Genomic DNA, 56245 nt, shown 5'->3' on the forward strand with positions numbered 1-56245 from the left:
CGCGGGCGATTGCCCCGGCCGTCAGCGGCGGTGGGCGGCCAGGCCCGGCCGCCGGTTGGTGGGGAGTGCGGGTGGTGAGCCCGGCCGTCAGCGGCGGTGGGCGGCGAGGCCGGCCGCCGGTTGGTGGGGAGTGCGGGTGGTGAGCCCGGCCGTCAGCGGCGGTGCACGACGCCGTGGGGCTGGGCGCAGTGCTTCTCGGTGATCGGTGTGCTGTCGTGTTCGGAGCAGTGGTCGACCTGCAGTGTGGCGTGGTGGATGTGAAAGTCGTCGGCCAGCAGGCGTTCCAGCCCGACCCGCACCGCGTGGCAGTCGGCCTGCTCGTTGACCAGCACGTGCGCCGACAGGGCCGGCTGCCCGGAGGTGATCAGCCACAGGTGCAGGTCGTGCACCTCGACCACGGCGCGGTCGTCGAGCAGTCGCTGGCCCACCTCGTCCGGGTCCAGCCCCGCGGGTGCGGCCTCCAGCAGGATGCGGGTGGAGTCGCGCAGCAGCTGCCAGCCTGCCCGGAGCATGAGCACCACGACGATGAGCGTGGCGATGGCGTCGGCCCGGTTGAATCCGGTCAGTGCGACGGCGGCACCGGCGGCCACGGCCGCCAGTGAGGCGAACGCGTCCATGAGCACGTGCTGGTATGCGCCCTGCACGTTGAGGCTCGTGCGGTTGGCCTTGCCGATGGCCCATGCCGCGAGCGCGTTGATGCCCAGGCCCGCGAGGCCGGTGACAATCACGATCCAGCCGGTCACCTGTGGCGGGGCGATGAGCCGCTGCACCGCCTCGTAGGCCAGCCACGCCGCGAGCACCAGCAGGCTCACGCCGTTGAGTTGGGCCGACAGGATTTCGGCGCGCTTGAGCCCGTAGGTGTAGGAGCCCTTGGCAGGCTTGGCGGCAAGGCGCATGGCCACCAGTGCGAGCGCGATCGCGGCCGCGTCGGTGAGCATGTGTGCGGCATCGGAAATCAGCGCCAGCGACCGGGCCGCGATGCCCGCGCCCACCTCGACGGCCATGAATGCACCGATCGCGATGAGCGCCACGGCCAGCCAGCGTCGATCGGCGTGGTGGTCGATGCCGTGGTCGTGGTCATGCATCAGTGGTCCTCGTGGTGCGGGTCGACCGCCAGCACGACGCCCAGCAGGTCGCCCAGGGCGTGGGCCAGGCGCGGGTCGGCGAGCTCGTAGCGCGAGCGCCTGCCCTCGGGCACCGACACGACCAATCCGCACCCGCGAAGGCAGGCCAGATGATTGGAGAGGTTTTGCCGGGACACACTGAGCAGGTCGGCCAGCTCCGCGGGATAGGCGGGGCCCTCGCGCAGGGCAAGCAGGAGCCGTGCGCGCGTGGGATCGGACAGCGCGTGCCCGAACCGTGCCAGCACCTGCCCGTTCGTTGCGACCTGGAGCGTCTTCACCCGGCAAACAATACAGGTTTGACTGAATTCACCCAAATATGAACATGACAACGGTTCCCAGAATCACCGCACGGCTACGAGATCGAGGCACAGACGATCGCCGAGATCGCGAGGTTGGCGGCCGACGAGACCCAGACCGCCGGGTGCGACTCGGTGTCGACCAGCATCTCGCCGAGCCGCCCGGGGGTCAGCACATCGACGATCCAGAACGCGGCGGCCTTGAGCGCCAGGCCCAGCAGCCCGAACGCGACGGTCGAAATGAGCCCGACGGTCAGGTCGGAATAGGTGGTCAGGATGGACGTGAAGACGATCCCACCGGTACCGAGTAAAGAAGAGGAAAGATAGAGGGCCGCGTTGCGGTTGCGGTCCACCCAGATCTGCTGCCGCAGCGCTCCGGGCGTCAGGATGTCGACCAGAACGAAGCCAAGCAGCAGGAGCACCAGCCCGACCGCCGCGAAGATCGTGGCGTTGACCATGCCCGGGAGAATGTCGCTCATAAGGCGGGAACGTTACCGGAACCTGTCAAGTCAGAAGACTGCTTTCCGACCGCTCAAAATTTTTTCGGCCCGGCGTGAATATCCGCCGCCGATGTGGGGTAGCCCCCGTGGTCCCTTCCAGAAGCTCGAAAGGCATGCAGGCGTGTTTACCTCCTTGTTGATCCCGGCTGCTCAGCTTGACGACTCCCAACTGCGCCAGGAGCTCGTCACCACCCATCAGGTGGAAGCGGCCGTGCGAGATCATTGCCTGCCCGAGCAGCGAGCCGTGCTCCAGGCCCGCCTGGCCGACCTGGACGCGGAATATCTGCGCAGGTATCCAGACGCCAGGGCTAAATGGCCTTGGTAATGGGTAGCCGGGGGGCATGAGCAACCATCAGAGCCTGCGCGTGGCGCTGGTGGCACCGCCTTACTTCAGCGTGCCGCCAGCCGCCTACGGCGGGGTGGAGGCGGTCGTCGCCGATCTGGCCGATGCGCTCGTGGAGCGCGGTCACAGGGTCACGCTCATCGGGGCGGGGCAATGCCACACGCGAGCGCGGTACCTGCCGGTCTGGGAGAAAACCATTCCCGAAGGCCTGGGGCATCCGCTGCCCGAGGTGCTGCACGCGGCCGCGAGCCTGCGGGCCGTGCAGCAGCTCGCGTGCGCCGATGGGCTGGACGTCGTGCATGATCACACGTTGGCGGGCCCGCTCAACGCGCCCGCGTACGGCGCGCTGCGCCTGCCCACGGTCGTCACCATGCACGGGCCGGTCGACCCGGCGCGGCAGCGGCTCTTCGCCCTGCTCGGCCGGGACGTGCACCTGGTCGCGATCAGCGACCGGCAGCGCCACCTGGCGCCCGGCCTCAACTGGGTCGGCACCGTGCACAACGCGTTGCGCGTGCAGACCTGGCCGTTCCGCGCGTCCAAAGAGGACTATGCGCTGTTTCTCGGCCGGTTCGACCCGGACAAGGGCCCGCATCTCGCGCTGGACGCCGCGCACGAGGCCGGTTTGCCGCTCGTGCTGGCGGGCAAGTGCGCAGAGCCGCGCGAGCGGGCCTACTTCGAGCGCGAGATCCGGCCCCGGCTCGGCGCCCGCGACACCTACGTGGGTGAGGCCGACGCCGTGGCCAAGCGCGAACTCCTGGCCGGGGCGCGCTGCCTGCTGTTCCCCGTGCAATGGGAGGAACCGTTCGGCATGGTGATGATCGAGGCGATGGCGTGCGGGACGCCGGTCGTGGCGCTGCGTGCCGGGTCGGTGCCCGAGGTCGTGGTGGACGGCGTCACCGGATTCGTGCTCGACGATCCGTCCGAGCTTGTTCCGGCTTTGCAGCGGGTTGGCGAGATCAACCCGCACGCGTGCCGCTGGCACGTCGTGGAGAACTTCTCGGCCGAGCAGCTGGCCGTCGGTTACGAGGCCGCCTACGGAACAGCGATGAGTTTCGCGGGCCGGCATCGTCTAACCGAGCATGAATACGTACTTGCCAGGTTCTGACGGATACGAAGCACACCGCAAGCCGCTGCGCGCCGACCTTGACCCGCGCCCGGCGATGGTGGTCGAGGCGTTCAACGCACAGGATGTGCGCCGGGCCGTGCTGACGGCCCGGGGGGCGGGCCTGCCGTTCGCGGTGCAGTCGACCGGGCACGGCACCCACGTGGCGGCCGACGGCGCGCTGCTGTTGAAGACGTCGGCCATGGGGACCGTGCTGGTCGATCCGGTGCGGCGCGTGGCGCGGGTGGGTGCCGGTGCCCGGTGGGGTGCGGTGCTTGAGGCGGCTGCGCCGTTCGGGTTGGCCCCGCTTTCGGGGTCGTCCAAGGACGTGGGCGTGGTCGGGTATACCGTGGGTGGGGGCATGGGGTGGCTGGCCCGCAGGCACGGGTTTGCCGCCGACAGTGTGCTGCGGGCGGAGGTCGTGCTCGCCGACGGGCGCGTCGTCGTGGCCGGGCGTGACCAATACCCCGATCTGTTCTGGGCGCTGATGGGCGGCGGCGGCAACTACGGTGTCGTGACGGCCCTCGAATTCCAGCTCTTTGAAATTCCTTCTGTCGTTGCCGGTACCGTGTCCTTCTCGCGCGACAACGCCGCCGAAACCCTTGCGGCGTATAGCGACTGGGCTGCCGGCGTGCCTGACTCGATGAGCACTGCCGTCGTGCTGCGCGGCGACGAGCTGGTCATCAAGGCCATGTATACGGGCCCGGCCGCCTCAGCCAAGCGGCTGCTGCGTCCACTGTGGAGGGTGGCCGGTCGTCCGGTGGCGTCGGACATGCGCCAGATGCGTTACGCGGACGCGGCGATGGGCGGCACCGCGGCCCGCTACTTCGACTACTTCAAGGCGGTGCCCACGTCGCTGGCCGATATCACGGACGCGACCGTGGAGGTGCGGCACTGGGCGGGCGCCATGTCGGCTTCGCAGAGCGCGGTCGGGCATCGCACCATGCCGTTCTCCGTCATCGTGGACAACGCCGCATCCGCGTCGGCGGTGGGGCTCAGCGGTGAGGGCGGCGCGTTCCTGAACTTCCTCGGCGACCCGACGCAGACCCGCAGGGCCTACACCGCCGACAACTATCGCCGGCTCGTGGCGGCCAAGCGGTTCTACGACCCGGACAACTTCTTCGGCATGACCCACAACATCGATCCGCGCACTACCGCACAAGAAACGCGCGCAGCACGGTCTGTGTCGCGTGGCTTGCGTGCCGGCCGGAGGCCGCGGCTCGCAGCGACACCGCACCCGGTGGCAGCGTGACGGTCCGGCCCGTGACGACCGTCCAGGTACGACCGTCGTCAAAGGACAGTTCGAGCGAGTCCAGGCGACCCCCGTCCACGTTGATGTCAAGGCGGATCGGGACACCGGACGGGAGCGTGTTGCGCTCATCGACCGGTGCGCTGATGGCGATGTCCACAAGCGACTCCGGGTCGGTGAAGGTCCAGCTGGATTCGACCCGGCTCGAAATCGCGAGCAGGCCGGGGCGCGGTTGCACCACGCGGTCGAGCCGGAAGGTTGCCGGGCCCTTGGGCACCGTGACGCTGCCGAACGCCTCGGTGCCCTCGGCGATGCGGATTCCGTTGCGGTACAGGGCATATGCGCGATGGTCCAACGTGTGCCCCGACAGCGAGCCCGTGTTGGGCCCGTCCGCGAGGTCGTCCATGCCGAACTGCAGCTGCGTCGGAGTGCGGAAGACACCCACCCGGGTGCGCAGCGGCGCCGTGAGCCAGCTGTGGGTGCGGGTCAGCTCCGGCTGGCAGTAGGAGCCGACGCCCTCGCCCTCCGGCGTGGCCAGGTTGACGCACTGATGCCAGTGCCAGCTCCGGTCGGTGGTGACGTATTCGTGCCGGTGCGTGGGCGCGGGCGGTACCCCCTGAAAAATGGCGACACTGACCGGATTGATCTCGGTGTAGGCGAAGCGCCCGTCCGAAAAGTCCAGCCGCGGCCCGGCGGTGCGATAGGTGGTGGACACGGCGGTCAGGTCGCGCCGCCGCGCGGAATAGGCCGGCGAGTCGGGAAAGGACGGCCCGGCGAACAGCAGGTCGTATGTTGACGAGACGCCGTTGAGCCGCCACTTGGACGAAAGCTCCAGGCGCCCGTTGCGTGGGGCACGGGTGGGCGACACGAAAAGCTTGCCCTCGATGACATCCTGCGCGCTGGTGGCGTAGCCCAGCGCGAACTGGTCATCGTCGCGATCCGTTGCCGCCACGAACATCTGGACGTCCACCGGGGTAGTCTCCTCGCCCTCAACGGTCGCCGAGACGGGCTTGGCCGTGCGTGCGTCGAGCACCACCTCGGTGTCGGCGAACACCGCCGTCTCCGCGACGGTCACGATGGACACGGACGTGACCACCGGATCGTCGTCCGGGTCGGGGATGCCCTCCTCGACCGTCGGGACCGCCGCCGTGACGGCGTAAAACCCCGGCGGCACGCGAACCGTCGCGGCGCCGTCGACCAGCAGCACCGGGTCGGGCGGGCCCGCCGAGATCTCGCGCAGGTTGATGACCGTGGCCAGGGTCTCCACTTTGGACGACCCGAGCCGGTCGTTGGCACGGATGTGCAGCAGGTGTTTCGCCGGCTCCTTGAACCAGCCCACGGGCACGCGCAGTCCACCGGCCCGGACCGCGCCGCCGTTTTGCGTGACGTCCGCTGACACGACCGCTGTGGCGCTTGCCCCGGCAGGGATGGTCAGCCGGGCCGGGGCGGCCGTGACCGTTTCGGTGCGCAGATCGACAGTCACGGTGGTTTGACCGGTGTTGCGCAGCGTGAGCTCCTGCTGCCTTATGCCCGTAGGCGGGTAGGGCACGAACCCCAGGCCGATAGCGGGCCGCTGTGCGATGATCGTCTGGTCGATGACGCGGGCCAGGTCGAGCCGCCCGGCGCCCGTGTCGAAGACCGCGCCCACTTGGTCGGCCGTGCCCATGAGCGCGGATTTGAGCATCGCACCGGTCCACTGTGGACGGTGCTGCGCCAGCAGGGCCGCGCCGCCCGCCACGTGCGGTGCGGCCATGGACGTGCCGCTGAGGCGGGTGTAGTGCCTGCCCAACGGCCGGCCCAGCGCGGTGTCACGGGCTCGCGCGCCGACGATGTCCACACCCGGCGCGACGATGTCGGGCTTGATGGCGTAGTCACCCGTGCGCGGCCCACGGCTGGAGAAGTCGGCGAGCCGGTCTCGGCTGTCCACTGCGCCAACGGTAAGGGCCTCGTCGGCGGCGCCCGGTGCGCCGACGGTGCTCGCGCCCGGCCCGCGATTGCCCGCGCTCGCGATGAACAGCGTGCCCGCCTTGGACAGCTCGTTGACCGCGCGGCTGAGCGGGTCCTGCCCGGTGCTTGGCGTGTCTGAGCTCAGGCTCAGGTTGACCACCTGGGCACCGCGTGTCACCGCCCATTCGATGCCCTCGATGACGTCGGAGAGCGTGCCCGTGCCGTCGTCGCCCAAGACCTTGGCGGACAGCAGGGTCGCGCCCGGCGCCACGCCCCTGCGCCCGGCGGCGATCGAGGCGACGTGCGTGCCGTGGCCATACAGGTCCGCGACGGTCGGACTGTCGGTGAAGTTGGCCGACTCGGCGACCCGCCCGGCGAGGTCGGGATGGGTGGCGTCGATGCCGGTGTCGAGGACGGCGACGCGAACCCCTTGCCCGGTAAGCCCTCCGGGCCACGCTGCCGGGGCTTCGATCTGCTCGATGTTGCCCGGTGTCTGGTCTATGCGGTCGGCACGCACCGGCGCGTCAAGCCAGACATCCTCGTGGAGGAGCCTGTTAGACAGGGTCGCGCGGGCGCGGCCGTTGGTGATGACGGGCACCGCGCCGTCGCCGTAGCGGGCAAGCACGCTGATGTCGAACAGTTGCGGGTCGAGGCGCTTGCCGATCAGATGGGCCACATCGCTTGGCACGACCCGGATCGCGCCGCCGATGCGAGTCGTCTGGAACGACACGCCCGACCGCTTCGATTCGATCGCCACCCGGCCGGCGCGCAGCATCACCCGGTCGCCGGTGATGAGCGTGACCGTGGTCGATGGGCCGGCGGGGGAGGGGCGGTCCGCCGCGCTCGCCGAGGCCGGTGGGGTCAGGGTGATCAGCAGCAACACGGCAAGCAGGCGCTTCATCGCATCCACCTGGGGGATCGAAGTTCGTCAGCGGACTGCCATTCAGCATGGTGGCGGCGGCCGCGCTCGTCAACGCTGCTTGCGGCCTAGCTCGCATGCCAGATGCGGTTGGCGGTCAGCCCACCACGCGGGCGGCCCGGCCCATGGTTGGCAGGCTCCCCGCGTCTGGTACAACAGCGCGGGAGTCGCCTTCGTTCAGCCATGCTGAGTGTCTGGCCGGCTGCTCAGCAATAAGCCGGAGCGCTAGCCGCGTGCGTCAATGACGGCCCGCATCGCCGACGCGAAGGCGACGACGGCCGGGTGAGTGGCTCCGCCCTGGCGGTATGCGATCCGCGTCCGGCGCCGCACGGGCAGCGGCGTCAGCCGCACGCCCTTGGGCGGGTGCTCGGTGGCGAGCTCGGGCACGAGCGACACGCCCTGCCCGGCGGCGACCAGGGCGAGCACGGTGGCGAAGTCGTCGGCGTGGTGCCGGGCCCTCGGCACGAAGCCCGCCGAGCGGCACACGTGCAGCGTCATGGTGTGGCACAGCGTGCCGGGCGTGGCCAGAATCCAAAGGGCGTCACGGAAATCGCCGAGTGCGCCGGAGTCTTGCGCGGCCAGATAGACGGTCTCCTCCAGCAGCGGCACGGAGTCCAGGCGGGAGTCCGGCGGGTCGGGCGCGACGTCGTAATCCTGCAGCAGCCCCACGTCCAGCCGGCGCTCGCGCAGCGCGCCCGGCACGCCGACCGGGTCGAGCTCGGTCACCATCAGTTCCAGCCCCGGGTGATCGCGGCCGAGTGCGACCAGCGCCGCGGGCAGCAGCGTGCGCACAGCGGTCGGGAAGGCGCCGATGCGCAGCGGGCCGGACAGCGTGGCCATCGAGGCGAGCGCGGCCGACGTCTGCTCCAGCGCGGCGATCACGACCTCGGCGTGCTGCACGAGCATGCGCCCGGCCGCGGTCAGCCTGACTCGGCGGCCGGTGCGCTCCAGTAGGGGCATGCGCGCCTCGCGCTCCAATATGGACAGTTGCTGGGACACGGCCGACGGGGTGTAGTTGTGCGCCTGCGCCACGGCCGCGATGGTGCCGAGGCGGGACAGGTCGCACAGCAGGCGCAATCGATGCACGTCGAGCATTAGCTCAGCTTACGCTCGGGATGAGAAATGTGAACTGGACCTTACGGTCGTGCGGGCTGGACGCTGGAGGCATGTTGCATGTCCCTCTCATCACCCCTTTCGATGCCACGGGCGCCGTGGCCTACGACGCGCTTGAGGCGCTGGCAAACGAGGTCTTGGCGTCGGGCGCGGCGGGAATCGTGGCGCTGGGCACGACCGCCGAGCCGGGCTCGCTGAGCGACTCGGAGAAGCGGACCGTGGTTGACCTCATCGCGGGCGTGTGCGTGTCGCGGCGCGCACACCTGATCGTCGGCGCGGGCGTGGAGCATGCCGATGCCACTGCCGCTCTCGCCCTGGTGCCACCGTTTGTGCGTCCGGGCGAGGCGGGTGTCATCGCGTACTTCGATGCGCTCGCGGAGGCTAGCCCGGTACCGCTAATCATTTATCACGTCCCATATCGGACAGGGCAGCCGCTCTCGGCGGCCGCGATCCGCCGCCTGGCGGAAATCCCCGGCGTGGTGGGCATGAAGTACGCCCCCGGTGGGATCGACGCCGACACCATCGCGCTGCTGGCCGACCCGCCTTTCCAGATGCTCTGCGGAGACGACCTCTTCCTGGCGCCCATGCTCGCGCTCGGCGCGCATGGCGGCATCCTCGCGTCCGCGCACATTGCCACGGCCCAATTCGCCGAGCTCGTCAGCGCGCCGTCGCGGGAGCTTGGGCACCGGCTGGCGCGGCTGTCGAGTGCGCTGTTCGCCGAGCCCAATCCCACGGTCATCAAGGGCGTGCTGCACGCGCAGGGCCGCATCCCCACCCCCGACGTCCGGCTGCCCCTCCTGCCGGCCGCGAAAAGCAACTTGACCCTCCCGCTGCGGGAGTCTTTAGCGTCGAGCACATGAAAGTGAAGGTCCACGAAACCATCTCCGGCATGCGGCGGCTGATCGGCCTGCCGCTCGACCAGCGCCCGGCCGCGCTGCGCGACCTGCTCCAGCCGATGTACGCCCACGTTCCCGTCCCCGGCGACCCGGTCGACCTGCACCATGGGGGTGGCGGATTCCGCGTGGACCAGGACGACGCACGATACGGGCCCGCGCTGGATCGCCTGTCCGGCATCGAGGAGCGCATCGAGTCGGCCCTGCACCGCGCGGCCGACGCCCTGGCTCACGTCAAGCTGCCGGAACAGGTCCAGGTCCTGCTCGTCCTCGGAAACCCGGACGACAGCCACCTCATGACCACAGCCGGTGGCTACTACGGCATGGGCAGCGTGCCCGGCTGGATCTATCTGCTGGCGTGGCCAAGCGACGAGGTCGTCAACCGCATCGAGCACTGCGCGGTGCACGAGTTCCACCACCAGGCGCGCTACAGCAACGTGACGTGGGATCCCGTGCACGTCACGGTCGGCGAGCACGTGGTGGCCGAGGGCCTGGCGGAGGCGTTTGTGCGTGAGCTGTCCGGGCCGCAGGCGATGGGCCCGTGGTCGGGCATGGTCACGGGCGAGGCATTCGACCGGGCCTATGAAATCACCACGCGCGACATCTGGCTGGAAGGCATGCAGCACACACTGTCCTATGTGCTCGGTGACACGTCCGCGCGCAAGTTCGGGCGGGACCCACGCGGGATCCCGGACATGGCGGGCTACGCCGTGGGCCTGCACCTCGTCGACGCCCACCTGGCCGCTTCGGGCCTCACCGCCGCAGCCAGCACAGCCCTACCCAGCAAGGAAATCCTCGCCGCCACCCTGTCCCGTTGATCATGAACTTACGTCCATGTTCGGCGCGGCGTGTGGTTGCGTTAACTTCATGATCAGCCTGGGCTCCGCCACCACGGTGGCGGAGCCCAGGCTGACGTGATCGGGTCAGGCGTCCCGTCTGACCAGCAGTGCCCCGCCGGCCAGCAGGCAGCCTACCGACCAGACGGCGAGCACGCCGAGTCCTTTCCACGGTGCGATGGGCAGTTCGGTCAGGTGTTTGGTGGCCTGGATGGTCAGGCCGGCCGTCATGGGCCCGAGCTTTGTCAGGTACCGCTGCCACTTCTCGTCCGAAACCGCCTGGGCCATGATGGGAAACAGATACAGCAGGCCGAGCACGGCACCAATCGCCGCGGCCGAGTGGCGCACCGCGGTGGCCACGCCCAGGGCGAGCAGCGCGACGAGCGTGAGATAGAGCACCGAGCCGACCGCAGCGCGGACCGCCCCACCGTCGTCCATGGACAGTGCCGGCAAACCGTTGCGGCGCAAGAGGGGGCGGGTCGCGAGCAGGCTGCCCGCGACGGCGGCGGCCGAGGCCGCCACGATGACCGCGCTCACCACGACGGCTTTGGCGACGAGCACGACGCCGCGCCGGGGCACTGCGGTGAGCGTGATCCGGTGCATCCCCGTGCCGTACTCCCCGCCGATCACCAGCACGGCCAGGATCGCCGCGACGGCCTGGCCCAGTTGCACGCCGGTCAGGGCGAGCCTGGCCGGGTCCACGTCGCATCCGCCCCAGCGGCACGTGGTGCCGGCGACCGCGGCCGCACTGACCGCGACGGTCGCCACGACCACCGCGAGCAGCAGCCAGATCGTGCCGGGCGAGGTGCGCAGCTTCGTCCACTCCGACCGCAGCGCCCCAATCATGCGTCCCTCCGGCGCAAGAAGCAGGCGGCTGCAACGAGGGCTGCCACGGCCCACCCGGCGAGCACGGCGCCCCCGGCCAAGGGCGACAACGGGAAGTATCCGTCGACCGGGAGGTAAAGGTTGGCGACCTGTTCGTACTCAACAAGGCTCTGCTGCATCGAAAACGCCGCCGCAGGGGCGATCCGCAGCAGCCACTGGCCGGCCGTCGGCGGAAGCACGCTCATCACCAGCAGGTAGGGCAGCGCGGTGGTGACGATCGCCACGGTGACGGCGGTCGTGCCGCGCCGCAGCAGCGCACCGAGCCCGACCGCCAGCATCGCGGTCACGCCGAGCAAAACCCCGGTGCCCACGATGACCCGCAGCTCGGTCGCGGTCGACGCGAGATGCACATAGGCCCCGTTGTCCCGCAATACCTTCTGGCCCAGCGTGATGACCACCGCGGCGGCGAGGACACCGACCACAAACGACACCGCCCCGACCACCGCCGCCTTCGCGACCAACACGCGGCCCCGGCGCGGGCTCGCGGCAAGCGTCGTGCGCATCATGCCGCGGCGGTACTCGGCGGTGACGAACATCGTCGAGATCACCACTACCATGATCAGCCCGGCGAACGTGCCCAGCAATGTGTCGGAGATGCTGGCGCCGATGCCGGCCGGACCGCCGACCGCGGGGGCGATGTCGCCGGTGCCGGTGATGGTGAACACGCCCTCGCCGGTCTCCTCGAACCCGCCCAGCTCATCGGCGTACTTGTTGGCGGGGCCGCCGATCCTGGTGCCGGTCAACGATCCCACCGGCGTCACGTGGTCGAAGACCGCCGTGGCCATGGTCGGCCCGCCGTAGGAGCCGAACGACCCGAGCGACTCATTGGCCCCCTCGGCATGCTGCGGGGAGGTGACGAACAGGCCGATCTGCACGGTCTGGGGCAGCCCGGCGAGAGTGACGGTGCCGACGGTGGTCCAGGTGGTGCCGTCGGCCGACTCCTCAGCCGTGATTTTTTCTTTGGTACGGGTCAGCCTTAGCCAGCGCGCCGACCCCGGCGGGCCGGGCTTGCCGGCCTTGTCGTGCACGAAGTTGTGTTGCAGCCGCACGCCGTGTGCGCCGGTGAGCATGACAGCGGCGTAGGCCGATCCCTGCGTGGTGCCGTCCTTGATGAGCAGGCCCGCCTTCGCCCACGGCGCCACGCCCTCGCGCATCTTGTCGTCGTTGGGGCCGGGCGGCAGCATGCCGGTCATCGAGGCCACGCGCGCCGTGATGCTGCCGTCGCCGCTCAGCGGCCGGTGGACAAACATGAAGCCGTCGCTCACCTCCTGCCCCTCCGGCCCGACCGGCAGCACGCACTCCGAGCCCGAGCCGGGCTGGCCGCACGAGCCCTGGATCCCCGGCAGCAGCCCGAACGCCACGATCAGGACACCGCCGATCGCCATGCCGATCACCCAGCCGGGTACGGTGCGAAACTTCGTCCACTCCGCCTGAATAAGCGCCCTCATCGCGATACCGCCTTGAACTCCACGGCGTCGCGGGTCAGCTCAAGATAGGCCTCTTCGAGCGTGGCCCGGTGCGCGGACACCTCCGAAAACCCGATCCCGTTCGCGTTCATCAGCGCCACCACCGCATCGGTGGCCAGCCCGGAGACGCTCAGCACGCCAACGCCGGCCGCCGCCACGGTCCCGCCCGCGTCGGCCAGAACCGTTGCTGCCCTTGCCGAATCGGTGCGCAACGTGACCCGCCCGTTGGCCGTGGCGGCCAGCAGTTGCACGACGCTCGCGTCGGCGATGACCCGGCCGCGCCCGACCACCACGACATGGTCGGCGGTATCCTGCAGTTCGCTCATCAGATGGCTGGAAACCAGGACCGCACGCCCTTGGGCGGCAAGGGTTTTGAGGAAGCCACGCATCCAGATGATGCCTTCGGGATCCATGCCGTTGAACGGCTCGTCCAGCACGAGCACCGGCGGGTCGCCCAGCAGCGCGGCCGCGAGGCCGAGCCGTTGGCGCATGCCGAGGGAGAATCCGCCGGCCCGGCGCCGGGCCACGGTCGTCAGGCCCGCGCCCTCGAGCACCTCGTCGACCCGGCGGGCGGTCAGGCCCTGCGAGTGGGCCAGCCACAACAGGTGGTTGCGTGCGGTCCGGCTGGGCTGCAACGCACCCGCGTCCAGCAGGGAACCGACGTGGCACAGCGGGCGGCGCAGGGCGCGGTACGGCTGGCCGCCGATGAGCGCGGTCCCCGAGTCGGGTGCGTCCAGGCCGAGGATCACCCGCATGGTGGTGGTCTTGCCCGCGCCGTTGGGGCCGACGAACCCCGTGACTCGGCCGGGCTGGACGGTGAAGGACATGCCGTCGAGCGCGACGGTGCGCCCGAAGCGCTTGCGCAATCCGTCGACGGCGATGATCGTCTTGTTCATGTTTTCGTTTGTACGCGGCGGGCGGTGTCAGCACGGTGTCGCCGGATGACACCTCGCTGACACCTTTCACCTGGCATCTTTGGTGGGTGCGTGTGCTTGTCGTGGAGGACTTCGAGATCCTGGCCCGGACCATCGCCACCGGTCTGCGCCGTGAAGGCATGGCGGTGGATGTGGTGCTCGACGGCGACGGCGCGCTCGAGCGCGTGACGACCACCCGATATGACGTGGTGGTGCTGGATCGCGACATTCCGGGCGTTCACGGCGATGAGGTGTGCCGGCGGATAGCCTTCGACCACGGCGGGCACAGCCGGGTGCTGATGCTCACGGCGGCCGGCACGGTGCGGCAGCGGATCGACGGCCTGGGTCTTGGCGCCGACGATTACCTGCCCAAGCCGTTCGACTTCGATGAGCTGGTCGCCCGCATCCGCGCGCTCGGCAGGCGCAGCACGGCGGCGTTGCCGCCGATTCTGCAGCGCGCAGACCTGACGCTGGATCCCACCCGCCGCGTCGCGACCCGGGCCGGGCTCCGGCTTGACTTGAGCCCCAAGGAGTTCGCCGTCCTGGAGTGCCTGCTGGCCGCGGACGGGCGGCTGGTGTCCACCGAGGAGTTGCTGGAACGGGTGTGGGACGAGGCGGCAGACCCGTTCACCACGGCGGTCAAGACCACCGTCAAGCGCTTGCGCGCCAAACTCGGCGAACCTCCGATCATCCATACCGTGCGCGAGGCCGGTTACCGGATCGGAGAGCCGTGATGCCGCGGCTCGCGCTGCGTTCCCAACTGACCCTGCTCTATGCGGTCCCCTTCCTCCTGTCCGGGGTGGCGCTGGTCGCCGTCCCGATCCTGCAGACCAGCGAGTCGGCGCCCGCCGGGCCACTGGACGGCTCCTGGTCGCCCCCTCCCGGCGGCACACACGTCGAGGAGTCCACCACCGACCTGGCCCCGGTGCTGACCGCCACCGCCGTGGGCCTGGCCGTCATGGTGGTGGTGGCGGTCGTGCTCGGCTGGCTCATCGCCGGGAGGTTCCTGCGCCCACTGCGCACCATCACCGCCACCGCACGCGACATCTCCGCCAACAACCTGCACCGGCGGCTGGGCCGCACCGGGCACAACGACGAGTTCACGGTGCTCGCGGCGACCCTGGACGACCTTTTCGAGCGGCTCGAAGCCTCCTTCGAGTCGCAACGGCACTTCGTCGCCAACGCCTCGCACGAATTGCGCACCCCGCTGACCGCCGAGCGCACCCTCCTTCAGGTGGCGTTGGCCGACCCGGACGGCAACGCCGACACGCTACGCGCGGTGTGCCGCGAGGTGCTGGCGCTCGGTGAGTCGCAGGAACGGCTCATCAACGCCCTGCTCACCCTGGCGAGCAGCGAGCAGGGCGTCGAGCGGCGCGAGCCGTTCGACCTGGCCGCCATTGCCGGCGCCGTCGTGAATGGACGGTTGAACGAGGCGCGGCGGCGCGGCGTCCGGGTCCATACCGATCTGGCGCCCGCGCACACGGCCGGTGACCACAGCCTCGTGGAGAGTTTGGTGGCCAATCTCGTGGACAACGCCTTGCGGCACAACGTGCCCGGGGGAAGCGTCGAGGTGAGCACGTTTGGTGGCCTCGGACAGGCTCGCCTGCGGGTGCGCAACACCGGCCCGGTGGTACCGGCCGGTGCCCTCGCGCAACTCTTCCAGCCCTTCCAACGTCTTGGCGCCCAACGCCTGCGGCACACCGACGGGCACGGCCTGGGCCTGGCCATCGTGCGTGCCATCGCCAACGCGCACGGCGCGACGCTGACCCCGCGGGCCCGCCCCGATGGCGGGCTCGACATCGAGGTCTGCTTCTTCCGCTAGGGAGTCAACGGAACAGATGGGCGTGCTCGGCCGCCCAGTCCACAAGCGACAGCGCCGGCCGGCCCGTGATCTGCTCGACGGTCGGCAGCACGGTCCAGGCCGCCTCCGGCGGATTGCCGTGCGCCATCACGAAAAACTCGATGACCTCCGGCGGCAGGCCCTCGGCCGCCCACTTCGCCCGCGCCTCGGCCTCCGACAGCTCCACGAACTCGATCGGTTCGCCGATCGCCGCCGCGATCGCGGCCTCCTTGTCCGGCACGGGCAGCGAAAGGTCGCCCGCCACCACCTCGACGCGCTCCGGAAGACGGGCGTTTTGGGGGTCGCGCGAGAGGGCACGCACGGCGTGCCCGCCCGCGACAAGGTGCTTCACGACGTTGCGGCCGACATTTCCGGTGGCTCCGGTAACAAGGATCGTCATGCCCGCAACGTCAGGGGTCTATTAGGAACGGTTTGCTCCTAAGCGTGCTCAGACCCCGATCTTTTTCCACGGTCCCCAGATGGCGAACGTCATGCCCGCGCCCGCCTGGATGTTGACGAACAGGGTGTGCCCGTCCGGGCTGAACGTCGAACCGGCGAACTCGTCGTTGGACCGGTCCGCCCCGCCGCTGCTGCGCAGCCGGTTCAGCGCGATGTTGAACAGCCGCCCGTTGCGCGTCAGCCCACGCACGTAGTTGTCGTTCACGTTGTCCTCGCACACCACCAACGTCCCGCGCGGCGACGTGGTGATGTTGTCGGGCAGGTCCAGCGTATCCGGACCCGGCGACTGATAGGCCAGCTTCAGCGTGCGTGAGCGGATGTGGTAGGCCCAAATCTGGCCGCTGCCGTTTCCGTATCCGTCGGCGATCGGGCCCGGCCCGGCCTCCGGCGCGCCTCCGCCCTGGGTCGAGGTGAAGTACACGACGCCGTCCTCGTAGACCGCGCCCTCCAGCCGCGAGAAATGCGCGGCGCCAAGCGAACGGCCCTGGTTGCCCACATGGGTCAGCGCCTGATCGTTCGTGGTGGGCGCGGGTTGGCCCGGTGTGTAAGGAAAACTGGGCGCCGGATCGTCGATGTCCACCCACTCGACCCGGTAGCGCGCATCGGGCTCCTGCTGGGCGGCCAGCTCCGCGTTGGGCATGCCGCGCACGGCGAGCATCTGCAACCGGCCCCCGTCCTCCAGTCTGCCCGCCCGCATCGGGTGGCGCTTCGGCCGGTACCGATAAAATCCTGAAGCGAATCCGAAGTTGTCCTCGGTCAGGTAGAGATCGCCCTCCCGTGGGTCGAAGGCCACGGATTCGTGGGCGAACCGCCCGGCCGCGGTGATCGGCTGGCGATCCGACTGTCCACTGGCGGGCACCTCGAAGATGAACCCGTGCCGCTGCCGCAGCGACGTGTTGGGCACACCCGTGAAGTCGGCCCCCACGTCCGGCCCGTTGACCGTCTCCTCGCAAGTGATCCAGCTGCGCCAGGGCATCGGCCCGCCCGAGCAGTTCATCTGCGTCCCATTGAGGCTCGTGTACGACTCGAGCACCTCACCTTGCTTGGTGACCCGCACGGTGGTCGTGCCACCGCGCGCCATCGCGTCATAGGGCGTGCCCGGCCCGAACGCCGCGCCCGGCCCGTTCACCTCGTGGTTGCGCACCAGCACGATCGAGCCGTCCCGCCCCTGGAACGCGGCCATGCCGTCGTGCCGTCCGGGCAGCCTGGTCCCATCGTCCAAGGTGACGGGGGCCTCGGTGTCGTGGAAGGACCGATATTGGAAGCCGTCGGGCAGCCACAGCCGCACCTGCCCGTCGCGCAGATCGGGCACCGGCCCGAGCACCGGATCGAAACCATCGGAAGAGGGCGAAGCGTGCGCCGCACGTGCGGCAAAACCCGCGAGCGGGCCGCCGAGTAAGGCCCCGGCGGCCGCGCCCCTCATCAGCGCTCTCCTGCTGAAGACTCCGTTCAAGCGAAGCCGTGCTTTTGGCGTGTCCGGGGTTGATCGCGAAGCGTTCAACCCCGGACGCTGCTGAAATGGACTGACCATCACGTCACATTAACGAGGCGTTCACTTTCCGGAAAGCAGCTGGGCACAGCGAATCAAGCCCAGGTGGCTGTATGCCTGCGGATGGTTGCCCAGCCCGCGTTCCAAATCCGGATCGTATTGCTCCGGCAGCAGCCCGGTCGGGCCCGCCGTCGCGAGCAGCTGCTCGAACAGCTCCTCGGCGTCGGCCCGCCGCCCGGTGCGCAGGTATGCCTCGACGAGCCAGGCGGTGCAGATGTGGAACCCGCCCTCCTTGCCCGGCATGCCGTCGTCCCACTTGTAGCGGTAAACCGTTGGGCCGGAACGCAATTCGGCCTCGACCGCGAGCACCGTGGCCAGGAAGCGCGGATCGTCGTCGGCGAGCAGGCCCGACAGCCCGATCCACAGCGAGGAGGCGTCCATCTCTGGAAAACCGAACGCCACCGTGTACGCACCCGTGCCCTCATGCCACCCCTGGGTGAGCACGTTGTCGGCGATCCGGTCGCGCAACTCCTCCCATTCCTTGTTGGTGTCGGAGGTGTGCCGGGTCAGAGTCTTGATCGCCCGGTCGACGGTCATCCAGCACATCACCTTGGAATACACGTGGTGCCGCGGAGGCAGACGCGCCTCCCACAGCCCGTGGTCGGGCTCGTGCCACCGCTGCGACACCGCGTGCACCATCGCCTCAAGCACACGCCACTCGTCGTACTTCACCTTGCCCCGCTTGTCGGCCACCGCCATGAGCACATCCGCCACCGGACCGAACACGTCCAGCTGCAGCTGCCTGTTGGCCGCGTTGCCCACGCGCACCGGCCGCGACCCGGCATAGCCGGGCAGCGTCTCGATAACCGCCTCCGGTCCGAGCTCGTAACCGTCCACTGTGTAAAGCGGGTGCAGCCGTTCCGGGTGTCCACCGGTCCGCTCGACGCACACGCCCACCCACCGCAGGAACGCCTCGGCCTCGGTCAGCGAGCCGAGGTCCACCAGCGCCTTGACGCTCATGGCCGCGTCGCGCAGCCAGCTGAAGCGATAGTCCCAGTTTCTGATCCCACCAAGCGTTTCCGGCAGCGACGTGGTGGCCGCGGCCAGCACACCGCCGCCCTCGGCGTGGCACAGGCCCTTGAGCGTGAGCGCGCTGCGCAGCACGACGTCGGTCTCCAGCGGCGGCAGCGCGAGCGACTGCGACCACTCCTTCCAAGGCCGCTCGGCCCGGGACAGCCGCTGCTCCGTGGTTTCCTGGTACGGCAAGAGATCCTGGCTGCGCATGCGCAGGTCCAGGAGCACCTCGCCACCCATCGCGGCCAGGTCGATCACCGCACGGGCCACGTCATGCCCACCGTCGTTGACCACGTCCCACTCGACGCCGGCCGAGTGCAGCACGAAATGGTCACTGGTCCCGAGCACCATCAGGCAGTCGCCGAGCTCCTGCAGCGTCGTGGGCACCTGCCCGAACTCGGGTCGCGGCGCGAACTCCACCCGGACCACCGAGTTGCCGGTGAGCCGGCGCAGCAGGTGATCGCCGTCGAGCCAGTCGGTCACGGTCAGGCCCGACCACCGCGTCTCCACGGTCATCGTGCCGGGGCGGTAGCGCTGCCCGAGCGCGCGCCCGCCCTTGAGCGGCGACACCGTGAAGTGCCCGGCCGGCGCGCCGCCGAGCAGGTCGGCGAACAGCGCCGCCGAGTCCGGCCGGGGGTGGCACAGCCAGCTGATCCGCGCGTCGGGGGTCACCAGCGCCACCGTCCTGCCATCGGACAGCATCGAGTGGCGTTCAATAGGGACCGCCCGCTCGCCGAACAGCCAGTTGCGCCGGGTCTCCAGCAGCAGCGCGAGCACCCGCACGGCCTGCATCGGATCGTCGACCCGGAACAGCGCGCTGGTTTCGCCCGGCCCGACCTTGATCCCGACGTCCTTGCCGGACAGCGTCTTGAACGCGTTTTCGTCGGTGACGTCGTCGCCGATGAACAGGGTGGCTCCGGCCGACACCTGGCGGCGCAGCTCCTCGATTGCCGTGCCCTTGTGCCGGGCGAGCACCGACAGCTCGATGACCTCTTTGCCCTCGGTCGTGTGCACGTCCGGCCACATCGCCGGCCCGGTGCGCACTTTGTCCATAATGGACTGTGTGACCGGCTCCGACGCGGTTCGGGTGTGCACGGCGATCGATGCGGGTTTGTGCTCAAGCCGGACCCCGGGGTGGTCCTTGATCAGGTGTTCCAGCGCGGCGGCGAGCTTGCCGCGCAGCTCCACCAGATGGGGCTCCAGTCGTGTGACGAAGCCCACATCAAACTCCGAGCCGTGGCTTCCCACCAAGTGGACCTCGCTCGGAAGCCGCGACAGGGCGGCCAGATCGCGTAGGGCGCGCCCCGAGACCACGGCCACCGTGGTCTGGGGAAGCGCCGCCAGCGAACGCAGGGCGGCGACCGCCTCTGGCAGGGGTGCGGCCGCTGCGGGATCTTCGACGATCGGGGCGAGCGTGCCGTCGTAGTCGCAGGCGACGAGGATCTGCGGGGTTCGGGCCAGCAGTGTGATGGCCGAACGCATCGCAGGCTCGAAGCCGTCGCGATCCACATCAATGGTCATCGAGATCTCCCAGAGAACGCAGGAAGTCTGACGCCCACGCGGCCACATCGTGTCGGCGAAGGTGCCGCTGCATAATGCCCATCCGTCGGCGGGCCTCTGCCGGGTCAACGTTTACAGCTCGAATGAGGGCGTCTTTGACCCCATCGAGGTCGTGCGGGTTACACAGAAAAGCTTGCCGCAGCTCGCCGGCCGCACCGGCAAACTCGCTGAGCACCAGCGCGCCGCCGTGTTCGGCGCGCGCGGCAACGTACTCCTTGGCCACCAGGTTCATGCCATCTCGTAGTGGGGTCACCATCATCACGTCGGCCGCGCAATACAGCGCGGCCAACTCGCTACGACTGTACGACTGATGAAGGTAGTGAACCGCAGGCACGCCGACCCTCCCGAAGTCGCCGTTAATGCGCCCCACCTCACGCTCCACCTTGACCCTCAATGCCTGGTAGTGCTCCACACGCTCCCGGCTCGGGGTGGCCACCTGAACCATCACCGCTTCGGGAACAGACAGTCTGCCCTCCCCCAGAAGTTCACGGAAGGCCTTTAGCCGATGTTCGATACCTTTCGTGTAATCAAGTCGATCGACGCCGAGAATGACAGTTTTCGGATCGCCCAGTTCGGCGCGGATCTGGGCGGCGCGCTCGCGCACCAACGGGTTGTCGGCCAGCCGCTGCATCTCCGCCACATCGATCGAAATCGGGAAGGCTTCAGCCTTGACCTTCCGCCCCTCATATTCAAGGGTGCTTCCCGAATAGGGGGTACCCAGCAGGTGCCGCGCCAACCGGAGGAAGTTCTGCGCAGCCAGCCGCTGCTGGAACCCGACGAGATCGGCGCCGAGCAGCCCGCGCAACACCTCCGTGCGCTGCGGCAGCTGCATGAACAACTCGATCGGCGGAAACGGGATGTGCAGAAAGAACCCGATGCGCAGGTCCGGCCGCAGCTCCCGGAGCATGGCCGGCACCAGCTGGAGCTGATAGTCCTGCACCCACACGGTCGCCCGGTATGCCGCGACCTCGGCGGCCGCCTCCGCGTAACGGCGGTTGACCTCGCGATAGGCGTCGCGCCAGCGCCGCCGGAACACGGGCGGCTCCACGGCGTCGTGGTAGAGCGGCCAGATGGTCGCGTTGGACTGACCCTCGTAATAGCGCTCCACCTCATCGTCGGACAGCGCCATCGGCACCAGCGTGATGCCGTCCATCTCGAACGGTTCCGGCGCGTCCCCGGCCGTCCCCGACCAACCGATCCAGGTGCCCTTGTGTTCCACGAGCACCGGGTGCAGCGCCGTGACCAGCCCCCCTGGGCTTGGGCGCCATCTGCGGCCGCCGCTCATGCGGGCGGCCGGCGTGTCGTCGGTCACCTCGTCCACCGGCAGGCGGTTAGCGACCACTACGAATGGGCTCTTCCCGGCCAAAGTCTGTTCGCCTCCGTAGTCCGATCGGATGATCTCCACCCGTCCTTTGAGCCTACTGATCCTCTCTCCCCCCGCCCCACCCACCTCCCGTTGATCATGAACATAAAGTCCATGTTCGACGGCGTGTCGTGTATATAACTTCATGGTCAACTGGCGGTGAGGCCCCAGCGGAGCCGCCTCGCCGGAGGGCTGGAAAGATTGGAGCGTGGCTCAGTACATCTACACGCTCGAAAAGGCGCGCAAGGCGCACGGCGACAAGGTCGTGCTCGACAACGTGACCCTGCATTTCCTGCCCGGCGCCAAGATCGGCGTGGTGGGGCCCAACGGGGCGGGCAAGTCCAGCCTGCTTCGGATCATGGCCGGGGTGGACCAGCCGAGCAACGGCGAGGCCCGGCTCATGCCGGGTTACACCGTCGGCATGGTCGCGCAGGAGCCCCGCCTCGACGAGTCCAAGACGGTGCTGGAAAACATCGAGCTCGCGGTGCACGAAACCAAGGCCAAGCTGGCCCGGTTCAACGAGATCGCCGAGCTCATGGCCACCGACTACTCCGACGCGTTGATGGACGAGATGGGCAGGCTCCAGGAGGAGCTCGACCACGCCGACGCGTGGGACCTGGACTCCAAGCTGGAGCAGGCGATGGACGCGCTGCGTTGCCCGCCGGGCGACGCACCGGTCAACACGCTGTCCGGGGGTGAGAAGCGGCGCGTGGCGCTGTGCAAGGTGCTGCTGGAGCAGCCCGATCTGCTCCTGCTGGACGAGCCGACCAACCACCTCGACGCCGAGAGCGTGCTGTGGCTGGAGCAGCATCTGGCCGCCTACCCCGGCACGGTGATGGCGATCACCCACGACCGCTACTTCCTCGACAACGTGGCCCAGTGGATCCTCGAGCTCGACCGTGGCCGGACCTATCCCTACGAGGGCAACTACTCCACCTATCTGGAGAAGAAGGCGGCTCGGCTCGCGGTCGAGGGGCGCAAGGACGCGAAGATGAAAAAGCGCCTCTCCGAGGAGCTGGAGTGGGTGCGGTCCAATGCCAAGGCGCGCCAGACCAAGTCGCGCGCCCGGCTGGACCGCTACGAGGAGATGGCCGCCGAGGCGGAGAAGACCCGCAAGCTCGACTTCGAGGAGATCCAGATTCCACCGGGCCCCCGCCTGGGCAGCACGGTCATCGAGGCGAAGGACCTCACCAAGGGCTTCGGCGACCGGGTGCTCATCGAGAATCTGTCTTTCTCCTTGCCGCGCAACGGCATCGTGGGCATCATCGGCCCCAACGGCGTCGGCAAGACCACGCTGTTCAAGACCATCGTCGGCCTGGAGAAGCCCGACTCGGGCGACGTGCGGGTGGGCGACACCGTGTCGCTGTCCTATGTGGACCAGACGCGCGCCGGCCTTGAGGGCGGCAAGACGGTGTGGGAGGTGGTGTCCGACGGGCTCGACTTCCTCATGGTCGGCAGGGTCGAGATGCCCTCGCGGGCCTATGTGGCGGCGTTCGGTTTCAAGGGTCCCGACCAGCAGAAGCCGATCAACGTGCTGTCCGGCGGCGAGCGCAACCGGCTCAACCTGGCGCTCACGCTCAAGCAGGGTGGCAACGTGCTGCTGCTCGACGAGCCCACCAACGACCTGGACGTGGAGACACTGTCCAGTTTGGAGAATGCGCTGCTGGAGTTCCCCGGCTGCGCCGTGGTCATCTCGCACGACCGGATGTTCCTCGACCGGGTCGCCACCCACATGCTCGCGTGGGAGGGCGACGACGAAAACGAGGCCAAGTGGTTCTGGTTCGAGGGCAACTTCGAGGCCTACGAGAAGAACAAGGTCGAGCGGCTGGGCGTCGAGGCGGCCCGCCCGCACCGCGTCACGCACCGGAAGCTAACCCGGGACTAGCCTTGCGCTTCATGTACCACTGCCCGCTGCGATGGTCCGATTTGGACGCCTACGGGCACGTCAACAACGCGCGCTTCCTCACGCTGTACGAGGAGGCGCGCGTGGCCATGATGTTCGTCAACGCCCGCGAGGCGGGGCTCACCTCGTTCGAGGAGGGGATAGTCGTGGCCCGGCACGAGGTGGACTACCTGCGCCCGGTGGACTACGGCGACCCCGTGCGGATCGAGCTGTGGATCGACGAGATGCGGCCCTCTCGATTTACCATCGCCTATGAGCTGTTCGACGGGGACCTGCTGGCCAGCCGGGCCAAGTCGGTGCTGGTGCCCTACGACCTGGTCAGGCAGCGGCCGCGCCGGCTCACCGAGCAGGAACAGGCGTTTCTCAAGCCATGGTTGAAGACATAGCGTCGTTCACCGAGCGGCTGCTGCGGTTCGACCCGGGGGCGTTGGTCCGGCTGCGCGACGGGCGGGCCTGGGGCCGCCTGCCGTGGGAAGTCCTGGTGTCGGTGGAGTACGAGTGCGCGGGCGATGTCGTGGTGTCGGCCGCGTCGGGGGAGAAGCGCGACGCCGACTGGCACTGGCCGCTGCCGCCGATCGGTAAGGCCCGGGTCGTCGAGGTACTGCCCGCATCGCAGATCGTTGATCTCGCCTCGGCTGCGGCGCGGACGTTGCGCGAGGCCAGTGCCGGTCGGCGGGTCGGGGAGCGCGCGATCCGCGATGCCCTGCTGGATCACCCTGTGATCACGGGCACGTCTGACGTCGACGGTACGCAATTCGTTGTCCCGCAGCGTATTGTGCAGGGAATTGTTCGGATGCGCCTGAATTGGCCCGGCGGTGTGGACGTTCTCGTGGCCGGTCCATGGACGGGGCTCCGAACGCGGATCGGCGAGGCCTGGCATCGCGCGCCCGCAGGACTCACGGTACGTCCGCTACGTTGACTATCGGCCAAACGGCCAATAGGGATGGGCCGTTTGGTCAGCGACTCGCGGTAAGGGGCTGACGAATGTGGGGCTGTACGGGTAGCCTCACGCCTCGGGATCTACTGAGGGTAGGCGGCTCACTCCACTGAGCATTCTCTATCCCTCGGCATCGATCTACGGGGGGAGGGGACCTTTCCGAACAATGGAGAAGGGGGCGTGGACGATGGCGTGGTGGTCGTGGCGGTGGTCTGATCAGCCTGACCCGGCAACACCGGAGAAGGCCCGTGAGCGGGCAATACCATCCCAGCGCGATTCAATGCATTGTCCAGACGATCTGTCCATGTTGGACTCTTTGCCGCCGGCACCGACACTGATCACCGACATCAATCCACCGGTGACGCTCAAGCGGGTGAGCGCGACCCTCGACCTGCTCGATGTGCGGCATCTCTCAGACGGGGACTCGAGCCTGCTCGCGCTGTGGGAACGGCACGCACTACTGTTCGCCATCGAAGGACCTGACGACGAGATATTGGTCATCCGCACCAGGCCGCACGCGACCGTACCCCCGGAGCTGTCGGAGCTGGCCTACCGCGCCGTCAACGAGTGGAACCACTCCCGCCGATTCGCCAAGGCCTACGTGGGCGACCCGACCGAGCGGGGGCAGCTGCCGCTGTATGCGGAGTGGCAGATCCCGCTGGGAGCGGGCATCCACGACGCGCTCCTGCTCGAAATCGTCGACACCGCCGCATCCGTGTCCACCACGTTCGTGGACTGGCTCCACGGCGACGGCGGGCTCCTCTTCTGACGCAGTGGCCTGCGTTCAACGCTTCGCGATGAACGCAGGCCACGCGAAAGACGTCAGCCACACCGGGTGCCACACGTCCCTGGTGCGGGTGAGGTTGATCGCGAAGCGCTAAACCTCACCCGCTGCCGGAACGAAACGGGAACAACCCCAGGCGGCCGTGGTATTCGTGGGCGAGCTCGTCGGTGTCGGAGCCGACAAGCAGGCCCCGGTCGGTGAGCAGCAGGGCGCGTGCGCCGATGCCACGCTTGCGGGTCGGGTTCCAGTCGTTGGCGAGCCCCGAATCCGGGTCGATCGCGGCCAGGCCCTCGCGGTCGATCGCGCCCGGCCCGGCCGACTCGTCGCCGTACGGGTTGTCCATCCAGCGTTGGTGCCCGCCGACGTAGACGGCATGATTGCTGATCTCGACCGCGTACAGCGAGTCGCCGCCGGTGTGGTTGACCCATGTGGCGCCCGTCTCGCCCACGGCATAGGTCTCAAACCGTGCGGCCGTGTCGCACAACAACTCCGGCCTGCTGTGCCGGCCGGTCGTGACGATGACCAGATATGAGCCGTCGGGGGAGAAGTCCACCGCGCGCAGCCAGGTGTCGAAGCCGTCGCGGCACCTGTGGTCGAACGCCCGCGTCCACCAGTCGGCCAGCTGGGGCTGTTCGGGTGTGAGGTCGAACATGGCGGCCTGTGCCCGGTACGCCCCGCCCACCTCGGTCAGCGCGCCGATGACCATCATGCGGTCGCCGTTGGGCGAGACCGCGAGGTCCTCCACCTTCACGCGGCCGAGCTCGTCGGCCGACAGGTGGGCGTCGAACTCGTCGACGGCTCCCGTGGTCGCGTCAAGCCGGGCCAGCCCGGCGCGCGGGATGCCCGACACGTCCTCGAACGTCCCTCCAATGTAGAGCTTGCCGTGGGACCGGGCGATAGCGCGCACATCGCCCCATCCGATGCTCGCGGCGAACTCCTTCACGGGCTTGCCCGTCGCGAGATCGACCTGCGCGATGCCGCGTTGCTTGCGATCCCCGACGTGACGGAACCGCCCGCCCACGTAAACGGTGTTGTCCGGGCCGGGCTCCAGTGCCAGCACCGGACCATCTAGCCAGGGCGAGAAGTTGAGGACTTTTCCGGTACCAAATTGGAAAGCAAATAAAAACGAGAAATCACGCTTTTTTCGGCCAGCATGGTCGGTCACGGACGTGAAATCCCCACCGACCACGACCGTGTCGCCCACCACAGCCAGCGCCCGAACCTCGCCGTCCAGCACGTGCGGAGTCCAGCCGACCGGGTTGTCGCTGACAAGCCAGCCGGGCTCGGGGATCAAGGCCGCAGCGGCCGGGGCCGACAGCGCGAACAGACCCGCCAGAAGCGCGAGGTACAAACGCCGCATGCCTCAGATAACGAGGCGTGCCTAGATTAGTGAGCGCGGCATGTCATCGGCGGAGTTGACCATGCTGTGATTCTGCTTCATGGCCCAACGGTGCTGACCGGAAAGCCCCGATCATCGCCAGCAGCGTTGACCATGAAGTGCGCGGCCCGCTCAAGGTAGTCCCAGAGCATCTTGTCCAGCTCGGGTGAGAGCTCGAGCACATCGACGGCGTGGCGCATGTGCTTGAGCCAGGCGTCGCGCTCGGCGTAGCCGATTTTGAACGGCGCGTGCCGCAGGCGCAGCCGCGGATGCCCGCGCTGCTGCGAATAGGTGTTGGGGCCGCCCCAATACTGGATGAGGAACAGGCGCAGGCGCTCGTTGGCCGGGCCCAGGTCCTCCTCGGGATAGAGCGGGCGCAGCAGCGGATCGGTCGCCACGCCGGCGTAAAACTCGTCCACGAGCAGCCGAAACGTCTCCTCGCCGCCCAGCGCCTTGAAATAATCGGCCGCAGTCGCCTGCTCAGTCACCCGACAACAATAGCCGCCACGCCGCACCGCAATCCCTCCCGCAGGCTGCGGCCACCACCCTGCGCGCGGGCTACACGATCCGGGGTGTTGGTCGTGGCCCGGATCCGGCTTGCGTCGTGACGCAGGGATGTGGGTGTTTGTCGCGTCTCAGGTCTGGGGGTTGTGGCGTGGCGCAGGGATGTGGGGCGCTTTCGCGTCCCAGGTCTGGGGGTTGTGACGTGGCGCAGGGATGTGGGGCGCTTTCGCGTCCCAGGTCTGGGGGCTGTGGTGTGCCGCAGGGTGTGGGGGCGCTAGTCGCGGCGCCAATCCAGGTTGTCTTGCCGCAGGAAGCTGGAGTGTTGTCGCGGCGCTGCTGCGGGTTGTGTCGTGTCGCAGGTTCCGGTGTTGTCGCGGCGGTTGGTCGATTGAGTACAGGATCCCGGATATTGCAGGCGTTTCCGCCTGCGCCACGACGTTATCCCGGATGTTGTCGTGGGGTTCAGCGCACGTCACGACGTTATCCCGGATGTTGCGGCACCGAGCGGCCGCGGTCGGCGACCGTCATCCGGACTGTTGCGTGCTTTGGCACGCGACGGTCTGCGGGCGCTGTTCGAGGCGCAGCGGCGTGGCTTGCGCGATGGCGCGGACATCGCCTTATGCGTGGGAGATCGCGTGGACGTGGCGTTGCCGGGCGTTTGGCAGGCCTGCGTGGGCTGCGGCGCGGTCGCGTGGGCGAGGCTGGCGCGGGTATCGCGACGTGGGCGGGCATGGCTGTGGCGGGGTCGCCGGGCGTGGCGTAGTTGTGGGGATGGCGTTGGTTGCGGCGCAGTCGGGTGGTGTGGGGTGAGGGCTGCGGCGCTGTCGGGTGGCTTGGCGTGGTCATGCGGGCATGGCTGCGGCGCGATCGGCCTGGGTGGCGGAGGATTTGGGCGCGGGCTAGGCGGCTGAGGCCTGGTTTATCTGGCGGGCGCGCTCGATGGCGGCCGTGAAGCGTTCCTGTGCCGGCCACACGAGCAGCGCGACGACGAGCATGAGCCCGACTCCGGCCAGGCACCACAGGCCTACCACGGTCGGCAGCATCGACGCCGGGCGGGCCAGGAGGCCCACGATGAAGATGGAGCCGCCCTGCAACAGTTGCATGCCGCTCTGCATCACCCCGAACGCGCGCGACCGGTGGGTGTTGGGCAGCGCCTGCACGAACAGCCCGTTGGCGGCCGGCAGGATGCCCGCGACCGATGCTCCACACAGGAATCCCATGAGGCACACCGCCCACAGCGGCGGGTTGAGCAATGCCGGCACGAGCACCAGCGGGGTCAGCACGGCCAGCGGGCGGATCAGGCGGTTGCGGGTGTCGGGCCGGACGAGTCGGCCCACGAGGAGGCCGCCGACGATGAAGCCGAGCGCCGGCACCAGCATGATCAGGCCTTGGGTGAGGCCACGGGTGCGGTCGTCGGGCGGCCGCAGCGCGTCGGTCCAGATGACGCCGAGCCCTTCGGGCAATGTGGAAAAGAGCATGACGCCGAAGATGACCACGGCGATGCCGCGCAGGGCGGGCGTGCCGAACACCATTCGGAACCCGTCGATGGTCTCGCGGAGCAGGTTTTGCCGCGCGCCCCGCTCGACCGGGGGCCGCCGTTTCACGAACAGGCCGATGAGCAGGGCCGAAATGGCGAACGTCGCGGCGTCGATGAGCAGCGCGAGGTGGGGGTCGACCGCGGCGAGCAGGCCGCCGCCGAGGTAGCCGCCGATCTGCGCGGCCTGCCCGGCGCTGGCCGCGAAGGCGAGCCCCACCACGAGCTTGTCGCCGGGCAGCAGGGTGGCCGTGAGGGCGGAGCGGGCCGCGTCGTAGGGCGGGTTGCCCAGTGCGGTGAGGAAAAGCAGCACGATCATCAGCGGGACCGGCATGTCCACCAGCGCGACTAGGCCGATGAAGATCATGCGCGCAATATCGCTAATGATCATCACGGTGCGCCTCGGCATGCGCTCTGCCAGCGCTGTGAGCACCGGTCCGATCAGGAGCCAGGGTGCGTAGCTGATGGCGAACGTGGCGGCCGCGACACCGGCCGAACCGGTCTGCTGGAAGACCAGCACCGTCACTGCGATCTTGGCTAGGTAATCGCCCACCCAGGAGAGCACCGTCGCCGAAAACACCGCTCGGTATTCGCCGTTGGCGAAGACGTCTCGAAAGGTCGCGGGTCGCTCGGGCGGATCGGAGGAAGCGGAAGAGCTGGTGCTGACGGGGTGAGGCACCGACAATCCTCCATCGATCACGAGCTAGTTAACGACATCGATCACGAACATTGTGGTCGATGCCCGAAAGTCATCCGTGCGGTGATTCTGCCCGATTGGACGATGATTCGCTAGCCCCTACGGTTGAGCGCCGCCATCTTGTCGCACCGGCGGGCGTGCCAATCGGGCAGCCTGGATCTGCGCGGTGATCCCCGAGACCTCCAGCGCCTCCATCAGCCTGCGCCGCAGCTCGCGCTGGATGTCCCACTGCTTGTCCGAGCTGGTTTTGCAGGTGATGCGGACCATCACCCCGTCGACCGTGAGCTGCTCGATGCCCAGCACGTTGGGTGGTTCCAGGAACTCGGCCGCGTGTTCGGGATCGTTGGCGTAGGTATCGACCGCCTCGCGCAGCACGCGGGTGGCCTCGTCGACCGGGGCGAAGCCGATCGGGATGTCGATGAGTAGTTGGGCCCAGCCCTGGCTCTTGTTGCCGATCCGGATGATCTCCCCGTTGCGCACGTACCACAGCACGCCCCGCGCGTCGCGGATGGTCACCGTGCGCAGGCCGACCGACTCCACGACACCGACCGCCTCGCCCGTGTCGATCACGTCGCCGACCCCGTATTGGTCCTCAAGCAACATGAACAGCCCCGCGATCAGGTCCTTGACGAGCGTCTGCGCGCCGAAGCCGAGCGCGACCCCGGCGATGCCCAGGCTCGTGAGCACCGGCGCCAGGTTGAACCCGAACAGGTCGAGCACCATCAGGAAGGCGATCGAAAAGACGATCACCGTGACGAAGCTCTTGAGCAGCGAGCCGATCGCCGCCGCCCGCTGCACGCGCCGCTCCGGGAACAGGCCGTTGCCGTTGCCCGGCATCCGCGCCTTGAGCGGGCGCAGGAATCCTGGGATCTTGCCTTCCGCCGTGCGGTCGACCACCTTGTTGATCGCGTGGTTGAGCATCGCCCGCGCGATGATCGCGAGGACGATGATCAGGATGATCCGGACCGGATTGGCGAGCAGGAAATAGCCATCCTGGAGCCAACCCCAGTTGGTCTGCTGGTAAAGCCATGTGCAGATGCCGTCCTGCGCGCACTTGTCGTCCACGACCGTTCACGATAATCGGCCGATTTAAGGGTGCATTCTCGGGATCAATCAGGGACGATGGTGCCAAGTTTTAGCCAATGGAGGGATCAATCAGGGACGATTGTCCCAAGGTGTATGTGACCGGAGGGTGAGAGCGATGCCTGACATACGACCCACAACGTCTTCCGTAGCGTTGCTGTTGAACGCCACCTACGAGCCGCTGTGTGTCGTGTCAGTGCGAAGAGCCGCGATCCTGGTCCTCTCCGGCAAGGCGGTGTGCGTCGCCGACGGCGATGGCATGCTGCACAGCGCCCGCCAGCAGGTGCCGGTGCCCCTGGTGGTCCGGCTGAGCCGGTTTGTGCGTGTGCCCTACCGCACCCACGTCGGGCTGTCCCGGCGGGCCATCTTCGCCCGCGACGGTGGGCGCTGCCAATACTGCGCGGGCCCGGCCGAGACCATCGACCACGTGCATCCGCGCTCCAAGGGCGGCCTGCACGTCTGGGAGAACGTGGTCGCCGCGTGCGCCCGCTGCAACCACCACAAGGGCGACCGCACGCTGCGCGAGCTCGGCTGGAAGCCGATCACAAAACCGACCGTCCCCAACGGGGCTGCCTGGCGGATACTCGGGCACCGCACCCCCGACCCACGCTGGGCGGCCTGGCTTGAGCCGGCCGCCCAACTCATTTAGAGGCCAATTCAGGTCTTGTAGGTGTCGACGAGGGACGCGAAGGCGATGACGTTGTCGGCGTACCCGTCGTCGCCGCCCACCCAGCTCCCGCCGCACGTGATCAGGCGCAGCGACGGGCGCGAGTAGTCCTGATAGACCTTTGCCACGGGCAGGCTCGCCTTGCTGTACTGCTCCACCGTGTTCACCTCGAACACGGCGATGGTCCGGTCCCGGCGCACGATCTCGACGCGTTCGCCGGGCTTGAGCTCCCTGACCCGGTGGAACACCGCGGGCCGGTCACGGGTGTCGACGTGCCCGACGACGATCGCGGGGCCATACTGCCCGGGGCTGGGCCCGTCCTTGTACCAACCGGCCTCGTTTTCCAGCTTCAGTGAGGGCGTGGCGATCGTGCCGTCGGGCTCGGTCCCGACCCCGTGGACGGGTGCATCGACTCCGATCGCTGGGATGCGGATCCGCTTGGGCGGGCTCGGATCCAGTACCGGGAACTCGCCCGGTGGCGGTTTCGCCCGCGACACGAACAGGTCGCCGAAGTGCAATCCCGTGGCCTGGCCGAATCCGATGCTCGCGAGGAACAGTCCGATCAGGACCAGCGCACCGGACAGCAGTTTCACGCCTGCCTGCGCCTGCGCGCCAACACGAGCAGGAACGCGCCCGCCGCAAGGGAACCGGCGCCCGCGACGATCAGCCCGCTGTGCCCGCCGTTGTCACTCGCCAGCGCGCCACCGCCCGTCCGGGGCCCGCGCGAGGGCACGTTGAAGTTGACCACGTGCAGGGTCGTGGTCGCCGACTGGTTGCTCGGGCACGTCATCGTCACCGGGTATGCCCGCGCATGCTTGTCCTGCGGGATGGTCGCGGTGCCGCGGTGGACGAACTTGCCGCTGCGCGGATCCTGCTGGGGCGTGATGGTGACGACCCCGAAGGCCTCCGACTTGACGGTCGCGGGATTGACGTTGTCGCCGCAGAACGCCTCGATCTCGATCTGAAACCCGGCCTGGATCGTGCTCGGGGTGATCCTGATGTATTCGCCGTCGGCGTGGGCGGCGCTCGGTGCGGCGATGACGGCAAGAGCCGCAGAGAGGGTCAAAAGCCACTTCATGGTGAAAGCATCTCATTTGGGTCCGGGTGAGGAGCCCGAATCCTGCAGATAGAGTCGGTGATGTGTCCGTCAGCGAAGACGACGCCAGGCGGCTTGACCAGGCCGACCCGGGTCACCGTGAACTCTTTCATGTGCCGCCTGCCACTGGCGGGCGCTATCCCGAGGTTGCCTATTTCGCGGGCAACTCGCTCGGCCTGCAGCCCAAGGCGACGCGGTCCGAGCTGCTGGAGGATCTGGACGCCTGGGCCGCGCTCGGCGTCGAGGCGCACCTTGAGGCCAAACGGCCGTGGCTGCCCTACCACGAGCTGCTGACGGATCTTGCCGCGCGGCTGGTGGGAGGGTTGCCCTCGGAGACGGTCGTGATGAACTCGCTCACCGTCAATCTGCACCTGCTGATGGTCTCGTTCTATCGGCCGCGACCTCGGCGCGATCGCATCCTCGTGGAGGACACGACCTTTCCTTCAGATTCTTATGCGGTACGCAGTCAGGCTCGCTTTCATGGGCTCGACCCCGATGTCGCGGTGGTGCGGGTGCCCACCGATGGGATCGTCGATTTCCTTGAGCGCCAAGGGGAATCGGTCGCGCTGGTGTTGCTCGGCGGGGTGAACTACCTCACGGGGGAACTGCTGGACATCCCCGGCATCACCCAACTCGGCAAGGCAAAGGGCGCGATCGTCGGATGGGATCTCGCGCATGCCGCGGGAAATGTCGTACTGCGGCTTCATGATTGGGGCGTGGATTTCGCGAGTTGGTGTTCTTATAAATACCTCAACGCGGGGCCCGGTGCGCTCGCCGGAGCCTTCGTGCACGAGCGGCACCTTTCAGACCCGTCGCTGCACCGGTTTGAGGGCTGGTGGAGCACCGATCCGGCGGTCCGTTTCGAGATGGCGCCGGTCGCCACCCCACCGCCCACGGTCGACGCGTGGCAGATCTCCAACCCGCCCATCTTCTCGATGAGCCCGGTGCGCACGTCGCTGGAAATCTTCGACCGGGTGGGCATGCCGGCGCTGCGCGAGCGCAGCGTGCGGCTGACCGACTTCCTGGAGGGTCTGCTCGCCGAGCGCGAGATCGTGACACCGCGCGATCCGGCCCGGCGCGGGTGTCAGCTGTCGGTCCGAGTGCGGGGCGGCGCGGGCGAGCTGTCCCGGCGCCTGCGGCACGAGTTCGGGGTGATCGCGGACACGCGGGAGCCCGACATCCTGCGGCTGGCTCCCGTGCCGCTCTATTCGTCCTATCACGACTGTTGGCGTGCGGCGGAAGCATTGAGGCAGCTATGAAAGTAGCCATTGTTGGGGCGGGACTCGCCGGGTGCTTGCTGGCGACATACCTGGCGCGCAGGGGATATGAGGTCGTGCTCTATGAGCGGCGGCCCGATCCGCGCGACGGCATGGGGGGTGGGCCCGCAGGGCTGGGGGGCGGGAGAAGCAAGGTGGAGCGCGGGCGTTCGATCAACCTCGCGCTGTCCGAGCGTGGGCTCGATGCCCTGCGCCGCGTGGGGCTGGCCGATCAGGTGATGAAGGGCGCGCTGCCGATGCGCGGGCGCATGATCCATCCGATCGAGGGCGAGCTCGACTTCCAGCCATACAGCGCAGACGGGCAGCGCGCGATCAACTCGATCAGCCGGGGCGCGCTCAACGACGCGCTCTTGGAGGCCGCGCTGGCGCACGAGGGTGTGATTGTCCACTTTGAACACCGGCTTACCGCGCTGGACGCCTTTTCCGGAGCCATGGAGTTCGAGGGGCGGCGGGCGCACGCCGATGTCGTGATCGGTGCGGATGGGGCGGGGTCGGCCGTGCGCGGGCAACTGCTTGCCGCCGGGCTGCTCGACGAGAGCCTGGACTTCCTGGACTACGGATATAAGGAGTTGACCATTCCGGCGCGCGACGGCGACTTCGCGCTCGACCCGGATGCCCTGCACATCTGGCCGCGCGGGAGCTCCATGATGATCGCGCTGCCCAACCCGGACCGGTCGTTCACGTGCACGCTGTTCTGGCCCAACGGCGGCACGTCCAGCTTCGCCTCGCTGTCGAGCCCGGCGGCCATCATGCGGCACTTCGATCGGGTCTATCCGGATGTGCCCGCGCTCGCGCCAGACCTGGTGTCCGACTATCAGCACAACCCGGTGGGCCTGCTCGGCACGGTGCGGTGCGACCCGTGGCAGGCGGGTGGGCGCGTGGCGTTGATCGGCGACGCGGCGCACGCGATCGTGCCGTTCTATGGGCAGGGGGCCAATGCGGCGTTCGAGGATGTGGTCGAGCTCGACCGGTGCCTGGCGGACACGGGCGACCGGTGGGCGGCGGCGCTGCCCCTGTTCCAGGTGAGGCGGCAGGCCAATGCGGAGGCGATCGCCCGGATGGCACTGGACAACTTTGTGGAGATGCGGGACCGCGTGGCTTCCCCCGGGTACCAGATGAAGAAAAAATTAGAACACGTTCTAGAAAGAGCCCTCCCGGGACGGTATGTTTCGCGGTATGAGCTGGTGTCGTTCACGACCGTGCCCTATGCGCAGGTGCAGCGGCGGGTGTGGCGTCAGCAGCGGGTGCTCGGCGCGATGCTGGGCGGTGCGGCCCTGCTCGCGGGGGTCGGCGTTGCGGCACTGGTGCGGAAGTTGAGGTCGTCATGACTCTGTGGGAGCCGCGGCTGATGCGCGGGGAGCCGGTGGGCAAGCCGGGCGTGCTGCGCAACTTCGTAGGCGGGTCGTTTGTGGACGCCGGGAAGACGTTTGCGAAGCGGAGCCCCGTGACCGGGGAGGTCATTTTCGAGGTGGCCGAGGCGGATCGGGGCACCGTTGACGCGGCGGTGAGCGCGGCGCGGGCGGCGTTGCGCGGGCCGTGGGGGCGCATGTCCGATCAGGAGCGGGCCGGTGTGCTGCGCCGGGTGGCCGACGAGCTGGAGCGGCGGTTCGACGATCTCGTGACCGCGGAGGTGGCCGACACCGGCAAGTCGATCTCGCAGGCGCGCACCCTCGACATCCCGCGCGGGGCGGCCAACTTCCGGGCGTTCGCCGACATCGTGACGACCACGCCGACGGAGGCGTTCCAGACGGTCACGGCCGACGGGCGGCGGGCCCTCAACTACGCGGTGCGCAAACCCGTTGGCGTGGTGGCGATCATCGTGCCGTGGAACCTTCCGTTGCTGCTGTTGACGTGGAAGGTGGCCCCGGCGCTGGCGTGCGGCAACACGGTCGTGGTCAAGCCGTCGGAGGAGACACCGGCCTCGGCGACCGTGCTCGCCGAGGTGATGGCGGCGGCGGGTGTGCCGGAGGGGGTGTTCAACCTGGTGCACGGGTTTGGGCCGGACTCGGCGGGGGAGTTCCTGACCAGCCATCCCGGCGTCGATGCGATCACGTTCACCGGGGAGTCGGCGACCGGCAGCGCCATCATGCGGGCGGCGGCAGACGGGGTGAAGGCTGTTTCGTTCGAGCTGGGCGGCAAGAACGCCGGCCTGATTTTTGCCGACGCCGATATGGACGCGGCCGTGGATGGGGCCGTGCGGTCGAGCTTCACCAATGGCGGGCAGGTGTGTTTGTGCACCGAGCGGCTGTATGTGCAGCGCGCGGTGTTCGACGAGTTCGCCTCCCGGTTGGCGAAGCGGGCGGCTTCACTGCCCTTCGGGTGGCCGCAGGATGAGTCGACGGCCAACATGCCGCTGATCTCGCACGAGCATCGGGAAAAGGTGCTGGGCTACTACGATCTGGCGCGCAAGGAGGGTGCCGAATTCCTTGCCGGTGGCGGGATTCCGGAGTTCGGCGACGCGCGGGACGGCGGGGCCTATGTGCAGCCGACCGTCCTGAGTGGACTGGCGCAGGGGGCGCGCACCAACCGGGAGGAGATCTTCGGGCCGGTGTGCAGCCTGATGCCGTTCGATGACGAGGAGGAGGCGTTCGCGCTCGCCAACGACAGCGACTACGGGCTGGCCGCGACCGTTTGGACGCGCGACGTGGGGCGGGCCCATCGTGCGGGGGCGCGGCTGGAGGCCGGGCTGGTGTGGGTCAACACGTGGTTCCTGCGCGACCTGCGCACACCGTTCGGCGGAGTCAAGGCCTCGGGAGTGGGGCGCGAGGGCGGCGTGCACTCGCTCGCGTTTTATTCGGAGCTGACGAATGTGTGTGTGGAGCTGACTTGAACGAATTGTTTGAGGCCTACGAGAAGCGGGCCGCTATCCCACCCTTGCGCGAGCGGGTGATCCCGGTCGGCGACATCGACGCGGCCTACGCGGTGCAGCGGGCCATGACGGCCGACTGGGTGGCGCAGGGCCGACGCTTGGTCGGCGCGAAGATCGGGCTCACGAATCCGGCCGTGCAGAAGGTTTTCGGCGTGTTCCAGCCCGACTTTGGGGTCTTGTTCGCCGACATGGCGGTGCCGGATGGGGACGTGGTCGACGTGACCCGCCTGATCCAGCCGCGGGTGGAGGCGGAGATCGCTTTCGTGCTCGGGCGGGACCTGCCCGACGAGCAGGCGACGAGCGTCGACGTCATCCGGGCGACCGAATATCTGCTGCCGTCGATCGAGATCGTGGACTCGCGGATCGAAAACTGGGACATCTCCATCGTGGACACGGTGGCGGACAACGCGTCCAGTGGGCTATTCGTCCTGGGGACGCGGCCGGTGCGGCTGTCCGATGTGGACCTCCGGTTGTGTGGGATGGTGCTGGAGCACGCGGGCGAGCCGGTTTCGGTCGGCGCGGGGGCCGCTTGCCTGGGCAATCCGCTCAACGCGGTGGTGTGGCTGGCGTCCACGATGGCGCGCAACGGCACCCCGCTGCGTGCGGGCGACGTGGTGCTCTCGGGCGCGCTCGGCCCCATGGTCCCCGTGACCCCCGGCGCCTCCTACGAGGCCCGCATCTCCACCCTGGGCACGGTCCGTACCACCTTCTCCCCCCTTGCGGGTTGATCATGAACTTACGTCCATGTTCGACGGCGTGTCGCGACCGTAACTTCATGGTCAACCGCGCCGGGTTCGGTGGTCCGGCCGGGATTCGCGGCGCCGGGTTCGGATGCGGCGGCGCTGGGTTCCGAGGCGGCTGGGCCCGGTGCGGTGGCGGCGCCGGGGTTCGAATGCGGCAGGGCCGGCTTCAGCGCGACGACACGCCGTCTACATGGACGTAGGTTCATGATCGGCGGGTAGGGCGGTAGAGAGGGAGAGGAGAGGGAGATGGGTCGGGTTGGGGTGGCGGTCGTTGGGTCGGGCAATATCGGGACCGACCTGATGTTCAAGGTGATGCGGCTGTCCGAGACGCTGCGGATGGTCGCGATGGTGGGCATCGATCCGCAGTCGGACGGGCTGGCGCGGGCCAAGCGCATGGGTGTGGCCACGACGGACCGTGGGATCGAGGGGCTGCTTGAAATGCCGGAGTTCGATGAGGTCGAGATCGTGTTCGATGCGACTTCGGCCAGGGCGCATGGGCGGCACGATGTGGTGTTGCGGGAGCGTGGCAAGACCGTCATCGATCTGACTCCGGCGGCGATTGGGCCCTATGTGATTCCGCCCGTCAACTTGGACCAGCATCTGGGCGAGCGGAATTTGAACATGGTGAGCTGTGGGGGGCAGGCGACCGTGCCGATCGTGGCGGCGGTCGCGGCGGTGACTCCCGTGTCGTACGGCGAAATTGTGGCGTCGATCAGCTCACGGTCGGCTGGACCCGGTACCAGACAGAATATTGACGAATTTACGGAGACGACGGCGCGGGCGATTGAAGTCGTTGGGGGAGCGGCGAAGGGGAAGGCGATTATTGTGCTGAACCCGGCCGAACCGCCGTTGTTGATGCGCGACACGATTTATTGCCTGTGCCCCGATATGGAGGCCGATCAAGCCGCGATAGCGAAGTCGGTGCAGGACATGGTGAGTGAAGTGCAGGCCTATGTGCCGGGGTATCGGCTGAAGCAGGAGGTTCAGTTTGACCGGCATGAGTTGGGGCTGCAGGTGTCGGTGTTCCTTGAGGTTTCGGGGGCGGGGCACTACTTGCCGGCGTATGCGGGGAATCTGGACATCATGACGTCGGCGGCCTTGCGGACGGCGGAGAGATTGGTGGCGCTGCGGTGACTGAGGTTTATGTGCAGGACGTGACGCTGCGCGATGGGATGCATGCCATCCGGCATCAATACACCGTCGAGCAGGTGCGGCAGATCACGGCCGCGTTGGATGCGGCGGGTGTGGCCGCGATCGAAGTCGCGCATGGGGATGGGCTGGCGGGGTCGAGCCTGAATTATGGGATGGGAAGGGCATCCGATCAGGAGTGGATCTCGGCGGCGGCCGAAGTGATCAAGCATGCGAAGCTGACGACGTTGATTTTGCCGGGGATCGCGACGATCAAGGATCTGCGGGCGGCACGGGATCTGGGCGTGCGGAGTGTGCGCGTGGCGACGCACTGCACGGAGGCCGACATCGCGCAGCAACACATCAGCTGGGCGCGCGAGAACGGCATGGACGTCAGTGGATTCCTGATGATGTCGCACATGAACGACCCGATCGGCCTGGCGAAGCAGGCGAAGCTGATGGAGTCCTATGGGGCGCACTGCGTCTACGTCGTGGACTCGGGTGGGCGGCTGCTGATGAGCGACGTGGCGCAGAGAGTGGACGCGTACAAGCAAGTGCTGGATGGTGGGACCCAGGTCGGGATTCATGCGCATCACAACCTGTCGTTTGGGGTGGCCAATAGTGTTGTGGCCGTTGAGCATGGGACGTACCGCGTGGACGCGTCGCTGGCCGGGATGGGTGCGGGCGCGGGCAACGCGCCGCTGGAGGTGTTCGCCGCCGTGGCCGACCTGATGGGCTGGAAGCACGGCACGGACGTGTTCGCGCTCATGGACGCCGCCGACGACATCGTGCGCCCGCTGCAGGACCGGCCGGTGCAGGTCGATCGCGAGACGCTGTCGCTGGGCTACGCGGGCGTTTATTCCAGCTTCCTGCGGCATGCGGAGCGGGCTTCGAAGAAGTACGGGATCGATGTGCGCTCGATTCTGGTGGAGCTCGGAAAACGGCGCATGGTGGGTGGGCAGGAGGACATGATTGTGGACGTGGCATTGGATTTGAAGAATGGGTAGCCCGCCTGCGGTCGTGCTCTATGAGGCGGCGCGTGGGAGGAAGGCGATTGCGCAGCTGAACCTGGCCGGCGTGGACGAGGCGTATGAGGTGCAGGCGGAGCTGGTCGCGCTTTCGCAGGAGCGGGTCGTGGGCATGAAGATGGGGCTGACCAGCCGGGCCAAGATGGCGCAGGTCGGGGTCAACGAGGTGATCTGGGGGCGGTTGACGGAGGCGATGCGCGTGGCCGATGGGGGCGAGGTCGACGTGGGGCGGTTCATCCACCCGCGGGTCGAGCCGGAGGTCGCGTTTCTGGTGAAGGATGGCGCCATCGAACGGGTCGCACCGGCACTGGAGATCATCGACTCGCGGTACGCGGACTTCAAGTTCACGCTGCCGGATGTGATCGCCGACAACACCTCCGCGGCGGCGTTCGTGATCGGGCCGTGGTGCGAGCTTCCGTCCGATGTGGACAATCTCGGTGTGCTGCTGGAGATCGACGGGCGCGTGGTGCAGGTCGGGTCCACGGCTGCGATCCTGGGCGACCCGAGGCGTGCCTTCGAGGCGGGCGTCGCGCTGGCCGGGCGACACGGCGTGCGGCCGCAGGACGGCTGGGTGTTCCTGGCGGGAGCGGCGACGGCGGCGGTGCCCCTGCAGGCGGGTGTGCATGTGCGGGCCGTGGTCGAAAAGCTGGGCACCGCGGCGGTGAGAGCGTGTTAGTCACGCCGCGCGGGCGGTTCCCGCACGTGAAGGTGGCGGGCGGGTTCGCGTTCGTGAGCGGCACGTCGAGCCGGCGGCCGGACAACACGATCGCGGGCGCGAGCGCCGACGAGCTGGGGACGACATCGCTCGATATCAGGGTGCAGACGCGTGCGGTGATCGAGAATATTCGCGCGATCCTGGGCACGGTCGGCTTGGACCTCCAGGATCTCGTGCAGATCACGGCGTACCTGGTGAATATGAATGATTTTGGCGGCTATAACGAGGTCTACGGATCGTATTTCGACGAGAATGGTCCTACCCGGACCACCGTCGCGGTGCATCAACTGCCACACCCGCATCTGCTGATCGAGATGCAGGCGGTGGCGGCGCTCAGGAGGGAATCGTGATGCAGGAACCAATCAACTTCCCGGAATGGCTCAAGGAAAACCAGCATCTGCTCAAGCCGCCGGTCGGCAACCAACAGCTGTTCAAGGCCAGCGACGACTTCGTCGTGATGATCGTCGGCGGGCCCAACCAGCGCACGGATTACCACGTCGACCCGTACGAGGAGTACTTCTACCAGATCAAAGGCAACATGCACGTCAAGGTGATGACCAAGGACGGGCCCGAGGATGTGCACATCCGTGAGGGCTCGATGTGGGTGCTGCCGCGCAACACCCCGCACTCGCCGCAGCGGCCCGAGCAGGGCTCGGTCGGGCTGGTCGTGGAGCGCGTGCGCGAGGAGGGCACGCTGGAGAAGTTCCAGTGGTACTGCTTCGAATGCAATCATCTGGTCCACGAGGTCGAGCTGCAGGTGCGCAGCATCGTCGACGACCTGCCGCCGCTGTTCCAGGCCTTTTACGAGGACGAGTCGGCGCGCAGATGCCCGAACTGCGGCGCCCTGCACCCGGGCAAGGGCTGATGGTCCGGCCCGTCATCGACGTGCATACCCATGTCGTGCCCCGGGGCTGGCCCCGGCTGGAGGGCGCCCCGTGGGTGCGGGTCGACTCCGAGCGCGAGGCCATGATTATGGTGGGCGAGAACGAGTTCCGCGCCATCGGCGAGCAGTGCTGGGACTCGTATGTGCGCCTGACCGACATGGCCGACGACGGCGTCGACCGTCAGGTGATCTCGCCGACGCCGGTGTTCTTCTGCTATGACCGCCCGCCTGCGGTCGCGCTCAACGTGGCGAAGATCTTCAATGATCTGACGCTGGCCATGGCCGAGGGCGCTCCCGACCGGTTGATCCCGTTTTGTCAGGTACCGCTTCAGGACCCCGACCTCGCGTGCCGTGAGCTGGATCGGTGCCTGGCCAACGGCCATCGCGGTGTGGAGATCGGCAACCACGTGGGCGAGCGGGACCTCGACGACCCCGGCATCGTGACGTTCCTGCAGCACTGCGCTTCGGTCGGGGCGCCCGTGTTCGTGCACCCGTGGGATATGCCGGTCTCTTCGCGGGTGGCCAGGTGGATGGGGCAGTGGCTGGTGGGCATGCCCGCCGAGACCCACCTGTCGATCCTCGCGCTCATCCTGGGCGGCGTGTTCGACCGGGTGTCACCGGACTTGCGCATCTGTTTCGCGCACGGCGGGGGCAGCTTCGCGTTCTGGCTTGGGCGCGCCGACAACGCCTGGCACAAGCGCAACGACGTGGTGCGCGGATTGTCCGAACGGCCCCCAAGCCACTACGTGGGCCGGTTCTATGTGGACAGTGTGGTGTTCGACCCGCCCGCGCTGCGCCTGCTGGTCGATGTCATGGGCGAGGATCGGGTCGTGCTCGGCAGCGACTATCCGTACCCGCTGGGCGAGCGGCCGGTGGGCCTGGTGGTGCGCAAGGCGCTGAGCCCGGCGCAGCAGGAAAAGGTGTTGTCCACCAACGCTTTGCGGTTTCTCGGGATGGCCTAGTGGAAGACCGGTCCGTCCTGTCGCGGGAGGCCCCCGAGCCCGCGATCGAGTGGGAGCACGACGTTTACTTCAACGGGCCGGTGGTCGTGCTGATCCACGGTGGGTTCTGGCGGCCCTCATACGATCGCGTGCACCTGCGCCCGATGGCGTCGGCGCTGCCGTGGCCGGCGGTGTCGATCGAATATCGCCGCATTCCCGGCGATCCCTCCTCAGCCGTGGTCGATGTGCGCACCGCTGTGGAACGCATCCGCGGGCCGAAGGTGGTCGTCGGGCATTCGGCGGGCGGGCATCTCGCGCTGTGGGTGGCGGCCACGCTCGGCCTGCCGGCCGTGGCCCTCGCGCCGGTGGCCGACCTGAGGCTGGGCGAAGAGCTCGACCTCGATGGGGGAGCGGTGCGCGACTTCCTGGGCGGGCCGGCTGCCGACCGCCCCGACCTCGATCCCGTGCGGATGGCCCCGGCGCCGGCTGCCGTGCTGATCCACGGCGAGCGCGACACGATCGTCCCCATTGGACTGTCGCTCGCATACACGAAGGCGCACCCGGCCGCCCGGTTGGTGGTCGTGCCGGATGCCGGACACTTCGAGCTGATCGACCCGGCGAGCAACGCCTGGCCCGTGGTGATCGGTGAGCTTGGCCGACTGCTAGCGTGAGCACGTGTCAACACCAGATACCCAGGATCTGCTGATCTTCGTGGGCATCCCGCTCGCGGTGATCGTGATCATCTTCGCTTTGGTCTACGCGTCCGGCTCGCGCGGCGCGAAGCGTTACCGGCCCGGCCGCCCCTATCATTTCGCGCCGGTGTGGTTCCTGGCCAAGCCGGAGTCTGACGGCCCCTCCCCTTCCGGGTTCACGGCGGCACTGGAGGCCGCGCCGGAGCGGGAGCACCCGGGCGTGACGGGAGGCGCAAGTGACCGCTGGTAACGACGAGATGGCGCAGAGCCCGTTCACGACCCGCCAGCTGCTGCGCATCGACGAGGCGCTGCGCGTGGCCGACCGCTCCACCGGGCTGACCTTCAGCATTTACGTCGGTGAGATCACCGAGCCGGTCCGCAAGGGCGCGGAGGACCTGCACGCCCAGTTGGCCCGCCCGGCCAGCTCGGTGCTGATCGCAGTGTCGCCGGAGCAGCGCCAGCTGGAGATCGTGACGGGTTCGCTGGCCCGCCGTCGCCTTGCCGACCGCGACTGCAAGCTGGCCGCGCTGTCGATGGCCGCCGCATTCGGCGGGGGTGACCTCGCGGGCGGCATCGTCATCGGGCTGGCTCAGCTGGCCGACCACGCGGGCCGCGCTTCCTGAGGGGTGTCACCCTGCTGGGGTCTGGTTGGTGACAGGGCAAAGTTCGGTTCCTCCGCAAAATCATTGAGCTACATGTCTCAATGATCTTGAGGAGGAGTGGATGAGACGTCTGCTCATCACGACCGGGACCGTCCTGGTCACGCTGTTGGCCGCGACGCCCGCGCTCGCGGTCGACGGCAACCTTCCGGGCGGCACGAGCATCTCGGTCACCATCACCAGCCCGGCCAACGGGTCGGTACACCCGCCCGGGCCGGTGACCGTGACCGGGACGGCCTCGGTCGGCACGGGCGTGCCGGTGGCCAACACCTCGCTCACGTATGTGATCGACTCGTCCGGCAGCACGGGCAACCCGGGCCATCCGAGCTGCGGCAACATCCTGCAGTGCGAGATCGCTGCGGCGCTCGCGCTCAGCGCCGACACGCGCAACGGCACCATCGCCGAGGTCGGCGCGGTGACCTTCGGGGAGGCCGCGACGATCGCCGATGTCACGCCCGGCGGCGGGGACGACCGCAACACCGGGCCGTCGACGGACGCCAACGGCAACGGCACGCCCGACATCGACGAGGTGATCTCGTCGACGTTCAGCGCGGGGTTTGGGCAGTTCACCAACAGGAGCGTCGGTAGCGGCTCGACGAACTTCGCCGACGCCATCGCCAAGGCGCGCACGGTCACCGACGCGCAGACCAAGGCGCGCAAGATTGTCGTGTTCATGTCGGACGGGTTCGCCAACACCGGCGGGAGCATCAACGTGCCCCTGACCGGGATCCCCGACAACGTGGACATCTTCACGTTCGCGGTGGGCACCGGCGCCAACTGCACCAACACCGGGCAGAACGGCGAGGGCAGCCTCGAACAGATCACCGCCGGTACCGTCCCGGGTGGACACTGCGTGCAGGTGACCGATGTCGGACAGCTGCCCGACGTGCTGCCGGGGATCATCTCCTCGCAGCTTACGCAGCTGTCCATGCAGATCGACAACGGCTCGTTCAACCCGATCGGCAACGCCGACATCACACCGGATCTGCCACAGAACGGACCGGCGAGTGTCACCTACAGCGCCGTGACCCCTGCGCTCGCGGCCGGTACCCATCAAATCTGCGTGCGCGCCAACGGCACGGATGGAGGCGGCGCGGGGTTCGTCACCGACTGCCGCACGATCATCATCAACGCGCCTCCGGTGGTGGATCCGGGCGGGCCGTTCTCCGGCCAGGAGGGCACGCCCGTGACGATCGCGGGCACGGTCACCGACCCGGACGGGCCCAGCCTCACCACGCTGTGGACGATCGCGCCGCAGTCCGGGGTGGACCCGGGGGCCACCTGCGCGTTCACCGACGCGAGCCTGCAGATGACGACCGTGCGGTGTACCGATGACGGCGTCTACCGCCTGACCCTCACCGCCGACGACGGGGTCAACCCGCCGGTCTCGGCGGACACCACGCTCACGCTGACCAACGTCGCGCCACAGGTGTCGATATCGGCTCCGGTCAACAACCTGGCCGTGCCGCGCGGCACGAACGTCGCCTTCACCGCGCCGTTCACCGACATCGGTACCAACGACACCCACACCTGCACCATCGACTTCGACGACGGCACGCCGGTCGTGAACGGCACCGTCAACGAGGTCCCCGGTTCGGGCACGTGCACCACGAGCCACGTGTTCACCGCGCTCGGCCCGCACAACGTGCTGGTGACGGTCACCGATGACGACGGCGCGTCGGCCACCGCGGTCGTGCGGGTGGTCGTGTTCCTCCCGGGCGGCGCGTTTGCCTTGGAGGCCAAGGGATTGCTCCTCACGGTCCCGCGCACACCCGACGTCAGGTGCCCGCCCAACGAGGCACGCACAGTGGTCAGGATCAGCGCACCGCCGCTGCTGTCCACGGGCGTGCTCAACGCCAGCTGCACCATCGACATGAACATCGGCAGGACCGTGGCATACGCCTCGGTTGACGGCGCGACGCTGCTCGGGGGCGCGATCCAGCTCAGTCTCATCGAGAGCACATGCACCGCCGACGCTGACGGCATCACGCGTTCGTCGCGCGTTGTCGGCACCATCAACGGGCAACCGATCAGCGCCGGCCCGGCGACGATCGGCATCCCGGGGGTCGCGACCGTGCACCTCAACGAGTCAACCACCGGGCCAGGCGGCCTGCTCGTGCAGAACGCCGTCCGCGTGGAGGTGCTCGGGCTGCTCGGGATCGTCACCGAGACGATCATCCTGAGCAGCTGCTACCTCGGGTAGTCACACACCCGGCAGGCGCCCGTTCCTGAACAGGTCCACGAACAGCTGGTGGTCCGATCGGGCACGGGCGCCGTACGCGTGGGCGAACTCGGCGAGCTCGGTGATGAACCCGCGCTCGTCGCGATCCAGCTCGGCCACGATGGCCTCCTCGGTGGAGTAGTCAACGAGGTCGTGGCTGGACTCGTCGTCGGCGACCGAGTGCGCCCGCGCGACCGCCCGGCCCAGCTCCCGCATGACGCTCAGCAGCTCGTCGGGCTCGTTGACGTCGGACCAGTCGAGGTCGGCGGCATAGGGCGAGACCTCGGCGACGAGCTGGCCGACGCCGCCGAGCGTGGTGTAGCCCAGCCACTGGTCGGCGGCGGCCTGAAGCGCGCGTTGCGATTCGGCCGTGCGGTGGCCCTGATGCTGGAAGTACGACCGGACCCGCTCGTCGGCGATGTGCCGTGCGACGGCCGGGGTCTGTGCCTGCTTCATATAGATGATGACATCGTTTTCCAGGGCCTGGGTGTGGCCTTCGAGAAGCAGGTTGTAGGACGGGAGCCCGGCGGAACCGATGCCGACTCCCTTGCGCAGCACCACATCTTTGATCGTGTGTTCGATCTTCGCGTGCGGCGGGCGCGTTTCCAGGTACCGGATAAAAGCCTCTTCCACGGAATCTCGGTCGACGGCCGGGAACACGCCCTCGCCCCGGGCGAACCGCCGGTCGTAGTGGTCGATGACGGTCTCCCGCGAGAGCAGCTCGACGCGCGTGTTGAGCCGGGCCAGCTGCAGCACGCGATGCAGCGGGCCGGTCGTGGTGCGCAGCGTCAGCGATCCGATCGCGTCGTCGCCGCCGAGCGCGATGGCCCGCAGCTCGTCGACGTAGGCCCGCGCGAACACCGTGACCAGCGAACTGATCATCTCATCGGACAGCGCCTTGCCGTACCCGATCAAAGCCACGCTCGCCGCGAACCGCCGCAGATCCCAGAGGAACGGCCCGACATACGCCTCATCAAAATCATTGACATTGAAGACGAGTATCCCGTCGGAGTTCATGTACGTGCCGAAGTTCTCCGCGTGCAGGTCGCCGTGGATCCACACCCGGCTGGTCCGCTCGTTCAGGAAGCGGGTGCCGGCGAACTCGCCCACCATGTCGGCATAGAAAAGGCAAGCGCTCCCGCGATAGAACGCGAAAGCGCTTGCCGCCATCTTGCGGAACTTGCGGCGGAACGCCGCCGGTTCGGCCGCCATCAACGAACCGAACTCGCGGACGAGGACCTCGACTATGTCGTCAGATCGGCTCATCCACTCATTGTGACGCGGCGTCGCGAGCGCGGGCCTTCATCGAACGAAGGACACGGTCGTTGCCCTCCGCCACGAGCCGGCGCAGCGGGGCCGGGTGGCCCGCCTGGGCGAGCCATGCCTCGGCCGCGTCGACCGTGGCCTGCGACACCTGGTACACCGGATAGCCCAGCACCACGAAGTCCTGCCCCGGTTCGCTGTCGCGCATCTTCCACACGTTGGCGACGTCCTCGAAGAAGCGCTGCGTGAACGGGGCCGTGAGCCCGACCTGCGCCGAGTGCTGGAAGCCCAGCACGAGCGCCCGGTTGCGCGAGTTGACCAGCTCGGGCTCGGTGGTCATCTCCCGCCAGACCGCCTCCTTGGACTCCGGCGTCGGGATGAGCGCGGTCGCCGTGGCCGCCCCGATGTCGCCGGCCGCGGTCTGATCGGCGGCGTGCTCCGCGTCGATCACCTCCGGGTCGATGGCGCCGTTGGCCACCAGCGCCTGTATCAGCTGCCAGCGCAGCTCGCCCTCGACCCGCAAGCCCTGCGGGATGTCCACACCGGACAGCCAGTTCTGCAGCACGGCCAGGTCGCCGGTTGACCGCGCCGCGCCGATGAACGTGCGCGCCCACGCGAGCTGGAACCCGCTGCCCGGCTCGGCGGCCTGCATCGCCTCCCGCGAAGCGGAGGCCAGCATCTGCCAGCCGGTCGGGCTCCACGACGCGTCCGCGTATTGGCTCAGCGCCACCCCGATATAGCGCAGGGTCGTGGTCACCAGGTTGATGTCCTGCTCGCCGGGCAGCGCGTTGGTCACGAGCCGGACGAAGTCGCGCGCGGCCATCTCGGCGTCGCGCACCATGTCCCACGTGGCGGCCCAGCACAGCGCGCGGGCGAGCGACGAGTCCACCCCGCCCAGGTGACGCACAAGTGTGGACAGTGAGCGCTCGTCGAGGCGCAGCTTGGTGTAGGACAGGTCCTCGTCGTTGAGCAGGAGCAGGTCGGGCACGCGCACGCCGGTGAGCTCGTCGATGGTGGTGGACTCGCCCGCGACGTCGACCTCCAGGAGCTGCCGCCGGGCCAGCTTGCCGTCCTCGCCCAGGTCGTAAAGGCCGATGCCGATGCGATGCGGGCGCAGGGTCGGGTATCCCTCGGGCGCCTCCTGCAGCACCTCCACCCGCTCGTAAACATCACCATCGACGGAGACCCGCGGCCGCAGCGTGTTGACCTGTGCCGTCTCCAGCCACGCCGCAGAGAACGCGTCGAGGCGCCGGCCGGACGCGCTCTCCAGCGCCGACAGCAGGTCGGAGAAGGTCGCGTTGCCCCAGGCGTGCTGCTTGAAGTACGCCCGCAGGCCGGTAACGAACGCGTCGATGCCGACGTAGGCGACCAGCTGCTTGATGACGCTCGCGCCCTTGGCGTAGGTGATGCCGTCGAAGTTCACCTCGACCGCGTTGACGTCGGGCATCTCGCAGTAGACCGGGTGCGTGCTGGACAGCTGATCCTGCCCGTAGCCCCAGTTTTTGCGCAGCGACAGGAACGTCGTCCAGGCGTCGGAGAAGCGGGTCGCCGCCGCGTTGCACCAATGCGAGGCCCACTCGGCGAACGACTCGTTGAGCCACAGGTCGTCCCACCACCGCATGGTCACCAGGTCGCCGAACCACATGTGGGCCAGCTCGTGCAGGATCGTGTTGGCCCGCTGCTCGCGCTCGAAGTCGGTGACCGCGGAGCGGAAGATGTATGCGGCGTCGGCGTGCGTCACGCACCCGAAGTTCTCCATCGCGCCCGCGTTGAACTCGGGCACCCACAGCTGGTCGTATTTGGACAGTGGGTAGCGCACGCCGAACTGGGCGTGGAAGAAGTCGAACCCCTGCTTGGTAATCTCGAACAGCTCGTCGGCCTCAAGGTGGGCGGCCACCGAGGCGCGGCAGAACACGCCGAGATCGATACCGTCGTGCGTGGTGCGCTCCTCGTGATAGGGCCCGGCACACAGGGCCGTCACGTAGGTCGACATGCGGACCGACTGTTCGAAGTGGACGGTCTGGTCGAGCACGTTGTCGGTGATGTAGGCGACCGGTGCGTTCGAGACCACCTTCCAGTGGTTGGGGACGCGGGCGTGCCAGGTGTAGACCGCCTTCAGGTCGGGCTGGTCGAAACAGGCGAACACGCGCTGCGCGTCGTTCGTCTCGAACTGGCTGTAGAGATAGACCTCTTTGTCGGCCGGATCGACGGCGCGATGCATGCCCTGCCCGGACGACGAGAACGGGAAGCGGGCCTCGACCACGAGCGTGTTGTCCGCAGCGAGGTTGGGCAGGGCCAGCCCGGTCTCCGGGGTCCAGGAGCTCAGATCCAGGTCGGCCCCGTTGAGCACGGCCCGCTGCACGGACTGCGCGGCCAGCTCGATAAACGTCGACTCGCCGGGTGACGCGCACGAAAAGCGCACCGTGGTGACTCCCGGGAAACTCGTGGCGCCGGGATTGCCTGAGCCGTCGGTCAGATCCAGGGCAATGTCATAAGAGATCACGTCCAGCAACTTGGCCCTGGTGATGGCCTCGCTCTGGGTGAGGTTACGGATACCGGTCACGAAGCAAGTCTTTCATACGTCCCCCTCGTTGGTGAGAACGTGGACATACCAAAGGAAGCCGTGGCCCGCTTTACGGGTCGCGGATACGTGAGCTTTGCCGACAATCGGTGGGCGGTGGACGCCTATCGCGGGAGGCATCGAACCCTCGGCAGCGGCGGCGCACCCGCCGACGGGGAGAGGCTCAGGAGCCGGGCGGGTGAGGGGCCGAAGGCTGCGAGCCCGACGGCGCACGCTAGCGTGGGCAGTCGTGACAGTCGTGCATCCGATTCGGGCGGCCTGGTTGACCAAGGGCGGTACAGGCGCGCAGAACTACGACGAGTTCGCTGACGAAACCGAGATTACTTCGATCATCGCGGCCAACCCGCGCAGTGCGCTTGCCATCGAGATGCCGCACTACGCTCCGGACAGCCTGGGCAAGACGTTCGCTGCCGCGTTGCCGGACGCTTCGTCGCGCTTGTCCTGCGCGAAGGAGGACGGGCTCTACGCGCCACACGAGAACGTCGTCGTGCTCTATCGGATCACGCGCGGGGACCGGGTGTCGTACGGCCTGTGGTGCATGGTCGACACCGACCAGATCTCGACCAGCGCCGACGAGCCGGGTCTGGTGATCCGCAACGAGGACGTGTTCCCGGAGAAGGTACGCGAGCGGGTCATGCTCGCCGAGACCCTCGGCCACCTGCTGTCGCCCGTCCTGCTGCTGCAGACCGCCCGCGGCGAAGAGCTCCATGCCGCACTCGCACGTGCTTGCTCGGCTCAGGGCCCGGCCGTCACGGACGCGGATGCCGCCGGCGGTCGGCATGAGATCTGGCCACTGGACGGGTCGGCGCCACTCGCCCGGGAGCTGATCGCGCTCGCCGGGGGCGGGGAGCTTGTGGTGGCCGACGGCAACCACCGCAGCCTCGCCGCGCAGACGGGCGGCCTGCCCCGGTTCCTTGCGGTGGTGACCACGCCCGCGTCGGTCGAGATCGCGCCCTACAACCGGCTCGTGCGCGACGTGGTCGTGCCGTCGTTCGAGCCCGGCGAGACGGTCCGCGTCTACACGCGCGACGGTGGCATGCGCTCCATCGGCCTGCCGCGCGACCCCGCGCTCGGGTTCGTCGAAAACCTGGATCATGCGCTCGTCGAGCGCGTGCTGTTGGGCGCATCGCTGGCGCTGCAGCCGGGCGACAAGCGCATCACCTACGTGGGCGGCGACTATCCCGAGTCGTGGCTCATGGGCGAGGTCGACGCCGGCCGGGCGGACCTGGCCATCCTCATCGCGCCCGTGACCGTGGACGACTTCATCGAGGTCAACCTCGCCCGGCGCAAGATGCCCCGCAAGAGCACGTGGTTCGTGCCCAAGGCGCGGGCCGGCCTTGTCGTGGCCCAACTATGATCGGCGCCATGCGCGTTTACGTGGCCGCGGACCACGCCGGATACGAGCTCAAGACCCACCTGGTCGGGTTCCTCGGCGAGCAGGGATACGACGTCGTCGATGTCGGCGCGTCCGCATACGATCCCGAGGACGACTATCCCGCCTTCTGCATCGACGCGGGGCAGCGCGTGGTCGCCGACCCGGGCAGCCTGGGCGTGGTGATCGGCGGTTCGGGCAACGGCGAGCAGATCGCGGCCAACAAGGTGCCCGGCGTGCGGGCGGCGCTGGCGTGGAGCGTCGAGACCGCCCATCTCGCCCGCGAGCACAACGACGCCAACGTGGCGGGCATCGGCGCCCGCCAGCACTCCACCGCCGAGGCGTCCGACATCGTGCTCGAGTTCCTCCGCACGCCATACTCCGGCAACGAACGCCACACCCGCCGCATCCACCAGATCGCCGACTACGAGAAGTCCCGCTAAGGCGTTATCGCTGTCCGGACCGATGCACCGGTTGGGTAGGCTGTGAAGCGCGGAGGTGCTCCGTCGGCGACTGGAGGATGGCTGTCGTGAGTGTCCAGGGTGCATACCGATGGCCGGTGCCCCCACCGGACGGATTTACGGCGGCTGATCTGGACCGGATCGCTGACCTTCCGCCCCACACCGAGCTCATCGACGGCGGCCTGGTCTTCGTGAGCCCGCAGAAGCTGTTTCACATGCGCGCCGTCGACCTGTTGACCTCCGGGCTGCGCCGCCAGGCGCCCGACAACCTGCGGGCGCGGCGGGAGATGACGGTCACCATCAGCGAGCGCCAGCGTCCGGAGCCGGACGTTCCGTGGTTCACGCGGATGCGGACACCGACGCCGATCTGACCACCTATCCGCCGCAGGCCGTGGTGTTGACCGTCGAGGTGGTGTCGCCCGACTCGCAGGAGCGTGACCGGAAACGCAAGCCGCACCTCTACGCCGAGGCCGGGATCAAACACTTCTGGCTCGTCGAGAACACCGGCGGCGGAAAAATGGCCGTCTACGTTTACGAGCTCGACCCGATCGCCCGTCGATACACGATGACGGGCATCTATCACAACACATTGAAGCTGAATGCCCCGTTCGACATCGACATCGACCTCACCGAGATCGACCGCCTCTAAAGCCCCAGCAGGCGGCGCAGGCCACTGTCCACTTTGGCCATGAGGTCGGCGTCGACGCGGCCGTGGTGTTGGCCGATCGCGGTGGGGTCGGCGAAGCGGATGCGGGACAGGTCGATGGTGCCGCCGCCCGCGATCTCGCGCGGCAGCGGGAGCAGGATGCCTGGCACGTTGCCGTCGGCGCGGTCGTGGATGAGCACGACGACGGGGTAGTGCTCGCTGTAGATGGTGTCGCTGACGATCAGAGCCCGGACCCGCCAGCTGCCGTGCGTGTAGTCGACGACGTCACCGCGTTCTACCACGTCGCGTCGAACCTGGCGAGCTTGGCGGCGTCGTCGGCGGCCAAGGAGGCGTGCCAGGCGGCGGCCGCGGCGATGTTGCGACGGTCCAGATATTCGCGGACCGCCTGGGAGATTATGGCCGATCGATTGCCGCCCGCCACGGCGTCGTTGAGGTCGCGGCAGAGGTCCTCGTCCATGGTGATCGACACGGTGACGGCCACGTCGCAGACGATATCAGTCCCAATATCATCAGCAATGCCGGCGGCAATATCGCTGGTCGTGCCGCGTGGCGCGAGCCTTCCCCCAAAAGCGGTTCAGCGCAGGGGGTCGCGGGGTTGCCAGCCGCGGCGCACGATTTCGAGCTCGGCCTCCGCGCGGGCCAGGTCTTCGTCGGTCGGCCGCGCGGCATCGCGCGCCCGCAGCGCGGCCGAGATGCTCACCTGCGACGCGCCGGGCCCGATGAGCCCGCGCAGCCCGCGCTCAAGGTCCTGGTCGTCCGGATGCATGCCCACGATGTCCATTAGAACATCTCGATCCCGGCAGGAGCCCGATGCCACCGGAACGCGGCGTCGACCCGGGCCAGCGTCTCTTCACTCGCGGATTGGAGCCGCCCGGCCATGGCCAGCGCGCCGGCCTGCCCTCCGCCCAGGTACAACGCGGCCAGTGCGCCGACGTCCATGGTCACGTCGGCGGGAGCGGACGTGCGCTCGCCGCTGAGCCGGTAACTGCCCGTGTTGTGCGGGAGCAGCTCATCGCGCACCTCGATCACGAGGTCGTCACCGGTGAGGAAGCCGCGCGCCGCAAGCGCGGCGGGCACGTCGACGACGCGCAGCCACAGCCCGTCCTTGACGGTGGTGCCCAGTCGCCGCGGCTCGTTGACCATCTCGAAGAGTGGCTCGTCGACGGCGCCGTAGGACAACGATGCCGTCCGGGTCAGGTCGACGCTCATCAGGTATCGCCAGATCTCTTGATAGGCAACGTGATTGGCCGCGGTGACATGCTGCACCCAGACCTCCCCGTTGGGTCCGGCGGCTTCCCACGAGCCCTTGATCCGGAACAGCGCGAAACCGTCCACTCCGGACGGTCCCTCGTGCACGATCGCCTGCCGCTCGCCGGCACCGTGCCGGCGCGACGTCGGGTCGGTCATGACGTAGTCCCACCAGGCTTCGGTCCGGCCGGCGTATCCGGGCCGGTGCAACCGCACGGCCTCGTAGACCTCGGTCAGCTCCTTGCGCAGCGCGGCCGGTTTGCCCACCCGGATGCGGCTGCCGGACGCCGGGGCCTGGGCGTGCAGCCGCACCTCGCGCGTGTCGACGTTCATCGACAGCATGCGGGCCGCGCTCCCGTAGCCGAACCGCTGATAGATCCGGCCCTCGCTGGCCCACAGCACGGCCAGCGGGTCGGGCATGTCGCGCAGCTGCCGCACCAACAGCTCCCGTGCGATGCCCCGGCGCCGCGCCTGCGGCGCGACCGCGACCATCGTCACGAAGGCGGTCGGCACCGCGGCCCCGCCCGGCACGGTGAGCTCCCGGCCGAACGCCGAAACGTGGCCCAGGATCTGCTCGTCGTCATCCGCGACCGCCAGCAGCGACCGCTCCGGTTCGTAGACCAGCCGCGTGGCCTCGACCGCCTCGGCGTCGTAGGACTCGTTGTGGAATGCGGTGAACAGCAGCTGCATGACCGGTTCGAGATCGCTTGCCGCCCCCGTGCGCACGGTGTACCCCATACGTGCTTCTTAGTCGGCTCGGCAAAGTTGAGCAAGCCAGTTACGCTTCCAAACGTGAATAACCGTCTGGACCGCACCAGGGAATTTCCGACGGAAAAGCTGTACCGGCCGGGCAAGGCGACGATTCCGGAGCAGCCCGATCCCACGCACGTGCTGATTTCCGACCCGACGATGACCGGTCGTCAGCCGCAGCTGCCGCTGCGCGTGCGCCTGCGCAATCTGCGCAAGGGCGGGCGCTGGAGCGTGTTCGGTGCGGTCGTGCTGTTCGTGTGCTGGGCGATGTGGGCCGCCCAGTCGACGACCACCGGGGCCGCACTGGTCCTGTTTCTGATCATGATCATCGCGGCCGGCCTGTTCGCCGTGGCCCGCCTCGCCGGCAGCGTGATCGTGGAGCGCGTGCTGCACCGCCCCCGGCGGGGCGCCATCCTGTCTCATGTCGCGATTGGACTGTTCCTGGTCGCCGCCGGCCTGTCGTTGCTGGGACAGGTCGAGTGGGTGGTCACGGCATGGAATCAGGTTCGGGGCATGCGCTGAGTCACGGTTCGGGGCATGCGCCTCATCACGGTTCGAGGTATGAGCTGATCTCGCGGAGGGCGTCGTCGCGTGCGACGCCCAACCGCCGCGCCAGCAGCGCGTAGTCGCGCGCCGCCTCGCGCAGCAGCGCGCGTGACGAGTTGCTCGAAGCGACCGTCGTGCCGTGCCTCGGCCGGGTGTGGATAAGCCCGGCCGATTCGAGCTCACGGTAGGCGTGGGCCACCGTATTGACCGCGAGGCCGAGCTGCGCCGCCAGCGCCCGGATGGTGGGCAGCTTCGTGCCGGCGGGCAGCTCCTGCTTGGCGATCTGCTCAGCTAGCTGACTCCGGATCTGCTCATAGACCGGTGTCGAACTCGTCGCCTCGATAACCAGGTGCACGGTCGGAATCACGGCCTGACTCTACAAACTCCTTGAAGCGTTCGAGGTCACCCTCGATCCGCTGCTCGATGATGTTGGTCGCGTCGCCGACCGTCTCGGCCACGCCCTTGGGCTCGAACTGCATGGTCAGGGCGACGCGGGTGGTGGTCGGGTCGAGCTGGTCGAACGTCACGACGCCGGCCTGCTGCGGGCCGTTGACGGTCCGCCACTCGATGCGGCGGTCGGGCGTCTGCTCGGTGATCTCGGCGTCGAACTCGCGCGTCACGCCGGCGATCTTCGTGACCCAGTGCGTGCGGGTGCCGCTGGTCTGCTCGACCCGCTCGACACCCTCCATGAACTTCGGGAACGTCTCGAACTGAGCCCACTGGTCGTAGGCCGTGCGGACGGGAACATGTACGTCGATTGTCTTCTCAATGGTGCTCATGAAATGGGGTTACCCCATTCAGCCGGTGTTCTAAAGCAGTATGTCGCCTTCCAGCACCCAAGGTTTTCACGGCGACCCCGAGCGCCTTGGCCGAACCCGCGATGACCACCAGTTTCTTGGCCCGGGTGATGGCCGTGTAGAGCAGGTTTCGCTGCAGCATCATCCAGCTCGCTGTGGTGATCGGCACAATTACGGCGGGATATTCGGAGCCCTGCGAGCGGTGGATGCTGATCGCGTACGCGTGGATCAGCTCATCGAGCTCGTCGAACGAGTAGATGATGTCCTCGTCCTCGTCCGTGCGCACGGTCAGGCTGTGGCCCTCGGTGTCCAGCGCCGTGACCACGCCGACCGTGCCGTTGAACACCCCGGCCCGGCCCTTCTCATAGTTGTTGCGGATCTGGGTCACCTTGTCGCCGACCCGGAAAACCCTTGCCCCAAACTTTTTTTCCGGTACCGAGTCGCGCCCCGGTGTCAACGCCTCCTGCAGCATGGTGTTGAGGTTGCCCGCGCCCGCTTGCCCGCGGTGCATCGGCGCGAGCACTTGGATGTCGCGCCTCGCGTCGAGGTTGAAGCGACGGGGCACCCGCTTGGCCGCCAGATCGACGATCAGCGGCGCCACCGCGTCGTTGTCCTCGCACGAGAAGAAAAAGAAGTCGGGGAAGCCCTTCAGCTGCGGGAACTCGCCCCGGTTGATCCGGTGCGCGTTGACAACGATGCCCGACTCGCTGGCCTGCCGGAAGATGTGCGTCAGCCGCACATGCGGGATTGCCTCGGTGGCGAGCATGTCCTTGAGCACCTCGCCCGCGCCCACGCTCGGCAACTGGTCCACGTCGCCCACGAACACCAGGTGCGCGCCCAACGCCACGGCCTTCACCAGCTTGTTGGCCAGCAGCAGGTCGAGCATGGACGCCTCATCGACAACCACCAGATCGGCGTCGAGCGGGTTGTCCCGGTCGAACGAAGGCTCGCCGCCCGGCTGCAGCTTGAGCAGGCGATGCACGGTGGTCGCCTCGTGCCCGGTGAGCTCGGTCAGGCGTTTCGCGGCCCGTCCGGTGGGCGCGGCGAGCACGATTTTGGCCCGCTTGGCGCGGGCCAGCTGCACGATCGACCGCACGGTGAAGCTCTTGCCGCAGCCCGGCCCGCCCGTGAGCACGCCCACCCTGCGGGTGAGCGCCATCTGCACGGCCTGCCTCTGCTCGGGAGCCAAATCGGCCGCCGACTTCCCGCTCCCCGGCCCCGTGGGCCCACTCCCCTTCAGCCACGCGAACGCCTTGTCCCAGTCGACCTCTTGGAAGACCGCCAGCCGGTCTTTGTCGACACTCAGCAGGCCCAACAGCGAGGAGGCCAGATTGGTCTCGGCCCGGTGGAAAGGGGTCAGATACACGGCGGGCACGCCGCCGATGTGCTCGTGGGTCAGGCCCTCGGCGTCGGCGAGGCACGGCTCGATCAGCGTGGCCGGGACGTCGA

The 56245-nt window shown here is 68.3% G+C and carries 56 protein-coding genes and 1 pseudogene (1 of these 57 cut by a window edge); 30 read left to right on the forward strand and 27 right to left on the reverse strand.

The features are described 5' to 3' along the window. Window positions 1-152: 152 nt before the first annotated feature. The 3 genes from DM816_RS02740 to DM816_RS02750 all read right to left on the reverse strand — a co-directional run bounded on the left by DM816_RS02740 (window position 153) and on the right by DM816_RS02750 (window position 1899). Window positions 153-1085, reverse strand: coding sequence for a cation diffusion facilitator family transporter (locus DM816_RS02740; RefSeq protein ID WP_117208448.1), 933 nt, complete (start codon window positions 1083-1085; stop codon window positions 153-155). Continuing rightward, window positions 1085-1402, reverse strand: a complete 318-nt coding sequence (locus DM816_RS02745; RefSeq protein ID WP_117208449.1) for an ArsR/SmtB family transcription factor — start codon at window positions 1400-1402, stop codon at window positions 1085-1087. The genes DM816_RS02740 and DM816_RS02745 overlap by 1 nt, the downstream gene beginning before the upstream one ends. 74 nt (window positions 1403-1476) lie before the next feature. After that, a complete protein-coding gene (locus tag DM816_RS02750; protein ID WP_117208450.1) occupies window positions 1477-1899 on the reverse strand; it encodes a DUF350 domain-containing protein in 423 nt (140 codons plus the stop codon). Window positions 1900-2041: 142 nt separating this feature from the next. On the opposite strand from DM816_RS02750, the gene DM816_RS02755 reads away from it, so the two are divergent. The 3 genes from DM816_RS02755 to DM816_RS02765 are packed head-to-tail and all read left to right on the forward strand — an operon-like array spanning window position 2042 to window position 4617. Further along, a complete protein-coding gene (locus tag DM816_RS02755; RefSeq protein ID WP_162907035.1) occupies window positions 2042-2245 on the forward strand; it encodes a DUF6158 family protein in 204 nt (67 codons plus the stop codon). A gap of 16 nt (window positions 2246-2261) precedes the next feature. After that, entirely contained in the window at window positions 2262-3368 is a 1107-nt protein-coding gene (locus tag DM816_RS02760; protein ID WP_117208452.1) for a glycosyltransferase family 4 protein, read from the forward strand. Next, on the forward strand, window positions 3343-4617 hold the full coding sequence (locus tag DM816_RS02765; protein WP_117208453.1) for an FAD-binding oxidoreductase: 1275 nt from the start codon (window positions 3343-3345) through the stop codon (window positions 4615-4617). Before DM816_RS02760 ends, DM816_RS02765 begins: the two co-directional genes overlap by 26 nt. Here the strand turns inward: DM816_RS02765 and DM816_RS02770 are convergent. Continuing rightward, window positions 4517-7462 (reverse strand): S8 family peptidase, encoded by a 2946-nt coding sequence (locus DM816_RS02770; protein WP_117208454.1) that lies wholly within the window; start codon window positions 7460-7462, stop codon window positions 4517-4519. The two genes, DM816_RS02765 and DM816_RS02770, sit on opposite strands and share 101 nt — an antisense overlap. A gap of 243 nt (window positions 7463-7705) precedes the next feature. Further along, window positions 7706-8575 (reverse strand): LysR family transcriptional regulator, encoded by an 870-nt coding sequence (locus DM816_RS02775; protein ID WP_117208455.1) that lies wholly within the window; start codon window positions 8573-8575, stop codon window positions 7706-7708. A 71-nt stretch (window positions 8576-8646) separates the two neighbouring features. Here DM816_RS02775 and DM816_RS02780 point away from each other — a divergent pair, with 71 nt between their 5' ends. Together DM816_RS02780 and DM816_RS02785 are read left to right on the forward strand one after the other, a co-directional pair. Further along, a complete protein-coding gene (locus tag DM816_RS02780; RefSeq protein WP_425455206.1) occupies window positions 8647-9453 on the forward strand; it encodes a dihydrodipicolinate synthase family protein in 807 nt (268 codons plus the stop codon). Then, the gene (locus DM816_RS02785) at window positions 9450-10304 is read left to right on the forward strand and encodes a DUF2268 domain-containing putative Zn-dependent protease (RefSeq protein WP_117208456.1); all 855 of its coding nucleotides are present in this window, start codon (window positions 9450-9452) and stop codon (window positions 10302-10304) included. Before DM816_RS02780 ends, DM816_RS02785 begins: the two co-directional genes overlap by 4 nt. A gap of 105 nt (window positions 10305-10409) precedes the next feature. Here DM816_RS02785 and DM816_RS02790 read toward each other — a convergent pair whose 3' ends face one another. From DM816_RS02790 to DM816_RS02800, 3 genes are read right to left on the reverse strand one after another with little or no spacing between them, the layout of a single operon-like run. Further along, window positions 10410-11168, reverse strand: coding sequence for an ABC transporter permease (locus DM816_RS02790; RefSeq protein WP_117208457.1), 759 nt, complete (start codon window positions 11166-11168; stop codon window positions 10410-10412). Further along, complete coding sequence (locus DM816_RS02795) at window positions 11165-12655, reverse strand: ABC transporter permease subunit (RefSeq protein ID WP_117208458.1); 1491 nt, start codon at window positions 12653-12655, stop codon at window positions 11165-11167. The genes DM816_RS02790 and DM816_RS02795 overlap by 4 nt, the downstream gene beginning before the upstream one ends. Further along, a complete protein-coding gene (locus DM816_RS02800; RefSeq protein WP_425455209.1) occupies window positions 12652-13557 on the reverse strand; it encodes an ABC transporter ATP-binding protein in 906 nt (301 codons plus the stop codon). Before DM816_RS02800 ends, DM816_RS02795 begins: the two co-directional genes overlap by 4 nt. Window positions 13558-13655: 98 nt before the next feature. Between DM816_RS02800 and DM816_RS02805 the strand changes: the two genes are divergently transcribed. Continuing rightward, window positions 13656-14321 (forward strand): response regulator transcription factor, encoded by a 666-nt coding sequence (locus DM816_RS02805; protein WP_117208501.1) that lies wholly within the window; start codon window positions 13656-13658, stop codon window positions 14319-14321. After that, window positions 14321-15409, forward strand: coding sequence for a sensor histidine kinase (locus tag DM816_RS02810; protein ID WP_117208460.1), 1089 nt, complete (start codon window positions 14321-14323; stop codon window positions 15407-15409). Before DM816_RS02805 ends, DM816_RS02810 begins: the two co-directional genes overlap by 1 nt. Window positions 15410-15413: 4 nt before the next feature. Here DM816_RS02810 and DM816_RS02815 read toward each other — a convergent pair whose 3' ends face one another. The 4 genes from DM816_RS02815 to DM816_RS02830 all read right to left on the reverse strand — a co-directional run bounded on the left by DM816_RS02815 (window position 15414) and on the right by DM816_RS02830 (window position 21375). After that, on the reverse strand, window positions 15414-15827 hold the full coding sequence (locus DM816_RS02815; RefSeq protein ID WP_117208461.1) for an NAD(P)H-binding protein: 414 nt from the start codon (window positions 15825-15827) through the stop codon (window positions 15414-15416). 48 nt (window positions 15828-15875) lie between these two features. Further along, a complete protein-coding gene (locus DM816_RS02820; RefSeq protein ID WP_117208462.1) occupies window positions 15876-17309 on the reverse strand; it encodes an alkaline phosphatase PhoX in 1434 nt (477 codons plus the stop codon). A gap of 129 nt (window positions 17310-17438) precedes the next feature. Further along, entirely contained in the window at window positions 17439-19970 is a 2532-nt protein-coding gene (otsB, locus tag DM816_RS02825) for a trehalose-phosphatase (RefSeq protein ID WP_117208463.1), read from the reverse strand. Beyond that, window positions 19960-21375 (reverse strand): alpha,alpha-trehalose-phosphate synthase (UDP-forming), encoded by a 1416-nt coding sequence (locus tag DM816_RS02830; RefSeq protein ID WP_117208502.1) that lies wholly within the window; start codon window positions 21373-21375, stop codon window positions 19960-19962. Before DM816_RS02830 ends, otsB begins: the two co-directional genes overlap by 11 nt. 205 nt (window positions 21376-21580) lie before the next feature. On the opposite strand from DM816_RS02830, the gene ettA reads away from it, so the two are divergent. From ettA to DM816_RS02850, 4 genes are all read left to right on the forward strand, one after another. Next, complete coding sequence (gene ettA, locus DM816_RS02835) at window positions 21581-23257, forward strand: energy-dependent translational throttle protein EttA (protein WP_117208464.1); 1677 nt, start codon at window positions 21581-21583, stop codon at window positions 23255-23257. A gap of 11 nt (window positions 23258-23268) precedes the next feature. After that, complete coding sequence (locus DM816_RS02840; protein ID WP_117208503.1) at window positions 23269-23661, forward strand: acyl-CoA thioesterase; 393 nt, start codon at window positions 23269-23271, stop codon at window positions 23659-23661. Next, entirely contained in the window at window positions 23646-24194 is a 549-nt protein-coding gene (locus DM816_RS02845; protein WP_117208504.1) for a DUF8185 domain-containing protein, read from the forward strand. The genes DM816_RS02840 and DM816_RS02845 overlap by 16 nt, the downstream gene beginning before the upstream one ends. 322 nt (window positions 24195-24516) lie before the next feature. Continuing rightward, entirely contained in the window at window positions 24517-24981 is a 465-nt protein-coding gene (locus DM816_RS02850) for a type III secretion system chaperone family protein (protein ID WP_170318768.1), read from the forward strand. Window positions 24982-25096: 115 nt separating this feature from the next. On the opposite strand, the gene DM816_RS02855 is transcribed toward DM816_RS02850, so the two are convergent. From DM816_RS02855 to DM816_RS02870, 4 genes are all read right to left on the reverse strand, one after another. Then, window positions 25097-26356: a PKD domain containing protein gene (locus tag DM816_RS02855; RefSeq protein WP_117208465.1), complete on the reverse strand. Its 1260-nt coding sequence runs from the start codon at window positions 26354-26356 to the stop codon at window positions 25097-25099. Window positions 26357-26433: 77 nt separating this feature from the next. Then, window positions 26434-26889: a globin gene (locus tag DM816_RS02860; RefSeq protein WP_425455207.1), complete on the reverse strand. Its 456-nt coding sequence runs from the start codon at window positions 26887-26889 to the stop codon at window positions 26434-26436. 888 nt (window positions 26890-27777) lie between these two features. Then, complete coding sequence (locus tag DM816_RS02865; RefSeq protein WP_117208506.1) at window positions 27778-29091, reverse strand: MFS transporter; 1314 nt, start codon at window positions 29089-29091, stop codon at window positions 27778-27780. Window positions 29092-29208: 117 nt separating this feature from the next. Further along, complete coding sequence (locus DM816_RS02870; protein WP_425455208.1) at window positions 29209-30174, reverse strand: mechanosensitive ion channel family protein; 966 nt, start codon at window positions 30172-30174, stop codon at window positions 29209-29211. 136 nt (window positions 30175-30310) lie between these two features. On the opposite strand from DM816_RS02870, the gene DM816_RS02875 reads away from it, so the two are divergent. Beyond that, the gene (locus DM816_RS02875; protein ID WP_117208467.1) at window positions 30311-30841 is read left to right on the forward strand and encodes an HNH endonuclease; all 531 of its coding nucleotides are present in this window, start codon (window positions 30311-30313) and stop codon (window positions 30839-30841) included. Between the two features lie 8 nt (window positions 30842-30849). Here the strand turns inward: DM816_RS02875 and DM816_RS02880 are convergent, their stop codons facing one another. Both DM816_RS02880 and DM816_RS02885 read right to left on the reverse strand, forming a co-directional pair. Beyond that, window positions 30850-31452: a class F sortase gene (locus tag DM816_RS02880; protein ID WP_117208468.1), complete on the reverse strand. Its 603-nt coding sequence runs from the start codon at window positions 31450-31452 to the stop codon at window positions 30850-30852. Continuing rightward, window positions 31449-31937, reverse strand: coding sequence for a hypothetical protein (locus DM816_RS02885; protein WP_117208469.1), 489 nt, complete (start codon window positions 31935-31937; stop codon window positions 31449-31451). The genes DM816_RS02880 and DM816_RS02885 overlap by 4 nt, the downstream gene beginning before the upstream one ends. Window positions 31938-31999: 62 nt before the next feature. On the opposite strand from DM816_RS02885, the gene kynU reads away from it, so the two are divergent. The 14 genes from kynU to DM816_RS02955 all read left to right on the forward strand — a co-directional run bounded on the left by kynU (window position 32000) and on the right by DM816_RS02955 (window position 45093). Continuing rightward, complete coding sequence (kynU, locus tag DM816_RS02890) at window positions 32000-33214, forward strand: kynureninase (RefSeq protein ID WP_117208470.1); 1215 nt, start codon at window positions 32000-32002, stop codon at window positions 33212-33214. Then, window positions 33211-34560: an FAD-dependent oxidoreductase gene (locus DM816_RS02895; RefSeq protein WP_117208471.1), complete on the forward strand. Its 1350-nt coding sequence runs from the start codon at window positions 33211-33213 to the stop codon at window positions 34558-34560. The genes kynU and DM816_RS02895 overlap by 4 nt, the downstream gene beginning before the upstream one ends. After that, complete coding sequence (locus DM816_RS02900; protein WP_117208472.1) at window positions 34557-36062, forward strand: 2-hydroxymuconic semialdehyde dehydrogenase; 1506 nt, start codon at window positions 34557-34559, stop codon at window positions 36060-36062. Before DM816_RS02895 ends, DM816_RS02900 begins: the two co-directional genes overlap by 4 nt. After that, window positions 36059-36829: a 2-keto-4-pentenoate hydratase gene (locus tag DM816_RS02905; protein WP_281274285.1), complete on the forward strand. Its 771-nt coding sequence runs from the start codon at window positions 36059-36061 to the stop codon at window positions 36827-36829. Before DM816_RS02900 ends, DM816_RS02905 begins: the two co-directional genes overlap by 4 nt. Before the next feature lie 261 nt (window positions 36830-37090). Then, window positions 37091-37978 carry an acetaldehyde dehydrogenase (acetylating) gene (locus DM816_RS02910; RefSeq protein WP_117208474.1) on the forward strand — a complete coding sequence of 296 codons (888 nt, stop codon included), beginning with the start codon at window positions 37091-37093 and terminating at the stop codon, window positions 37976-37978. Next, a complete protein-coding gene (gene dmpG, locus DM816_RS02915; RefSeq protein WP_117208475.1) occupies window positions 37975-38979 on the forward strand; it encodes a 4-hydroxy-2-oxovalerate aldolase in 1005 nt (334 codons plus the stop codon). The genes DM816_RS02910 and dmpG overlap by 4 nt, the downstream gene beginning before the upstream one ends. Continuing rightward, the gene (locus tag DM816_RS02920) at window positions 38972-39676 is read left to right on the forward strand and encodes a 2-keto-4-pentenoate hydratase (RefSeq protein ID WP_117208476.1); all 705 of its coding nucleotides are present in this window, start codon (window positions 38972-38974) and stop codon (window positions 39674-39676) included. Before dmpG ends, DM816_RS02920 begins: the two co-directional genes overlap by 8 nt. Then, window positions 39670-40065, forward strand: coding sequence for a RidA family protein (locus DM816_RS02925; RefSeq protein WP_117208477.1), 396 nt, complete (start codon window positions 39670-39672; stop codon window positions 40063-40065). The genes DM816_RS02920 and DM816_RS02925 overlap by 7 nt, the downstream gene beginning before the upstream one ends. Beyond that, window positions 40065-40580 carry a 3-hydroxyanthranilate 3,4-dioxygenase gene (locus DM816_RS02930; protein ID WP_117208508.1) on the forward strand — a complete coding sequence of 172 codons (516 nt, stop codon included), beginning with the start codon at window positions 40065-40067 and terminating at the stop codon, window positions 40578-40580. Before DM816_RS02925 ends, DM816_RS02930 begins: the two co-directional genes overlap by 1 nt. Further along, window positions 40580-41560 (forward strand): amidohydrolase family protein, encoded by a 981-nt coding sequence (locus DM816_RS02935; RefSeq protein WP_117208509.1) that lies wholly within the window; start codon window positions 40580-40582, stop codon window positions 41558-41560. Before DM816_RS02930 ends, DM816_RS02935 begins: the two co-directional genes overlap by 1 nt. Beyond that, complete coding sequence (locus DM816_RS02940; protein WP_117208478.1) at window positions 41560-42210, forward strand: alpha/beta hydrolase; 651 nt, start codon at window positions 41560-41562, stop codon at window positions 42208-42210. Before DM816_RS02935 ends, DM816_RS02940 begins: the two co-directional genes overlap by 1 nt. A 4-nt stretch (window positions 42211-42214) precedes the next feature. After that, the gene (ctaJ, locus tag DM816_RS02945; protein WP_117208479.1) at window positions 42215-42481 is read left to right on the forward strand and encodes an aa3-type cytochrome oxidase subunit CtaJ; all 267 of its coding nucleotides are present in this window, start codon (window positions 42215-42217) and stop codon (window positions 42479-42481) included. Window positions 42482-42488: 7 nt separating this feature from the next. Further along, window positions 42489-42854 carry a DUF5130 family protein gene (locus DM816_RS02950; protein ID WP_117208480.1) on the forward strand — a complete coding sequence of 122 codons (366 nt, stop codon included), beginning with the start codon at window positions 42489-42491 and terminating at the stop codon, window positions 42852-42854. 100 nt (window positions 42855-42954) lie between these two features. After that, a complete protein-coding gene (locus tag DM816_RS02955) occupies window positions 42955-45093 on the forward strand; it encodes a vWA domain-containing protein (RefSeq protein ID WP_117208481.1) in 2139 nt (712 codons plus the stop codon). On the opposite strand, the gene DM816_RS02960 is transcribed toward DM816_RS02955, so the two are convergent. Beyond that, entirely contained in the window at window positions 45094-46377 is a 1284-nt protein-coding gene (locus DM816_RS02960; protein ID WP_117208482.1) for a DUF2252 domain-containing protein, read from the reverse strand. Window positions 46378-46381: 4 nt separating this feature from the next. After that, window positions 46382-48928 carry an aminopeptidase N gene (pepN, locus tag DM816_RS02965; RefSeq protein WP_117208510.1) on the reverse strand — a complete coding sequence of 849 codons (2547 nt, stop codon included), beginning with the start codon at window positions 48926-48928 and terminating at the stop codon, window positions 46382-46384. A 256-nt stretch (window positions 48929-49184) separates the two neighbouring features. Between pepN and DM816_RS02970 the strand changes: the two genes are divergently transcribed. From DM816_RS02970 to DM816_RS45610, 3 genes and pseudogenes are all read left to right on the forward strand, one after another. Further along, the gene (locus DM816_RS02970; protein WP_117208483.1) at window positions 49185-50312 is read left to right on the forward strand and encodes a DUF1015 family protein; all 1128 of its coding nucleotides are present in this window, start codon (window positions 49185-49187) and stop codon (window positions 50310-50312) included. A gap of 8 nt (window positions 50313-50320) precedes the next feature. Next, window positions 50321-50770, forward strand: coding sequence for a ribose-5-phosphate isomerase (locus DM816_RS02975; RefSeq protein WP_117208511.1), 450 nt, complete (start codon window positions 50321-50323; stop codon window positions 50768-50770). Between the two features lie 77 nt (window positions 50771-50847). Continuing rightward, window positions 50848-51437, forward strand: a pseudogene (locus DM816_RS45610) (Uma2 family endonuclease). Here DM816_RS45610 and DM816_RS02985 read toward each other — a convergent pair. The 4 genes from DM816_RS02985 to DM816_RS03000 all read right to left on the reverse strand — a co-directional run bounded on the left by DM816_RS02985 (window position 51434) and on the right by DM816_RS03000 (window position 53441). Further along, a complete protein-coding gene (locus DM816_RS02985) occupies window positions 51434-51736 on the reverse strand; it encodes a type II toxin-antitoxin system PemK/MazF family toxin (protein WP_117208484.1) in 303 nt (100 codons plus the stop codon). The pseudogene DM816_RS45610 and the gene DM816_RS02985 sit on opposite strands and share 4 nt — an antisense overlap. Further along, window positions 51730-51936 (reverse strand): ribbon-helix-helix domain-containing protein, encoded by a 207-nt coding sequence (locus tag DM816_RS02990; protein WP_117208485.1) that lies wholly within the window; start codon window positions 51934-51936, stop codon window positions 51730-51732. The genes DM816_RS02985 and DM816_RS02990 overlap by 7 nt, the downstream gene beginning before the upstream one ends. A gap of 93 nt (window positions 51937-52029) precedes the next feature. After that, window positions 52030-52236 carry a hypothetical protein gene (locus tag DM816_RS02995; protein ID WP_211588523.1) on the reverse strand — a complete coding sequence of 69 codons (207 nt, stop codon included), beginning with the start codon at window positions 52234-52236 and terminating at the stop codon, window positions 52030-52032. Beyond that, the gene (locus tag DM816_RS03000) at window positions 52236-53441 is read right to left on the reverse strand and encodes a GNAT family N-acetyltransferase (RefSeq protein ID WP_117208486.1); all 1206 of its coding nucleotides are present in this window, start codon (window positions 53439-53441) and stop codon (window positions 52236-52238) included. The genes DM816_RS02995 and DM816_RS03000 overlap by 1 nt, the downstream gene beginning before the upstream one ends. Before the next feature lie 54 nt (window positions 53442-53495). Here DM816_RS03000 and DM816_RS03005 point away from each other — a divergent pair, with 54 nt between their 5' ends. Continuing rightward, complete coding sequence (locus DM816_RS03005; RefSeq protein WP_117208487.1) at window positions 53496-53975, forward strand: hypothetical protein; 480 nt, start codon at window positions 53496-53498, stop codon at window positions 53973-53975. A gap of 25 nt (window positions 53976-54000) precedes the next feature. Here DM816_RS03005 and DM816_RS03010 read toward each other — a convergent pair whose 3' ends face one another. The 3 genes in view from DM816_RS03010 to recD2 are tightly spaced (each overlapping or abutting the next) and all read right to left on the reverse strand, a layout consistent with a single transcriptional unit that may run on beyond the window. Continuing rightward, window positions 54001-54366 (reverse strand): GntR family transcriptional regulator, encoded by a 366-nt coding sequence (locus DM816_RS03010; protein ID WP_246001472.1) that lies wholly within the window; start codon window positions 54364-54366, stop codon window positions 54001-54003. Next, window positions 54311-54778, reverse strand: a complete 468-nt coding sequence (locus DM816_RS03015) for an SRPBCC family protein (protein WP_117208489.1) — start codon at window positions 54776-54778, stop codon at window positions 54311-54313. The genes DM816_RS03010 and DM816_RS03015 overlap by 56 nt, the downstream gene beginning before the upstream one ends. Beyond that, window positions 54765-56245, reverse strand: the 3' portion of a protein-coding gene (recD2, locus tag DM816_RS03020; protein ID WP_246001474.1) for an SF1B family DNA helicase RecD2. 733 nt of this gene lie beyond the right edge of the window; the window shows 1481 of its 2214 coding nt (coding positions 734-2214); the start codon falls outside the window, past its right edge — the gene reads right to left on this strand; its stop codon occupies window positions 54765-54767. Before recD2 ends, DM816_RS03015 begins: the two co-directional genes overlap by 14 nt.

It is taken from the genome of Allorhizocola rhizosphaerae (genome assembly GCF_003426775.1).
Lineage (GTDB): Bacteria > Actinomycetota > Actinomycetes > Mycobacteriales > Micromonosporaceae > Allorhizocola > Allorhizocola rhizosphaerae.

Excerpts from the sequence above, each read along its gene's own strand:
- DM816_RS02770 (WP_117208454.1), bottom strand. The coding sequence starts at position 7,462 with ATGAAGCGCCTGCTTGCCGTGTTGCTGCTGATCACCCTGACCCCACCG.
- DM816_RS02790 (WP_117208457.1), bottom strand. The coding sequence starts at position 11,168 with ATGATTGGGGCGCTGCGGTCGGAGTGGACGAAGCTGCGCACCTCGCCC.
- DM816_RS02920 (WP_117208476.1), top strand. The coding sequence starts at position 38,972 with ATGGGTAGCCCGCCTGCGGTCGTGCTCTATGAGGCGGCGCGTGGGAGG.
- DM816_RS02820 (WP_117208462.1), bottom strand. The coding sequence starts at position 17,309 with ATGAGGGGCGCGGCCGCCGGGGCCTTACTCGGCGGCCCGCTCGCGGGT.
- DM816_RS02765 (WP_117208453.1), top strand. The coding sequence starts at position 3,343 with ATGAATACGTACTTGCCAGGTTCTGACGGATACGAAGCACACCGCAAG.
- DM816_RS02840 (WP_117208503.1), top strand. The coding sequence starts at position 23,269 with ATGTACCACTGCCCGCTGCGATGGTCCGATTTGGACGCCTACGGGCAC.
- DM816_RS02850 (WP_170318768.1), top strand. The coding sequence starts at position 24,517 with ATGTTGGACTCTTTGCCGCCGGCACCGACACTGATCACCGACATCAAT.
- DM816_RS03000 (WP_117208486.1), bottom strand. The coding sequence starts at position 53,441 with ATGGGGTACACCGTGCGCACGGGGGCGGCAAGCGATCTCGAACCGGTC.
- DM816_RS02810 (WP_117208460.1), top strand. The coding sequence starts at position 14,321 with ATGCCGCGGCTCGCGCTGCGTTCCCAACTGACCCTGCTCTATGCGGTC.
- DM816_RS02910 (WP_117208474.1), top strand. The coding sequence starts at position 37,091 with ATGGGTCGGGTTGGGGTGGCGGTCGTTGGGTCGGGCAATATCGGGACC.
- DM816_RS02900 (WP_117208472.1), top strand. The coding sequence starts at position 34,557 with ATGACTCTGTGGGAGCCGCGGCTGATGCGCGGGGAGCCGGTGGGCAAG.
- DM816_RS02785 (WP_117208456.1), top strand. The coding sequence starts at position 9,450 with ATGAAAGTGAAGGTCCACGAAACCATCTCCGGCATGCGGCGGCTGATC.
- DM816_RS02845 (WP_117208504.1), top strand. The coding sequence starts at position 23,646 with ATGGTTGAAGACATAGCGTCGTTCACCGAGCGGCTGCTGCGGTTCGAC.
- DM816_RS02740 (WP_117208448.1), bottom strand. The coding sequence starts at position 1,085 with ATGCATGACCACGACCACGGCATCGACCACCACGCCGATCGACGCTGG.
- DM816_RS02780 (WP_425455206.1), top strand. The coding sequence starts at position 8,647 with ATGTTGCATGTCCCTCTCATCACCCCTTTCGATGCCACGGGCGCCGTG.
- DM816_RS02855 (WP_117208465.1), bottom strand. The coding sequence starts at position 26,356 with ATGCGGCGTTTGTACCTCGCGCTTCTGGCGGGTCTGTTCGCGCTGTCG.
- DM816_RS02815 (WP_117208461.1), bottom strand. The coding sequence starts at position 15,827 with ATGACGATCCTTGTTACCGGAGCCACCGGAAATGTCGGCCGCAACGTC.
- DM816_RS02960 (WP_117208482.1), bottom strand. The coding sequence starts at position 46,377 with ATGAGCCGATCTGACGACATAGTCGAGGTCCTCGTCCGCGAGTTCGGT.
- DM816_RS02760 (WP_117208452.1), top strand. The coding sequence starts at position 2,262 with ATGAGCAACCATCAGAGCCTGCGCGTGGCGCTGGTGGCACCGCCTTAC.
- DM816_RS02750 (WP_117208450.1), bottom strand. The coding sequence starts at position 1,899 with ATGAGCGACATTCTCCCGGGCATGGTCAACGCCACGATCTTCGCGGCG.
- DM816_RS02955 (WP_117208481.1), top strand. The coding sequence starts at position 42,955 with ATGAGACGTCTGCTCATCACGACCGGGACCGTCCTGGTCACGCTGTTG.
- DM816_RS02930 (WP_117208508.1), top strand. The coding sequence starts at position 40,065 with ATGCAGGAACCAATCAACTTCCCGGAATGGCTCAAGGAAAACCAGCAT.
- DM816_RS02935 (WP_117208509.1), top strand. The coding sequence starts at position 40,580 with ATGGTCCGGCCCGTCATCGACGTGCATACCCATGTCGTGCCCCGGGGC.
- DM816_RS02775 (WP_117208455.1), bottom strand. The coding sequence starts at position 8,575 with ATGCTCGACGTGCATCGATTGCGCCTGCTGTGCGACCTGTCCCGCCTC.
- otsB (WP_117208463.1), bottom strand. The coding sequence starts at position 19,970 with ATGACCATTGATGTGGATCGCGACGGCTTCGAGCCTGCGATGCGTTCG.
- DM816_RS02950 (WP_117208480.1), top strand. The coding sequence starts at position 42,489 with ATGGCGCAGAGCCCGTTCACGACCCGCCAGCTGCTGCGCATCGACGAG.
- DM816_RS02895 (WP_117208471.1), top strand. The coding sequence starts at position 33,211 with ATGAAAGTAGCCATTGTTGGGGCGGGACTCGCCGGGTGCTTGCTGGCG.
- DM816_RS02995 (WP_211588523.1), bottom strand. The coding sequence starts at position 52,236 with ATGGACATCGTGGGCATGCATCCGGACGACCAGGACCTTGAGCGCGGG.
- DM816_RS02795 (WP_117208458.1), bottom strand. The coding sequence starts at position 12,655 with ATGAGGGCGCTTATTCAGGCGGAGTGGACGAAGTTTCGCACCGTACCC.
- DM816_RS02875 (WP_117208467.1), top strand. The coding sequence starts at position 30,311 with ATGCCTGACATACGACCCACAACGTCTTCCGTAGCGTTGCTGTTGAAC.
- DM816_RS02885 (WP_117208469.1), bottom strand. The coding sequence starts at position 31,937 with ATGAAGTGGCTTTTGACCCTCTCTGCGGCTCTTGCCGTCATCGCCGCA.
- DM816_RS03015 (WP_117208489.1), bottom strand. The coding sequence starts at position 54,778 with ATGAGCACCATTGAGAAGACAATCGACGTACATGTTCCCGTCCGCACG.
- DM816_RS02975 (WP_117208511.1), top strand. The coding sequence starts at position 50,321 with ATGCGCGTTTACGTGGCCGCGGACCACGCCGGATACGAGCTCAAGACC.